Annotated in this window: 56 protein-coding genes and 1 tRNA gene (2 of these 57 running past the window's edge); 32 read left to right on the forward strand and 25 right to left on the reverse strand. The window is 66.9% G+C overall.

All coding sequences use genetic code 11. The annotated features are described in order from the left end of the window. On the forward strand, window positions 1–296 hold the final stretch of the coding sequence (locus ACYVDN_RS13910; RefSeq protein ID WP_460572653.1) for an amidase domain-containing protein. The gene continues 340 nt to the left of window position 1, outside the view; the window shows 296 of its 636 coding nt (coding positions 341–636); its start codon lies beyond the left edge, outside the window; the stop codon is at window positions 294–296. Between the two features lie 79 nt (window positions 297–375). Here ACYVDN_RS13910 and ACYVDN_RS13915 read toward each other — a convergent pair whose 3' ends face one another. Then, window positions 376–702, reverse strand: a complete 327-nt coding sequence (locus ACYVDN_RS13915) for a hypothetical protein (protein ID WP_460572655.1) — start codon at window positions 700–702, stop codon at window positions 376–378. Between the two features lie 131 nt (window positions 703–833). On the opposite strand from ACYVDN_RS13915, the gene ACYVDN_RS13920 reads away from it, so the two are divergent. The 4 genes from ACYVDN_RS13920 to ACYVDN_RS13935 all read left to right on the forward strand — a co-directional run bounded on the left by ACYVDN_RS13920 (window position 834) and on the right by ACYVDN_RS13935 (window position 4,130). Continuing rightward, complete coding sequence (locus ACYVDN_RS13920; protein WP_460572657.1) at window positions 834–1,331, forward strand: type II toxin-antitoxin system HicB family antitoxin; 498 nt, start codon at window positions 834–836, stop codon at window positions 1,329–1,331. 71 nt (window positions 1,332–1,402) lie between these two features. After that, complete coding sequence (locus ACYVDN_RS13925; protein WP_460572659.1) at window positions 1,403–2,263, forward strand: DUF4097 family beta strand repeat-containing protein; 861 nt, start codon at window positions 1,403–1,405, stop codon at window positions 2,261–2,263. Between the two features lie 218 nt (window positions 2,264–2,481). Then, a complete protein-coding gene (locus tag ACYVDN_RS13930; protein ID WP_460572661.1) occupies window positions 2,482–3,297 on the forward strand; it encodes an ABC transporter ATP-binding protein in 816 nt (271 codons plus the stop codon). A gap of 32 nt (window positions 3,298–3,329) precedes the next feature. Next, a complete protein-coding gene (locus tag ACYVDN_RS13935) occupies window positions 3,330–4,130 on the forward strand; it encodes an ABC transporter permease (protein WP_460572663.1) in 801 nt (266 codons plus the stop codon). Between the two features lie 153 nt (window positions 4,131–4,283). On the opposite strand, the gene pgm is transcribed toward ACYVDN_RS13935, so the two are convergent. Then, window positions 4,284–5,903: a phosphoglucomutase (alpha-D-glucose-1,6-bisphosphate-dependent) gene (gene pgm / locus ACYVDN_RS13940; protein WP_460572665.1), complete on the reverse strand. Its 1,620-nt coding sequence runs from the start codon at window positions 5,901–5,903 to the stop codon at window positions 4,284–4,286. 298 nt (window positions 5,904–6,201) lie between these two features. On the opposite strand from pgm, the gene pheA reads away from it, so the two are divergent. Together pheA and ACYVDN_RS13950 are read left to right on the forward strand one after the other, a co-directional pair. Beyond that, the gene (gene pheA, locus ACYVDN_RS13945; RefSeq protein WP_460572667.1) at window positions 6,202–7,155 is read left to right on the forward strand and encodes a prephenate dehydratase; all 954 of its coding nucleotides are present in this window, start codon (window positions 6,202–6,204) and stop codon (window positions 7,153–7,155) included. A 154-nt stretch (window positions 7,156–7,309) separates the two neighbouring features. Further along, window positions 7,310–7,726 (forward strand): GNAT family N-acetyltransferase, encoded by a 417-nt coding sequence (locus ACYVDN_RS13950; RefSeq protein ID WP_460572669.1) that lies wholly within the window; start codon window positions 7,310–7,312, stop codon window positions 7,724–7,726. 162 nt (window positions 7,727–7,888) lie between these two features. Here ACYVDN_RS13950 and ACYVDN_RS13955 read toward each other — a convergent pair whose 3' ends face one another. Further along, entirely contained in the window at window positions 7,889–8,947 is a 1,059-nt protein-coding gene (locus ACYVDN_RS13955) for a diacylglycerol/lipid kinase family protein (protein WP_460572671.1), read from the reverse strand. 194 nt (window positions 8,948–9,141) lie between these two features. On the opposite strand from ACYVDN_RS13955, the gene serS reads away from it, so the two are divergent. From serS to ACYVDN_RS13980, 5 genes are all read left to right on the forward strand, one after another. Next, on the forward strand, window positions 9,142–10,410 hold the full coding sequence (gene serS / locus ACYVDN_RS13960) for a serine--tRNA ligase (RefSeq protein ID WP_460572673.1): 1,269 nt from the start codon (window positions 9,142–9,144) through the stop codon (window positions 10,408–10,410). Then, window positions 10,407–11,237, forward strand: a complete 831-nt coding sequence (locus ACYVDN_RS13965) for an HAD family hydrolase (protein WP_460572675.1) — start codon at window positions 10,407–10,409, stop codon at window positions 11,235–11,237. The genes serS and ACYVDN_RS13965 overlap by 4 nt, the downstream gene beginning before the upstream one ends. 289 nt (window positions 11,238–11,526) lie before the next feature. After that, entirely contained in the window at window positions 11,527–12,153 is a 627-nt protein-coding gene (locus ACYVDN_RS13970) for a hypothetical protein (RefSeq protein WP_460572677.1), read from the forward strand. A gap of 351 nt (window positions 12,154–12,504) precedes the next feature. Next, on the forward strand, window positions 12,505–12,756 hold the full coding sequence (locus ACYVDN_RS13975) for a DUF4242 domain-containing protein (RefSeq protein WP_460572679.1): 252 nt from the start codon (window positions 12,505–12,507) through the stop codon (window positions 12,754–12,756). Between the two features lie 15 nt (window positions 12,757–12,771). Beyond that, the gene (locus ACYVDN_RS13980; RefSeq protein ID WP_460572681.1) at window positions 12,772–15,333 is read left to right on the forward strand and encodes an ATP-binding protein; all 2,562 of its coding nucleotides are present in this window, start codon (window positions 12,772–12,774) and stop codon (window positions 15,331–15,333) included. 166 nt (window positions 15,334–15,499) lie between these two features. Here the strand turns inward: ACYVDN_RS13980 and ACYVDN_RS13985 are convergent, their stop codons facing one another. Continuing rightward, the gene (locus ACYVDN_RS13985; RefSeq protein WP_460572683.1) at window positions 15,500–16,231 is read right to left on the reverse strand and encodes a VIT1/CCC1 transporter family protein; all 732 of its coding nucleotides are present in this window, start codon (window positions 16,229–16,231) and stop codon (window positions 15,500–15,502) included. A gap of 238 nt (window positions 16,232–16,469) precedes the next feature. Between ACYVDN_RS13985 and ACYVDN_RS13990 the strand changes: the two genes are divergently transcribed. After that, window positions 16,470–17,585 (forward strand): DNA glycosylase AlkZ-like family protein, encoded by a 1,116-nt coding sequence (locus tag ACYVDN_RS13990; RefSeq protein WP_460572685.1) that lies wholly within the window; start codon window positions 16,470–16,472, stop codon window positions 17,583–17,585. Here the strand turns inward: ACYVDN_RS13990 and dgoD are convergent. The 7 genes from dgoD to ACYVDN_RS14025 form a co-directional block, all read right to left on the reverse strand. Further along, on the reverse strand, window positions 17,570–18,721 hold the full coding sequence (gene dgoD, locus ACYVDN_RS13995; protein WP_460572687.1) for a galactonate dehydratase: 1,152 nt from the start codon (window positions 18,719–18,721) through the stop codon (window positions 17,570–17,572). The two genes, ACYVDN_RS13990 and dgoD, sit on opposite strands and share 16 nt — an antisense overlap. 4 nt (window positions 18,722–18,725) lie before the next feature. Further along, window positions 18,726–19,649 (reverse strand): carbohydrate ABC transporter permease, encoded by a 924-nt coding sequence (locus ACYVDN_RS14000; protein WP_460572689.1) that lies wholly within the window; start codon window positions 19,647–19,649, stop codon window positions 18,726–18,728. Further along, window positions 19,646–20,674 (reverse strand): carbohydrate ABC transporter permease, encoded by a 1,029-nt coding sequence (locus ACYVDN_RS14005; RefSeq protein WP_460572691.1) that lies wholly within the window; start codon window positions 20,672–20,674, stop codon window positions 19,646–19,648. The genes ACYVDN_RS14000 and ACYVDN_RS14005 overlap by 4 nt, the downstream gene beginning before the upstream one ends. 58 nt (window positions 20,675–20,732) lie before the next feature. Beyond that, window positions 20,733–22,088, reverse strand: coding sequence for an ABC transporter substrate-binding protein (locus ACYVDN_RS14010; protein WP_460572693.1), 1,356 nt, complete (start codon window positions 22,086–22,088; stop codon window positions 20,733–20,735). An 80-nt stretch (window positions 22,089–22,168) separates the two neighbouring features. After that, window positions 22,169–23,488: an enolase-like domain-containing protein gene (locus ACYVDN_RS14015; RefSeq protein WP_460572695.1), complete on the reverse strand. Its 1,320-nt coding sequence runs from the start codon at window positions 23,486–23,488 to the stop codon at window positions 22,169–22,171. Further along, on the reverse strand, window positions 23,485–24,444 hold the full coding sequence (locus ACYVDN_RS14020; protein ID WP_460572697.1) for an NAD-dependent epimerase/dehydratase family protein: 960 nt from the start codon (window positions 24,442–24,444) through the stop codon (window positions 23,485–23,487). The genes ACYVDN_RS14015 and ACYVDN_RS14020 overlap by 4 nt, the downstream gene beginning before the upstream one ends. 477 nt (window positions 24,445–24,921) lie before the next feature. Continuing rightward, window positions 24,922–25,911 (reverse strand): LacI family DNA-binding transcriptional regulator, encoded by a 990-nt coding sequence (locus ACYVDN_RS14025; protein WP_460573526.1) that lies wholly within the window; start codon window positions 25,909–25,911, stop codon window positions 24,922–24,924. Window positions 25,912–26,250: 339 nt separating this feature from the next. On the opposite strand from ACYVDN_RS14025, the gene ACYVDN_RS14030 reads away from it, so the two are divergent. Further along, a tRNA-Ser gene (locus ACYVDN_RS14030) sits at window positions 26,251–26,335 on the forward strand. 183 nt (window positions 26,336–26,518) lie between these two features. Here the strand turns inward: ACYVDN_RS14030 and ACYVDN_RS14035 are convergent. After that, entirely contained in the window at window positions 26,519–26,902 is a 384-nt protein-coding gene (locus ACYVDN_RS14035) for a hypothetical protein (protein ID WP_460572699.1), read from the reverse strand. Between the two features lie 151 nt (window positions 26,903–27,053). Here ACYVDN_RS14035 and ACYVDN_RS14040 point away from each other — a divergent pair, with 151 nt between their 5' ends. Beyond that, on the forward strand, window positions 27,054–27,887 hold the full coding sequence (locus tag ACYVDN_RS14040) for an oxidoreductase (RefSeq protein ID WP_460572700.1): 834 nt from the start codon (window positions 27,054–27,056) through the stop codon (window positions 27,885–27,887). Window positions 27,888–28,351: 464 nt separating this feature from the next. Here the strand turns inward: ACYVDN_RS14040 and ACYVDN_RS14045 are convergent, their stop codons facing one another. After that, window positions 28,352–29,176 (reverse strand): hypothetical protein, encoded by an 825-nt coding sequence (locus tag ACYVDN_RS14045; protein WP_460572702.1) that lies wholly within the window; start codon window positions 29,174–29,176, stop codon window positions 28,352–28,354. Window positions 29,177–29,418: 242 nt separating this feature from the next. Here ACYVDN_RS14045 and ACYVDN_RS14050 point away from each other — a divergent pair, with 242 nt between their 5' ends. After that, the gene (locus ACYVDN_RS14050; RefSeq protein ID WP_460572705.1) at window positions 29,419–29,883 is read left to right on the forward strand and encodes a MarR family winged helix-turn-helix transcriptional regulator; all 465 of its coding nucleotides are present in this window, start codon (window positions 29,419–29,421) and stop codon (window positions 29,881–29,883) included. 47 nt (window positions 29,884–29,930) lie between these two features. On the opposite strand, the gene ACYVDN_RS14055 is transcribed toward ACYVDN_RS14050, so the two are convergent. Continuing rightward, window positions 29,931–31,385: an MFS transporter gene (locus tag ACYVDN_RS14055; protein ID WP_460572707.1), complete on the reverse strand. Its 1,455-nt coding sequence runs from the start codon at window positions 31,383–31,385 to the stop codon at window positions 29,931–29,933. A 93-nt stretch (window positions 31,386–31,478) separates the two neighbouring features. Here ACYVDN_RS14055 and ACYVDN_RS14060 point away from each other — a divergent pair, with 93 nt between their 5' ends. Further along, entirely contained in the window at window positions 31,479–32,345 is an 867-nt protein-coding gene (locus ACYVDN_RS14060) for a GTP-binding protein LepA (RefSeq protein ID WP_460572709.1), read from the forward strand. 98 nt (window positions 32,346–32,443) lie between these two features. Here the strand turns inward: ACYVDN_RS14060 and ACYVDN_RS14065 are convergent, their stop codons facing one another. Together ACYVDN_RS14065 and ACYVDN_RS14070 are read right to left on the reverse strand one after the other, a co-directional pair. Then, a complete protein-coding gene (locus tag ACYVDN_RS14065; RefSeq protein ID WP_460572711.1) occupies window positions 32,444–33,031 on the reverse strand; it encodes a DUF998 domain-containing protein in 588 nt (195 codons plus the stop codon). Between the two features lie 279 nt (window positions 33,032–33,310). After that, a complete protein-coding gene (locus tag ACYVDN_RS14070; RefSeq protein ID WP_460572713.1) occupies window positions 33,311–35,635 on the reverse strand; it encodes a ricin-type beta-trefoil lectin domain protein in 2,325 nt (774 codons plus the stop codon). Between the two features lie 246 nt (window positions 35,636–35,881). Here ACYVDN_RS14070 and ACYVDN_RS14075 point away from each other — a divergent pair, with 246 nt between their 5' ends. The 6 genes from ACYVDN_RS14075 to ACYVDN_RS14100 all read left to right on the forward strand — a co-directional run bounded on the left by ACYVDN_RS14075 (window position 35,882) and on the right by ACYVDN_RS14100 (window position 42,692). Continuing rightward, complete coding sequence (locus tag ACYVDN_RS14075) at window positions 35,882–37,078, forward strand: ROK family transcriptional regulator (RefSeq protein ID WP_460572715.1); 1,197 nt, start codon at window positions 35,882–35,884, stop codon at window positions 37,076–37,078. A gap of 104 nt (window positions 37,079–37,182) precedes the next feature. Continuing rightward, window positions 37,183–38,523 (forward strand): ABC transporter substrate-binding protein, encoded by a 1,341-nt coding sequence (locus ACYVDN_RS14080; RefSeq protein ID WP_460572717.1) that lies wholly within the window; start codon window positions 37,183–37,185, stop codon window positions 38,521–38,523. Window position 38,524: 1 nt separating this feature from the next. After that, complete coding sequence (locus tag ACYVDN_RS14085) at window positions 38,525–39,526, forward strand: carbohydrate ABC transporter permease (RefSeq protein ID WP_460572719.1); 1,002 nt, start codon at window positions 38,525–38,527, stop codon at window positions 39,524–39,526. Next, window positions 39,523–40,410 carry a carbohydrate ABC transporter permease gene (locus tag ACYVDN_RS14090; RefSeq protein WP_460572721.1) on the forward strand — a complete coding sequence of 296 codons (888 nt, stop codon included), beginning with the start codon at window positions 39,523–39,525 and terminating at the stop codon, window positions 40,408–40,410. The genes ACYVDN_RS14085 and ACYVDN_RS14090 overlap by 4 nt, the downstream gene beginning before the upstream one ends. Before the next feature lie 3 nt (window positions 40,411–40,413). Then, window positions 40,414–41,685, forward strand: coding sequence for a 6-phospho-beta-glucosidase (locus ACYVDN_RS14095; protein WP_460572723.1), 1,272 nt, complete (start codon window positions 40,414–40,416; stop codon window positions 41,683–41,685). Beyond that, window positions 41,673–42,692: an N-acetylglucosamine kinase gene (locus ACYVDN_RS14100; protein ID WP_460572725.1), complete on the forward strand. Its 1,020-nt coding sequence runs from the start codon at window positions 41,673–41,675 to the stop codon at window positions 42,690–42,692. Before ACYVDN_RS14095 ends, ACYVDN_RS14100 begins: the two co-directional genes overlap by 13 nt. A 141-nt stretch (window positions 42,693–42,833) precedes the next feature. On the opposite strand, the gene ACYVDN_RS14105 is transcribed toward ACYVDN_RS14100, so the two are convergent. The 4 genes from ACYVDN_RS14105 to ACYVDN_RS14120 form a co-directional block, all read right to left on the reverse strand. Next, on the reverse strand, window positions 42,834–43,385 hold the full coding sequence (locus ACYVDN_RS14105; RefSeq protein ID WP_460572727.1) for a hypothetical protein: 552 nt from the start codon (window positions 43,383–43,385) through the stop codon (window positions 42,834–42,836). Window positions 43,386–43,485: 100 nt separating this feature from the next. Further along, window positions 43,486–43,737: a hypothetical protein gene (locus ACYVDN_RS14110; protein WP_460572729.1), complete on the reverse strand. Its 252-nt coding sequence runs from the start codon at window positions 43,735–43,737 to the stop codon at window positions 43,486–43,488. Between the two features lie 114 nt (window positions 43,738–43,851). Then, complete coding sequence (locus ACYVDN_RS14115) at window positions 43,852–44,052, reverse strand: hypothetical protein (RefSeq protein WP_460572731.1); 201 nt, start codon at window positions 44,050–44,052, stop codon at window positions 43,852–43,854. Further along, on the reverse strand, window positions 44,043–44,483 hold the full coding sequence (locus tag ACYVDN_RS14120; protein WP_460572733.1) for a LysE family translocator: 441 nt from the start codon (window positions 44,481–44,483) through the stop codon (window positions 44,043–44,045). Before ACYVDN_RS14120 ends, ACYVDN_RS14115 begins: the two co-directional genes overlap by 10 nt. Window positions 44,484–44,575: 92 nt before the next feature. Here ACYVDN_RS14120 and ACYVDN_RS14125 point away from each other — a divergent pair, with 92 nt between their 5' ends. The 3 genes from ACYVDN_RS14125 (at window position 44,576) to ACYVDN_RS14135 (ending at window position 47,244) form a co-directional block, all read left to right on the forward strand. After that, a complete protein-coding gene (locus tag ACYVDN_RS14125) occupies window positions 44,576–45,028 on the forward strand; it encodes an Lrp/AsnC family transcriptional regulator (protein ID WP_460572735.1) in 453 nt (150 codons plus the stop codon). A 74-nt stretch (window positions 45,029–45,102) separates the two neighbouring features. Next, window positions 45,103–46,527, forward strand: a complete 1,425-nt coding sequence (locus tag ACYVDN_RS14130; protein WP_460572737.1) for an FAD-binding oxidoreductase — start codon at window positions 45,103–45,105, stop codon at window positions 46,525–46,527. 78 nt (window positions 46,528–46,605) lie between these two features. Then, a complete protein-coding gene (locus ACYVDN_RS14135) occupies window positions 46,606–47,244 on the forward strand; it encodes a LysE family translocator (protein ID WP_460572739.1) in 639 nt (212 codons plus the stop codon). Between the two features lie 16 nt (window positions 47,245–47,260). Here ACYVDN_RS14135 and ACYVDN_RS14140 read toward each other — a convergent pair whose 3' ends face one another. Continuing rightward, entirely contained in the window at window positions 47,261–48,418 is a 1,158-nt protein-coding gene (locus ACYVDN_RS14140; RefSeq protein WP_460572741.1) for a transporter permease, read from the reverse strand. A gap of 136 nt (window positions 48,419–48,554) precedes the next feature. Between ACYVDN_RS14140 and ACYVDN_RS14145 the strand changes: the two genes are divergently transcribed. From ACYVDN_RS14145 to ACYVDN_RS14160, 4 genes are all read left to right on the forward strand, one after another. After that, complete coding sequence (locus ACYVDN_RS14145; RefSeq protein ID WP_460573528.1) at window positions 48,555–49,565, forward strand: LacI family DNA-binding transcriptional regulator; 1,011 nt, start codon at window positions 48,555–48,557, stop codon at window positions 49,563–49,565. Between the two features lie 162 nt (window positions 49,566–49,727). Continuing rightward, a complete protein-coding gene (locus ACYVDN_RS14150) occupies window positions 49,728–51,215 on the forward strand; it encodes a sialidase family protein (RefSeq protein WP_460572743.1) in 1,488 nt (495 codons plus the stop codon). 223 nt (window positions 51,216–51,438) lie between these two features. Continuing rightward, window positions 51,439–51,933, forward strand: coding sequence for a hypothetical protein (locus ACYVDN_RS14155; protein ID WP_460572745.1), 495 nt, complete (start codon window positions 51,439–51,441; stop codon window positions 51,931–51,933). A gap of 66 nt (window positions 51,934–51,999) precedes the next feature. After that, a complete protein-coding gene (locus ACYVDN_RS14160; RefSeq protein ID WP_460572747.1) occupies window positions 52,000–53,091 on the forward strand; it encodes a COG1470 family protein in 1,092 nt (363 codons plus the stop codon). 38 nt (window positions 53,092–53,129) lie between these two features. On the opposite strand, the gene ACYVDN_RS14165 is transcribed toward ACYVDN_RS14160, so the two are convergent. Both ACYVDN_RS14165 and ACYVDN_RS14170 read right to left on the reverse strand, forming a co-directional pair. Then, the gene (locus ACYVDN_RS14165) at window positions 53,130–53,594 is read right to left on the reverse strand and encodes an SRPBCC family protein (RefSeq protein ID WP_460572749.1); all 465 of its coding nucleotides are present in this window, start codon (window positions 53,592–53,594) and stop codon (window positions 53,130–53,132) included. 81 nt (window positions 53,595–53,675) lie between these two features. Continuing rightward, a complete protein-coding gene (locus tag ACYVDN_RS14170; protein WP_460572751.1) occupies window positions 53,676–54,422 on the reverse strand; it encodes an SDR family oxidoreductase in 747 nt (248 codons plus the stop codon). A 93-nt stretch (window positions 54,423–54,515) separates the two neighbouring features. On the opposite strand from ACYVDN_RS14170, the gene ACYVDN_RS14175 reads away from it, so the two are divergent. Next, complete coding sequence (locus ACYVDN_RS14175; protein ID WP_460572753.1) at window positions 54,516–55,163, forward strand: DNA-3-methyladenine glycosylase family protein; 648 nt, start codon at window positions 54,516–54,518, stop codon at window positions 55,161–55,163. A gap of 130 nt (window positions 55,164–55,293) precedes the next feature. Continuing rightward, a complete protein-coding gene (locus tag ACYVDN_RS14180; protein ID WP_460572755.1) occupies window positions 55,294–55,722 on the forward strand; it encodes a hypothetical protein in 429 nt (142 codons plus the stop codon). Here ACYVDN_RS14180 and ACYVDN_RS14185 read toward each other — a convergent pair. Then, window positions 55,702–56,049, reverse strand: a complete 348-nt coding sequence (locus ACYVDN_RS14185) for a hypothetical protein (RefSeq protein WP_460572757.1) — start codon at window positions 56,047–56,049, stop codon at window positions 55,702–55,704. The genes ACYVDN_RS14180 and ACYVDN_RS14185 overlap by 21 nt on opposite strands. A gap of 312 nt (window positions 56,050–56,361) precedes the next feature. Further along, window positions 56,362–56,389, reverse strand: partial view of a DUF7882 family protein gene (locus ACYVDN_RS14190; protein ID WP_460572759.1) — the 3' portion only. It continues 296 nt past the right edge of the window; only the last 28 of its 324 coding nucleotides appear in the window; its start codon lies beyond the right edge, outside the window; its stop codon occupies window positions 56,362–56,364.

Raw genomic sequence — 56,389 nt, forward strand, 5'->3', positions numbered from 1 at the left:
AGTCCCTCGGGCTTACCGAGTACCCGCTCGACAAGCGGTCGAAGATCGCGGTCGGCGACATCGTCATGTTCGACTGGGAGAACAACGGCATCCTCGATCACGTGGAGATCGTGAGCAAGGTGATCGACACCACGGTCAACGGTAAGAAGCACGTCGAGATCAAGATGTCCGGCCATAACCGGGACTCGATGTACCGAGACCTCGACTACGTGCTCACGAAGCTCTACCCGCACGCGTCCGGCCACTTCTGGCACGTCGCCCTGCCGCCGACCTCGTCGCCTACTCCGTCGAGCTGATCCGCACTGCGACGCACGGCCCTGATGTGGTCACCCGGGCGCCGTTGCCGGTCGCCCCGCGCCTCTCGGTCACGACGCGTTATCTGTCGTCGCCGTCGACACCGAAGGTGCGGCGGAACAGTGTGCGGACGTCGCCTTCGAGTCCCTCGACCTTGCGCTCGACGCTCTCCAGCCGACGCTCCACTCCATCGAGACGCGCGTCCATCGCGTCGAGACGCGAACCCATCGCGTCGAACTTCGCGGTGAATTTCGCATCCATCGCTTCGAACCGGTAGCCCATCTCGGTGCGGAGTCCGCCGATTTCGGTGTGGAGTACGCGGATGAACATGGTGGACATGAGCGTCATCATGCCGAACACGGCGACGAGGAGCGTGGCGATCACGGTCCAGGTCTGGGCTTCGGTCAAGGTGAACACCTCCTCATCTTCTCGCTGATGTCTCGAGGATTCCAGCATCGTGACACCACATTGACGCAAGTGGTGTCATCCAATCTCATTTTGCCGTTGACGTGACACCACAATGGTGTCACTATGGTGTCATGGAACTTGGAACGTATGTCGAAGAACTGCAGCGCCAGCTATCGGCGGCAGCAGCCGCCGGCGGCGACGAGGCGCGTGAGACGGCCGAGCGCCTGACCACGGCGCTCGACGCCGCGGCACGACTCATGCTGTTGGAAGCGCTCGGCGCGGCGGCAAGCGAGATCACCACCGAGCTCGCGCCAGGGTCGGTAGACCTGCGGCTGCGCGGACGGGAGCCCGAGTTCGTCGTCACGCAGGCCCCGCACTGGGATGAGCCTCAGGCGCCCGCCCCGGTGAGCGCACCGCCCGCCTTCGAGGGCGAGGAAGGCGCGACCACCCGCACCACGCTCCGACTTCCGGATGAGCTCAAGTCCCGTGTCGAGGCGGCCGCCGCTCGCGCAGGCGTCTCCGTGAACACCTGGCTCGTGCGGGCCATCGCGTCCACGTTGGACGCCGGTGCCGGCCGGCCTCCCGTGCAGGAGACGACAAGCAAGCGCGTCACGGGATGGGTGCGGTGAGCGACATGGGCGAACAGCAGACATCCCAGAGCACGACCACTCAGAACACGACTTCGCAGAGGAGAGAGACCATGACCACCGAATACGCCACCCCCGCCCCCATCCAGGTCGTGCTCGACCTGCTCGTCGTCGTGAACGCCACGATCACGGCAACCGACACGGCAACAACGACGGTGTCGGTGAAGCCGGCCGATCCTGCCAAGAAGGATGACGTGCGAGCGCTCGGCGAGACGGTCGTCGACTACTCCGACGGGGTGCTCAGCCTGCGCATCCCGCGCACCCTCCGCTACTACACCTGGTTCAGCGGCAGCCCGCGCCTGGTGGTCGACATCACGGTGCCGACCGGATCGGCGCTGGATGGCAAGGTCGGCGCGGGCAACGTGAGCACCCAGGGCATGCTCGGTGCGTGCAACCTGCGGACCGGAGCCGGTGAGCTCCGGGTCGAGCAAGCGGCCAAGACCACCCTTCACACCGGCGCCGGGTCGATCCAGGCGGGTCGCATCGCCGGCCCGCTGCAGGTGACCAACGGTTCGGGCTCCATCCGCATCGGCACGCTCGAGGGAGCGGGGACCATCAAGAACACGACGGGCAACACCACGCTCGGTGAGGTCGAGGGTCCTCTGAATGTGCGCTCCACCACGGGTGATGTCACCATCGAGCAGCTGAACGGCTCGGCCGAGATCAAGTGCGCACACGGAGAGGTGCGCATCGACCGCGTCGGAACCGGCGAGGTGAAGATCGACGGCGGCTACGGCTCCATCGAGGTCGGAGTGCCGGAGGGCACGGCGGCCTGGCTCGACATCGCTTCACGGCACGGACAGGTGCGGAACGAGCTCGAGCAGACATCCGCTCCCGTCGACGACGACCGCACCGTGGCCGTCACCGCCCACGCGGACTACGCCTCGATCACCGTTCGACGACCGCTGGCCTAGCCCGGGCATCCCGCTCCGGGTCGAATGGCTCGGGGCGGGTGAGCCCTCCAGATCAGACACAACATCACCACATCGAAACGCCCGGTCACATCGGGATGACCGACGAGGGCGCTATTCGTCGCGCCCCGAACCGGCCGCGATCGATCGAAATCCACGATCCGAGAACACGAACCACGTACACGAACCACGTACACGATCAGAGAGAACGGACAACCATCATGACCACGACGCAGACTCAGGGCCCGGCCATCCACGTTCAGGGCCTGACGAAGTCGTACAAGAAGCTGGATGTGCTCAAGGGCGTCGACTTCGACGTGGCGCCGGGCACCGTCTTCGCCCTGCTCGGCTCCAACGGAGCGGGCAAGACCACCGCCATCCGCATCCTGTCGACACTGCTGCACGCCGATGGCGGCACAGCGAAGGTCAACGGGTACGACGTCGCCCGACAGGCGGAGGACGTGCGGGCATCCATCAGCCTCACCGGCCAGTTCGCCGCCGTCGACGAGGTGCTCAGCGGCAAGGAGAACCTCGTGCTCGTGGCGCGGCTGCGGCACCTCAAGAACCCGGGCGCGATCGCGGACGGGCTTCTCGCCCGCTTCTCGCTCACGGACGCCGGGGCGCGCAAGGTCGCGACCTACTCGGGCGGCATGCGTCGCCGGCTCGACATCGCCATGAGCCTCATCGGCAACCCGCCGGTGATCTTCCTGGATGAGCCGACGACGGGCCTCGACCCCGAGGCACGTCTCGAGGTGTGGCGCGCGGTGAAGGACCTCACCTCACGCGGGACCACCGTGCTGCTCACCACGCAGTACCTGGACGAGGCGGAGCAGCTCGCCGACCGCATCGCGATTTTGCACAAGGGTCGCATCATCGTCAACGGCACGCTCTCCGAGCTCAAGGGAATGCTTCCCCCGGCAGAGATCGAGTACGTCGAGAAGCAGCCCACCCTCGAGGACGTCTTCTTCGCCATCGTCGGCGAAGACGACGCAACCGACCCCACCGCAGACGAGACCGCGAAGACCGCGGTCGAGTGACGCCGACCAGCATTCACGAAAGGACAACGATCATGACCACCATCACCGTCGCGAAGGCGGCCGGCTCGGCACGCGGGCACTTCTTCGCAGACTCTGCCGTTCTGACCGGGCGTTCGCTGAAGCACATCACGCGCAGCCTCGACACCATCATCACGACCTGCATCACGCCGATCGCACTGATGCTGCTGTTCGTCTATGTGCTGGGCGGCGCCATCAACACCGGAACGGACGTCCCCTACATCGTCTACCTGCTGCCGGGCATCCTGCTCATCACTGTCGCATCGGGAGTCTCGTACACGGCGTTCCGGCTGTTCCAGGACATGCAGGGCGGCATCGTCGAGAGGTTCCAGTCCATGCCGATCGCGCGATCGGCCGTGCTCTGGGCGCACGTGCTCACGTCGCTGGTGTCCAACCTGGTGTCGATCGCCGTCGTCATCGGAGTCGCCATCATCATGGGCTTCCGCACCGGGGCGAGCGTGCTCGACTGGCTCGCTGTCGCGGGCATCCTGATCCTGTTCACCCTGGCGTTGACGTGGCTGGCGGTCATCCCCGGCCTGACCGCGAAGACGGTGGATGGCGCCAGCGCGTTCTCCTACCCGCTGATCTTCCTGCCGTTCATCAGCTCCGCGTTCGTGCCGACGTCGTCGATGCCCGGGCCTGTTGCCTGGTTCGCCGAGTACCAGCCGGTGACGCCCATCGTGAACACGATCCGAGACCTGTTCACCGGTGAGCCGGTGACCGGCCAGATCTGGATCGCGCTGGCATGGATGGTCGGCCTGCTGATCGTCGCGTACATCGTCGCCACCGCGATCTACCGCAAGAAGGTCAGCTGAGCGCGACGCCGAGCGGCCCGCCACACCGACGAGACTGCACGCCCACGCCACGACTGCGGGTACTACCCGCGGAGATGGGGTGGGCGTGCAGTCTCGCGGTGGCGCGGGCGTCCGTGCCGGGCCCAGCCCGTGCCCGCGGGCGGACGTGCCGGGCTAGGCGATCGCCTTGTCGACGATCTTCTTCGCCTCGGACTGCACCTCTCGCAGGTGGTCGTCCCCGATGAAGGACTCCGCGTAGATCTTGTAGACGTCCTCGGTGCCGCTCGGGCGGGCCGCGAACCAGGCGTTCTCGGTGACCACCTTGACCCCGCCGATCGCGGCGTCGTTGCCCGGCGCCTTGGACAGCTTCGCGGTGATCTTCTCGCCGGCGAGCTCGGCCGCCCCGATCGCATCGCCGTCGAGCTTGCCGAGCTTGGCCTTCTGCTCCTTGCTGGCCGCGGCATCCACCCGCTGGTATACGGGCGCTCCGAACCGCTCGGTGAGCCCGCAGTAGAGCTGCGAAGGGCTCTTGCCCGTCACGGCAGTGATCTCGCTGGCCAGCAGTGCGAGCAGGATGCCGTCCTTGTCGGTCGTCCACGCCGTGCCGTCCATGCGCAGGAACGACGCGCCGGCGCTCTCCTCGCCGCCGAACGCGACGGAGCCGTCCACGAGGCCTGGCACGAACCACTTGAAGCCCACCGGCACCTCCCAGAGGCGGCGGTCGAGCGATACGGCGACCCGGTCGATGATGGATGACGAGACGAGGGTCTTCCCGACGGCGGCATCCGCTCGCCAATCGGGGCGGTGCGCGTAGAGGTACTCGATCGCGACAGCCAGATAGTGGTTGGGATTCATCAGCCCGCCGTCCGGCGTGACGATGCCGTGCCGGTCCGCGTCGGCGTCGTTGCCGGTGAGCACCTGGTAGTCGTCCTTGTGCTTCAGGACCGATGCCATGGCAGACGGGCTGGACGGATCCATGCGGATCTTGCCGTCCCAGTCCAGCGTCATGAAGCCCCACTGCGGGTCGATCACCGGGTTCACGACGGTGAGGTCGAGGCCGTACGTCTCGCCGATGAGGGCCCAGTAGTGGGCGCTCGCGCCGCCGAGCGGGTCGGCGCCGATGCGGACGCCCGCGCGCTTGATGGCATCCACATCGATGATGTTGCGCAGGTCATCCACGTAGTTCGCGCGGAAGTCGTAGGTGGCGACACCGCTCGGTTCTGCGCGGCTGACGTCGCGGAGGCCGTCGGCGAGGATCTCGTTGGCGCGGTTGGCGATCCAGCCCGTGGCATCCGAGTCGGCCGGCCCGCCGTGCGGAGGGTTGTACTTGAAGCCACCGTCGCGGGGCGGGTTGTGGCTGGGGGTCACCACGATGCCGTCCGCCTGCGGCTGTCCCTGGTGCGCCCTGTTGTACTTGATGATCGCGTGGCTGACCGCGGGGGTCGGCGTGTAGTCGTCGTACTCGTCGACGAGCACGTCGACGCCGTTCGCCACCAGCACCTCGAGCGCCGTGGTCTGCGCCGGCATGCTCAGGGCGTGGGTGTCTGCGCCGATGAAGAGCGGACCCGTGGTGCCCTGGCCGCGGCGGTACTCGACGATCGCCTGCGTGGTCGCGGCGATGTGGTCGTCGTTGAACGCGGTGTCGAAGGCGCTGCCGCGATGCCCGCTGGTGCCGAACACCACGCGCTGCGCGGGTATCGAGGCATCAGGATGCAGGTCGTAGTAGGCCCGCACCAGGGCTTCGATGTCGATGAGGTCGTCAGGGGTCGCTGGGGTTCCTGCGCGATCGGTCATGCGGAAAGTCTGGCACCTGGCGGCCGTCACGTCTCGTCCCCGTGTTGGTTCGGCCCCGCCCCCACCGCTGTGGGACCCACCAGCAGCAGCACCCCGCCAGCAGCAGCTCAACAGCGGCGCCCAGCCAGCGCCCCACCTCCCCGTGCTGGATTTCGGAGATTCGGGCATCCGGTCGGTGTGTCGGGGTGGCCGTGCGGCGCGTCCCGGCGAATCTCCGAAATCCAGCACGGCTGGGCGGAGAAGAGACGTGGGCTGGATAGAGGAAGAGGCGAGAGATGGGGTGGATAAGCTGGCGGGCATGTCGGACGCCTACAGCTACCTCGGCCCGAGCGGCACCTTCACCGAGGCGGCCCTCGCGCAGGTTCCTGAGGCGAAGGGCAAGACCTGGCGTGCGGTGAACAACGTCGGCGAGGCGCTGAACGACGTCGTCACCGGCCGCAGCGTCGCCGCGATGATCGCCATCGAGAACTCGATCGAGGGCGGAGTATCCGCGACGCAGGACGCGCTCGCGAGCATCCCTGGCCTGCGCATCATCGGCGAGTACCTGGTGCCGGTCGGGTTCGTGCTGGTGGCGCGTCCGGGCACGACGCTGGCCGATGTGAAGACGGTGACCGCGCATCCGGTCGCCTACGCCCAGTGCAATCGGTGGCTCGGCGCGACGCTTCCTGCGCACGACTACGTTCCGGCGTCGAGCAACGTCGCGGCCGCCACCTCGCTGCTGGAACTGGATGACGCAGGTCGCCCGATCAGCCCCGCGGACGCCGCGATCGCCCCGCCGACCATCATCGATCACCACGACCTCGTCGTGCTCGCCGAGAACATCATCGACAACCCCAATGCGGTCACCCGATTCGCGCTGGTGAGCCGAACGCGGAGCATCCCTGAGCCGACGGGCGCTGACAAGACGAGCCTCATCGTCGAGCTGCCCTCCGATCGTTCGGGCACGCTCGTCGAGATGCTGGAGCAGTTCTCCACCCGCGGCGTGAACCTGAGTCTCATCGAGTCGCGTCCGATCGGCGACGAGTTCGGCCGCTACCGCTTCGTCATCGATGCCGACGGGCACGTCAGCGACGAGCGGGTGGCGGACGCCCTGCTCGGCCTCTTCCGGTTCAGCCCGAGGATCATCTTCTTGGGCTCGTATCCCCGTGCCGATGGTGTGCCGATCGACTACGACTCCCGCTATGACGATGACGTGTTCATCGAGGCGCGCGACTGGCTGCGCGGGCTGATCGGCGGCGAGCCCGAGCACTGAAGCTGCACCCACCACCGTGGGTTGAGGAGCACGCCGTGAGGCGCGCGTCTCGAAACCCGGTCGGCTGGGGTTTCGAGACGCGTGCTTCGCGTGCTTCTCAACCTGCGGTGGTCTCTGCCTGTGCCGCCGCCAGCTCGGCCGTTACGCTGAGCCGATGGATGCCCGCTACCGCTTCTCCGCCGACACCGCCGACGTCGACCGGGAGCAGGTGCACCGCTGGCTGAGTGAGGAGTCCTATTGGGCATCCAACCGCGCGCGAGCCACGCAGGATGCCGCCATCGACGCGTCCCGCAACTACGGAGTCTTCGACACCGAGTCGGGTGAGCAGGTCGCCTATGCGCGCGTGGTCACAGACGGCGTCACCTTCGCCTGGCTGTGCGACGTGTTCGTGGACCCCGCAGTTCGGGGAAACGGCATCGGTGTCGGGCTCATCGAGGGCGTGGTCGCCGAGCTCGAGCCGCTCGGGCTGAAGCGCGTCGCGCTTTCCACGGGTGACGCCCACGGGTTGTACGCCAAGTTCGGCTTCGAGCCGTTGGCGGACCCGTCGATGTGGATGACGCGCACGGGTTGAGGCTCCGCATCGATGGCGCGCTTCGGCCGGCCGACGGGCCTCGCTGCAGGGCGTGGGTTTCGAGACGCGACGCTTCGCGGAGCTCCTCAACCAGCGGGAGGGACCCGCCGCTTCGCGGAGCTCCTCAACCTGCGGGAGGGCGGGAGGGGGTGACGGCCTGCGTCACCCGGCGCGAGGGACGCGCACGACGAGGGCGCGGGCATCCGCCCAGAAGTGCGCGCCGGTGACGTCTCCGAAGCTGTCGCCGTCGAGCTCGACCGGTTCGACGCCCTCCGAGACCTCGACGTTGATCGACGCGCCGCGCAGATAGCTCAGGGTCCTGACCTTCTCGGATCCGGTGAGCCTGATGATCTTGCGCCCGAACGCCGTACGCCGCAGAACGCGGTTCTCCCACGTGACCGTGCGCCAGATCCAGAGCCAGCCGAACAGGGTGCGCGGCTGCAACAGCGCGATGTCGAGCTCGCCGTCGTCGAGGCTGGCATCCGGCATCAGCTCGATGTTGCCGGGCAGCAACCCGCAGTTGCCGGCCAGGATGCTGTTCACGTGCGCCGAGTGCCGATGGTGCCCTGGCAGTTCGTAGTGGATCTGGAACTTTTGGGAGTTCAGAGAGCGTAGGCCGCCGTCGACATAGGCCAGCCATCCGACCCTCTTCTTCAGCTGCGGGCTCGTGTTCGCGATCATGGCCGCGTCGATTCCGATTCCGGCCATCACCAGGAACGCGTGTGCGCTCGCGGCGCCGCCATCCCTGGTGAGTTCGGCGATGCCGACATCGATCGGCTGGTCGAACCCGGTGAGGGCGACGCGAATGGATGACCGCAGGTCGGCGAGCGGAATGCCGAGGTTGCGCGCGAGGAGGTTGCCGGTGCCGAGCGGCACGATGCCGAGGGGGATGTCGCTGCCGCGCAGGCCCGCTGCGACCGCGCGCACCGTTCCGTCGCCGCCCGCCGCGATCACGAGGTCGACGCCTTCGTCGACGGCGCGCCTGGTGAGTCCTTGGCCTGCGTCGTCGACAGTGGTCTCCAGCCAGAGCGGGTCTGACCAGCCTGCGCCGCCCGCCTTGACGGCCGCGGTGCGCTCGGCAACGAGCTCGGCCACGACCGCAGCTCGCAGCGCCTTCGTGTCGCCCTTGATCGGGTTGTACACGACGGCTACCCGGCGCGGCCGCGCAGCGGCGGGTTCGTCCGGCGCCGCCCCGGACGCGGATGCGACCGATTCGCTCACCCCGACAACGCTACTCACTGCGCCGGGCTGGTCCAGCCGTTGGGCCGCCGCATGTGCCTGTGCTAGGCGCATTTCACGTGAATCGTGCGGCAGGGGAGCGCCATATCGCGGCTTCGCCGCTCGGAGGCTCGGTCGCTTGGTCGGGGTGAGCGAGCTCCCGCTGACCACACCTCAATCGCCCATAGACTTGAGCGGTGATCGATCCTGTACTCCTGCGCGAGAATCCCGACCTCATCAGGCGTTCGCAGGAGGCACGGGGCGAATCCGTCGTCACGGTCGACGAAGCACTGATCGCCGACGCAGAGCGTCGCGCCGCCATCACCGACTTCGAGTCGCTGCGGGCCGAGCAGAACGTCTTCGGCAAGCGGGTGGCATCCGCTCCCAAAGAGGAGAAGAAGGAGCTCGTCGCACAGGCGCAGCAACTGGCGTCACAGGTGAAGGATGCACAGGCACGTGCATCCGAGGCCGAGGAGCGTTTCGACGCCGCTGTTCGCCGCATCGGCAACGTGATCGTCGACGGCGTGCCGGCCGGCGGAGAGGACGACTTCACGCTGCTGCGCGAGGTGGGGGTCATCCCGCAGTTCGATTTCGAGCCGCTCGACCACTTGGAACTCGGCGAGCGGCTGGATGCCATCGACATGGCTCGCGGCGCCAAGGTGAGCGGCGCGCGCTTCTATTTTCTGAAGGGCGTCGGGGCGCGACTCGAACTCGCGCTGATGAACTACGCGCTCGACAAGGCGCTGCAGAACGGGTTCACGCCGATGATCACGCCGACGCTCGTGAAGCCGGAGATCATGCAGGGCACCGGATTCCTCGGCGCCCACGCCGACGAGGTGTACCACCTGGGCAGCGATGACCTCTATCTCACCGGCACGAGCGAGGTGGCGCTCGCGGGCTATCACTCGGACGAGATCCTCGACCTCTCTGACGGCCCGCTGCGGTACGCAGGCTGGTCGACGTGTTTCCGCCGGGAGGCGGGAAGCGGCGGCAAGGACACGCGGGGGATCATCCGTGTTCACCAGTTCAACAAGCTCGAGATGTTCGTCTACACGCTGCCCGAGGAGGCCGAGGCCGAGCACCTGCGACTGGTCGGCTGGCAGGAGGAGATTCTGCAGTCCCTCGGTCTCGCATATCGCGTGATCGACACGGCGGCGGGTGATCTCGGCTCGAGCGCAGCGCGCAAGTACGACGTCGAGGCGTGGGTGCCGACGCAGGGTCGCTACCGCGAGCTGACGTCGACGTCGAACTGCACCACGTTCCAGGCGCGCCGTCTGCAGACCAGACACCGCACGGAGAGCGGCAAGACCACGCCTGTCGCGACGCTGAACGGAACTCTGGCGACCACGCGCTGGATCGTCGCCCTGCTCGAGACGCACCAGCAGGTCGACGGATCGGTCGTGATTCCCGAGGTGCTGCGCCCTTACCTCGGCGGCCTCGAGGTGCTGCGGCCGGTGGCGTCGTGAGTGCGGAAGGCGGGGCATCCGACCGGCTTCTGATCGCGCTCGACGTCGACGGCACGCTGCTGCACGAGGACGAGAGCGCAGGCGACGCGGTGAAGGATGCCGTCGCGCGCGTCGTCGAGGCCGGACACGAGGTCACCCTTGCGACGGGCCGCAGCTGGGAGACCGCCGTCGGCGTTCTTGAACTGTTCGAGTTGCACCCGGAGTTCGTGGTCTGTTCGAACGGGGCGGTCATCATGCAGCGCGATGGCGACGGCTATCGGCGCGCGTTCGTCGAGACGTTCGACGCCCGGCCCGTGCTGGACCGGGTGCGCCCGTTCCTGCCGCACGGCGGATTCATGGTGGAGCGCTCCGACGGCCGACGCGTGTTCACCGCGGGCATGGACTCCTCGGACTGGGTGCTGGGCAACGCGACCCCTGTCGACTTCGACGAGCTCGGCGCCGAACCTGTGAGCCGCGTCGTTGTCGTCTCGCCGTCGCACAACGCGGAGGAGTTCCTCGAGATCGTCGAGCAGATGGGCCTGCACAAGGTGACCTACTCGGTCGGCTGGGCGGCATGGCTCGACATCGCCCCCGACGGTGTGAGCAAGGGGAGTGCGCTGGCCCGCGTGCTCGACCAGCTCGGGATGGACGGCGAGTCGCTTCTCGTGGTCGGCGACGGACGCAACGACCTTGAGATGTTCGCGCTCGCCAGGTCGATCGGCGGGCACGCCGTTGCGATGGGCCAGGCGCCGGACGAGGTGAAGGATGCCGCACTCGACGTCACCGGAACGGTCGACGACGACGGCCTTGCCGACGTGCTCAACTCGGTCGCCGCGCCCGTTCGCTGAGCACAGCGACGCGGTACGACCGACCACCGCGACACGCCGTCGCTGACAGCCGCGAGACGCCGCGACATCCGGTGACGGAGACCCCGCCTGGCACCTGATCTGGGGGTTTGGTACCCTCGTACTCTGTACTCGAACCGAAAGCGGCGGAGTCCGAAGCCTGCCGCTCCCCCCGGAGAGCATGACTTCCTACCCAACCCGCCGAGCCGCGCGCGAAGCGTCGCAGGCATCAGCGCGCGTATCGCGTGCCGCCCATCGAGCCCCCGCAAAGCGGTGGCGGTCGCCTGGGCGCATGACGGCGGCGGGTGCAGCGGTGATGTTCCTCGCGGGAAGCGCCATGGTCGCGATGCCTGCGAATGCGGCATCCGTTCCGGGCGGAACGTTGTATTCGAACCAGCTGCTCGGGCGTAATCAGACGATGACGGTTGCTGGCGACATCCATGCCGCCGAGGTGGAGCAGCAGAAGTTCGACTCGGCCGGTTACACCAGGCCGGACGGCGCGCCAGCGATCACGGTCGGCGGCCTCACGAACGTCGACTGGGCAGCACTCGTGCTGCAAGACGGCCAGTTCCCCGTGACGCCGAACAACCTCACCGTGATGCTGCAGTGGATGGACTCCGAGAACGACCCGAACAGCTGGTGGCTGCGTAACAACCCGCTGAACAACGGGCTCGGGTCCGGCGGCGGCGCGGGGTTCGGCAGCTACGACAACCTCACGACTGCGGCGAGCTACGTTGCGCAGCAGCTGAGGCGTGACCTGTTCTCCGGCATCGCGGCTTCGTTCGAGGCCAACGCTCCAGTCGCAGCGTCCGCGCAGGCGATCATCGACTCGCCATGGGCAGGCGGGCACTACAACTACGGTGCCATCTGGCATGCGGTCGACGTGCCGATCGTCGCCGCTCCAGCCGAGGACTGGTAGGCCGGGAGCCGGTCTCCCTCGGGCTTCGCGCCGTTCGCGTGCGCGGCGGAGGGGTCTGGCTCGCGGCCCCCGAGTTATCGCGCCACTTGCGCTCTACTGCGCCACTTCGGCTGGCGCTATTGCGCGCAAGTGGCGCAGCAGCGGAGCTGGGCACGGCCTGACGTCGAGACGGGGTCTGCCCTGACGTCGAGACGGGGTCTGAGCGGGAGACACCGAGAGGGCGGGCTATGCGGATGGCCGGCACGGGGCCCCGCGGAAGATGGGTGGTTCCCCCGATTCCGCACGAGGGCTCAGCTGGTGGCATGGGCATCAGCCGACATCCCGTCGGCGTCGAGACGAAGGAACGCGAAGATGCCTCTCTACATGGATGTCCACACACTCGACGGATCGGTGGCGCTCAGCGACGTCGCATCCGCGCACACCGCCGATCTGGCGAAGCAGGATGAGCACGACGTGCACTACCTGCGCTACTGGGTCGATGAAGGCGCAGGCAAGATCTTCTGCCTGGTGGATGCCCCCGACCCGGAATCGGCGAACGCCGTGCACCGCGAGGCGCACGGGCTCGTCGCGGACGAGATTTACCTGGTCAGCGAAGGGATGTGATGGCTGAATAGTCTCATGCTGGTCGAGCGTGAACGCCAGCTCGGCGAACTGGAGGCCGAGCTGGCCGACGCGCTGTCAGGCAGCGGACGCCTGGTGTTCGTCGGCGGCGAGGCCGGGGTCGGCAAGTCGACTCTGGTGCGCGAGTTCGCGGCGTCGCAGTCCGGGAGCGTCGTCGTCCGGAGCGGCGGTGTCGACAATGTCACGACGGCGGATGCGTTCGCGGCCTTCCGTGATGCCGTCCCGGAGCTCGGCGATCAGCTGGCGGCCGGCGACAGGGTACGCCTCTTCAGAGCACTGCGATCGGCGTTGTCGGTGGCACCGGGCATCCTGGTGCTCGAGGACCTGCACTGGGCGGATGAACTGAGCCTCGACGGGCTGCGCTACCTCGGGCGCCGCCTCGACGGCATGCCCGTGCTCATCCTCGCCACGTATCGAAGTGAGGAGGTTTCGGCACGACATCGCCTGACGACGGTGATGGGTGACCTCGCGACGGCGTCCGGAGTGCGCAGGATGCCCGTTCCGACGCTCACCGTGGACGGAGTCGCCGCGCTGGTGGTGCATGCTGGGGCATCCACGGTCCCTGAAGAACTGCACGCGCGCACCCAGGGCAACGCGTTCTTCGTGACGGAGTTGCTCGCCGCGGACTCCGCGGAACTGCCCGCAACCGTGCGCGATGCCGTGCTGGCGAGGGTCTCGGCGCTCCCGCCCGAGGGGCAGGATGTCGCCCATGCCGCGGCCGTGCTGGGAACCGTGGCGAGTGCCGACCTGCTGATGACCGTCGCGGCTCGGGACGCCGACGCGCTCGATGCTGCCGTTGATGCCGGTGTGCTCGTCCACGAGGGCGATGGGTTCGCCTATCGCCACGAGCTCGCGCGCGGCGCGGTGGAGGGCAGCCTGTCGGAGGTGCGCAGGCGCCAACTTCACGGACGCGCGTTCCGGGCCCTCGAGGAACGCGCCCCCGAGGACCACCGAACGCTCGCACACCATGCCGCCGGCGACGGCGACGACGCCGCGGCGGCCCGGCATGCCGCATTGGCCGGGAGATACGCGGCCAGGCTGGGGGCGCACCGAGAGGCGGCTGCGCACTACCGCATGGCGCTTGCCCACGGTGCGACCGACGAGGTCCGGGCGGAGCTCTTCGTCGCGCTCTCGTACGAGTGCTACCTCACCGATCAGCTCAAGGAGGCCATCACGGCGAGGCAGCGTGCGTTCGAGCTGCACGAGCTTGCCGCGGATCGCATCCGCATGGGAGACGACCTGCGCTGGCTCTCGCGGCTGTCGTGGTTCCTCGGCCGCGGTGCCGACGCCGAACGATACGGCGCGGGGGCGATCGAGAGCCTCGAGCCACTGACGCCCGGTCCCGAGCTCGCCATGGCGTACAGCAATCAGGCGCAGCTGCGGATGCTCGCCGACGACCACGAAGAGGCGACCCGATGGGGCGAGCGCGCACTCACGCTCGCGACCTCGCTGGGCGAGACGGAGACTCAGGCTCACGCGCTCAACAACCTCGGCACGGCGGCCGTCAGCCTCGGCGATGTCGTGCGTGGCGAGGCGATGCTGCAGCGCAGCCTCGATCTCGCGCTCGTTTCCGACCTGCACGAACATGCGGCACGCGCCTACACCAACATCTCGTCCATGGCGGCGCGCCAGCACCGCTTCACTGCGGCGATCGTGTTCCTCGACGCGGGCATCGCGTACTGCGACGAGCGCGACCTCGACTCGTGGGCGCGTTACATGCGCGCATGGCGAGGCCTGGTGCTTGCCGATCTCGGCAGGTTCGAGGAGGCGTCGAACGAAGCGCTCGGCCTGCTGGCGCACGACGACCTGGCACCGGTGTCCGCGATCCCGGCGCTCGTGGCGCTCGTTCGCGCGCGATCGCGGCAGGGAGAGGATGTCGCCGAGCACCTCGCACGCGCGTCCGAGCTCGCGGGGGCGACGGGAGAACTGCAGCGCATCGCCCCGGTTGCGTGCGCAGCGGCGGAAGACGCGTGGCTGCGCGGCGATCTGTCGGCGATCGAGGAGCTGACCGAGGGCGCGTGGGCGCTTGCCCTTCGACATCCGGATGACTGGGCCATCGGAGAGCTCGCCTGGTGGCGGATGCTCGGCGGGCTGCCCGTGCAGGTTGCTGCACCATCAGCGTCGCCGTTCGTGGCGCTCCTCGACGGCGACGGGGCGACAGCGTGGGATGCCCTTGGCAGCCCCATCTGGTCCGCCTATGCCAGGATGCTCGACGACGACGTCAGCGCCGCCGACCACGCGCTTCGCCTCTTGGACGGAGTAGGGGCCACTCGGGCCGCGTTGGCCGTGCTCCGAACGCGTCGCGACTGCGGACTCCCGTTGCCGCGACGGCCGCACGCGTCGACTCGCGCGCATCCTGCACAGCTCACGACTCGCGAGCTGCAGGTGCTGCGAATGCTCGCGGACGGGCTCTCGACCTCGGAGATCGCCGATCGACTGGTGCTGTCGTCCCGCACGGTCGAGCACCACATCTCGGCGGTGCTGCGCAAACTGGACGAGCCGACCCGAGGCCGCGCGGTCGCTGTCGCTCGCCGCGACGGCATCCTCGACGCCGAGTGACCCTCGCTCCGCGCCGCGAGCCGGTCGGCGGCGCACGACCGGTGGCCGTGGGCTGCCTGGGTGGCTCGAGCCATCCGCGCCACGTGCGCTCTAGTGCGCCACTTAGGCTGGCGCGGTTAAGCGCAAGTGGCGCAATTGCGCGGGTGGCGGGACACCCGGACCGGGCCTAGGCGCCCGCGGCGTTGAAGAGCCGGCCGATCAGGAACGTCGCCGCCAGGGCGATGGCGCCACCGATCACGACCCGGAGCGCCGCCTTGCCGCGTGAGCTGCCGCCGATGGCGGCGGCAGCGTATCCGGTGATGGCGAGCGCCACGATGACGACGACGAAGGTGATCGGAACCCGCCACTCCGGCGGCAGCAGGATGGTCAGCATCGGCAGCACCCCGCCGGTGAGGAACGCCAGCGCAGACGCCAGCGCGGCATGCCACGGGCTCACGACGTCGTCCGGATCGATGTCGAGCTCGGCCGACAGGTGCGCCCGCAGAGCATCGTGCGCCGTCAGCTCCTCGGCGACCTTGTAGGCGGTCTCCTCCGAGAGTCCTTTCGCGCGGTACAGCCCGGCGAGCTCCTCGAACTCCTCGCCTGGCATGGTCGCGAGTTCGTGCTTCTCCTTCTCGATCAGCGCCCGCTCGCTGTCGCGCTGGCTGCTCACCGACACGTACTCGCCGAGCGCCATCGAGACCGCACCACCGACCAGAGCGGCCAGACCGGCGACGACGATGGCGACGACATCCGTTGTGGCACCGGCGACGCCGACCACGATCGCCGCCACCGAGACGATGCCGTCGTTCGCCCCCAGCACTCCGGCCCGAAGCCAGTTGAGGCGTTGCGCCAGGCCTCCGACGTGGGGCTCGTTCGGGTGCTGCCCCGAACCGGGTGACGAAGTCGCACGCGCCATGGCGCAAGCCCATCACACGTTGCCCCGGGCGGCAACGAAGGTGAGGCACACCGATGTAGCCCCCGTGCGGCGGGTGCAGGGCGACGGCGCTGGGGGCGAGACGTGGGGCGACGCGGTGCAGTGCGGCGGCGCTGGGGGCGAGACGTGGGGCGACGCGGTGCAGTGCGGCGGCGGCGCTGGGGCGAGACGCGCGCCGCGAGGCTTGCGGACCCCCGGGCATCCCGCGAGCATGCAAGGGATGACCGAACCCCACCGCCTCAGCCGCGAAGAGGCGCGCCGCATCGCCGTTCGCGCCCAGCTTCTGGATGCCGCGCGTCCGGTCGACCTGCTCGACACCGTGCGCAGGCTCACCCTCGTGCAGTACGAGCCGACCGCAGCGGTCACCCCCAGCGCGGACCTCGTGCTGTGGAGCCGCCTCGGACGGCTGTACCGACCCGATGATCTGCAGCGGGCACTGGCATCCCACGTCGTCGTCGAGCTGCGCAGCATGATGCGAGCCGCCCACGACGTCGCGCTGTACCGTGCAGAGATGCAGGCATGGCCCGGCGCAGACCCGCCGGGCTGGAAGCGGTACCAGGCGCAGTGGATGACGGCGAACGAGGCGTGCAGGCGTGACATCCTCGACCGTCTTCGGCACGGCGGCCCGATGATCTCGCGCGACCTGCCCGACACCTGCGTCGAGCCGTGGAAGTCGACCGGATGGAACAACGGACGCAACGTGGCCATGATGCTGGAGCTCATGGAGCAGCGCGGCGACGTCGCTGTCGCCGGGCGGCTCGGGCGCGAGCGGCAGTGGGACCTCGCCGAGCGGGTCTACCCCGACGACCCTGTCGTGCCCGAGGCGGATGCCGAGCGCGAACGCCGAGCCAGAAGACTGCGGTCCCTGGGGCTGGCCAGGGTGCGCACCACCCAGACACAGCTCGAGCCGATGGATGTCGGCGACGACGTCGGCGAGCCCGCCGTTGTCGAGGGTGTTCGTGGCACCTGGCGGGTCGACCCCGCGCAGCTCGGCCGCGACTTCGAGGGTCGCACGGCGATCCTCTCCCCGTTCGACCGCCTCGTGTTCGACCGCAAGCGCCTCGTCGAGCTCTTCGAATTCGACTACCAGCTCGGCATCTACAAGCCGGCGGCGCTGAGGCGGTTCGGGTTCTACGCTCTCCCCGTGCTGCACGGCGACCGACTGGTGGGCAAGGTGGATGCAGAGGCCGACGTGCCGTCGTCCGTGCTTCGTGTGCACCGGGTCTACGAGGACGAGCCGTTCGATCCTTCACTGAAGGACGCCGTGAAGCAGGAGCTGGAGAGCCTCGCCGGCATGCTGCGGCTACGGCTCGAGGTAGATCACCACTCCGCGTAACCGCCGTCGCCGGAAGACAGCACGGGGGAGTTCTCCGTCGCGGGGTCGGCAGGCGATGCCGCTGCCGTACGCACGGCATCCTCGTCGACTTCGAGCCCCAGGCCGGCCAGCGTCGGCGCGTCGACGTAGCCGTCCGAGTACCGGGGTGGCGGGCTCGCGATGAAGCGCCACCACGGATGCGACGACGGATCGTGCACCTGCAGCGGCGACTCCTGGATCAGGAAGTTCGGGATCGCTAGATCCACCTGCAGGCATGACGCGAACGCGAGCGGACCCGTCGCGCAGTGCGGGGCGAGGTGAACGCCGTGCACGTCGGCGAGCGCGGCGATGCGCATCACCTCGCTGATGCCGTGGGCGTGGGCGAGGTCGGGCTGCAGCACCGAGATGCCGGCACCGATCACGTCGGACACCTCCCACCGGTCGTACAGCCGTTCCCCGGTCGCGATCGGGATGCTCGTTCCCGCGCACACCCGTTCGATCTCCCTTTGCAGCTCGGGTGGCTGCGTCTCCTCGACGAACAGCGGTGCGATGTCGGTCATCCGCTCGAGCAGTGTCCTGGATGCCGGCACGGAGAAGCGTCCGTGCAGATCGAACGCGAGATCGACATCCCTTCCGACGGTGTCGCGGAGCGCGGTCCACTTCTCCACCAGCGCGTCGATCGCGGCCGGTGTGTTCAGGTAGCCCCAGACGCCTTCAGGCGCCGTCTTCAGGGCGGTGTAGCCGGCTGCCACGAGGGTGCCGGCCCGCTCGAGCATCCCCTCCGGCGCGTTCTCGTGCACCGAGGTGTAGACGCGAACGCGATCTCGGGCGGGGCCGCCGAGCAGCTCGTACACGGGAACGTCGAGCGACTTGCCCTTGAGGTCCCAGAGCGCCTGGTCGATGCCCGCGATCGCCGACCCCAGAACCGGCCCGCCTCGGTAGAAGCCTCCCTTGCGCATCCGCTGCCAGAGCAGCTCGATGCGGCGCGGGTCTTCGCCGACGAGGATTCCCGACAGCTCGGACACCGCCGTGGCTACCGTCGCCGCCCTGCTCTCCAGCGTCGCTTCGCCCCATCCGACGAGCCCGCTGTCGGTCTCGACGCGCACGAACAGCAACCGCTGGGACACCCGGAACGACTCGACAGAGGTGATGCGCACGGGGTCAGCCTTTCACGGCGCCGGAGTTGCCCGCGGCGCGCAGGATGTCGCGCTGGAACACCATGAAGAGCGCTACGGGTACGAGAACGGAGACGAACAGCACCGCCATGAACTGCGCGAGCGGCATGTTGTGCGAGAACGACGGCAGCACGACCGAGATCGGCTGCGTCGCGGGATCGGGCAGTGCCAGCAGCGGCCACAGGAAGTCCTTGTAGCTGGCGATCGCGGTGAGCAGCGCGACGACGCCGATCACAGGCCGTGACAGCGGCAGCACGAGCGAGAAGAAGATGCGGAACGGGCCTGCGCCGTCGATGCGTGCCGCCTCGAAGATCTCCGGCGGGATGCCCGAGAAGAAGCGCTGCACGAGCAGGATGTTGAACGCGCTCGCCGCTGCAGGCAGCCACACCGCGGGGTAGGTGCCGAGCAGGCCGAGGTCGTTCATCGTGAGGTACAGCGACACCAGCGAGACGACACCAGGGATGAACAGGGTGGCCAGCACCGCGACGAACACGACCCTGCTGTACTTGGGCTTCAGCACGGCGAGCCCGTACCCGCCGGTCGTGGCGACGACGATGCCGAGGATCGTGGTGCCGCCGACCGTCCACAGCGTGTTGAGGAAATACTGGCCGAAGTTGACCTTCGTCCACGCCTCGGCGAAGTTGCTCAGGTGCAGACCGCTCGGCCAGAGCGAGAACGGGTTCGCGAGGATCTCGTTCGAGGTCGATGTCGCCGCCTTGAACAACCAGAGGAGGGGTCCGACGCACACGATGGCGATCAGAACGAGCACGACGACGGTGGCGATCCAGATCGCCGCATGCACTCCTGGGCGCTTGCGGTCGAGCGCCGAGATGACGCTGCGCTCGCCGGGGTCGAACGCCTGACGGCGACGACGCTTCTGCGGCTGCTGAACCAGGATCGCGCGGGTCATGATGCACTCCATCGACGGGTGAATCGCAGGTAGACGAACGAGAGGATGCCGAGCCCGATCGCCAGCAGCACGCTGAGCGCGGTCGCCATGCCGTAGTTGCCCGCGACGAAGGCGTATTTGAAAATCAGCATCAGGATGGTGAGCGTGTGGTTCTCCGGCCCACCGCCCGTCATCACGTACGGCTCGGTGAACACCTGGAACGTGCCGATCAGCTGCAGCAGAAGCAGCACGAGGATGACCCCGCGCATCTGCGGCAGGGTGACATGCCAGATGCGACTCCAGATGCCCGCGCCATCCGCTTCGGCCGCGTCGTAGAGCTCGGTCTGCACGCCCATGATCGTGGCGAGGTAGACGATCGTGGCGGTGCCGAAGGATGCCCAGGTCGCCTGCAGCACGATCGCCGGCATCGCCATGCCTGCGCTGTTCAGCCAGGGCAGCGGTCCGACGCCGAACCAGCCGAGGATCGTGTTGAACACACCCTGTTGGCTCGGGTCGTAGAAGGTCTGCCAGAGCAGCACCGCAACGACCGGCGGCAGGATGACCGGCAGATACACGAACACCGCGGCGAGCTGCCGCGACCGGCGAAGCTCCCCGATCACGATGCCCAGCACGAGCGGCACGGGGAAGCCGATGACGACCGCCAGCACCGTGAACCACACCGTGTTGAGCACTGCTGTGGGCAGCAGCGGGTCGCTCAGCACGCGGCCGAAGTTGTCGAACCAGACCCACTGGGTGGAGATGAAGTTGGTCTGCTCCATGCTCAGCGGCAGGGAGCGCAGGATCGGCCACCAGCTGAACACGGCGAACACGATCAGGGTCGGCAGGAAGAAGACCAGGGTGGAGAGCCCACCCGATCTCACCCAGCGACGCACTCGGCCGGTGGTCCTGCCGGACGCGCCGCGGGCGCCGTTGCCCGTTCGGGACGTGCTGTCAGTTCGGGCGGTTGCCGCGGCATCCGCGGCCGATGGGGGCGCCGACCGCCGCAGCGTCGCGGGCGGGCGGCCTGGTGAGGTGATACGAGTCATCGCATGAAGCTCCTACGAAGAAAGGGCCCGCCCTCGACATCCGAAGGCGGGCCGGGCGTCAGCCTCCGGCGATCGCCGACTGCACCTGCGTCTGCGCGCTCTGCAGCGTCGAATCGATGTTCGTGCCCTTGTTGGTGAGCACCGCCTGCACGACGTTGTCGAGGATGTTGTAGACCTGCTGCGCCTGCGTCATCGGCTCCGGAACGAGAGGCAGCTTCGTCGTCGAGTCGAAGTAGGCCGTGTAGTTGTCGCGCGGCACGTTGATCTCGTCCTTGACCCACGTCAGGTACCGATCGTTCGTGGCGTTGTCGAAGAGCTGCAGGCCTGGAGCGCCGACGGCTCCGCCATCCGCCGCGGTGGCCTTCGCGGTCGTCACAGCGGTGTTCTTGTCGAAGTACTGGCGGTAGTAGGTCCAGTCCACGAACTTCAGGCCGGCCGTGATCTCGTCCTGTGAGGCCTTCGGGTTGAAGATCGCGATCGTGCCGCCGCCGAGCGTCCCGAGCCCGTCGGTCGCCTGGGGCAGCGGCGCGAGGCCGAAGTCATCCTTCTTCATCCCGTCGGTCGTGACGACGGTGTTGTAGGCATCAGACCCGTTGACGAGCATGCCGACGTTGCCCGCGGCCATCTGCTTGAAGCTGTCGTCTTGGTTGATCAAGAAGTTCGTGCCGAACGAGCCGTCCTGCCAGCGCATCTGCTGGTACATCTTGAGCGCGTTCTTCGTCGCGTCATTGTCGACGGTGGCCTTCTTGCCGTCCTTCGACTCCATGGTGTGACCGAACGCGTAGCTCATGGTCGTGAGCGACCAGCCACCGGTGTTGTTGGTGGTCATGCTCATGTAGCCCTGTTTGCCGGTCTTGTCGGTGATCGTCTTCGCGGCCGACTGCACCTCGTCCCAGGTGGTCGGCGGCTTGTCGGGATCGAGCCCTGCCTTCGTGAACAGCGCCCGGTTGTAGACCAGCGCCATCGTGTACGCGCCGACGGCGGCCCCGTAGGTCTTGCCGTTCGCCGTCGCGACCTTCTCCACCTCCGGGTTCACCTTCGAGGCCTGCGAGTCGGCCTTGTACTCGTTGGTGATATCGGCCACCTGTCCACGAGCGATCAGCGACTGGATGTCGGTGAACGGCACGAAGAACACGTCGGGCATCTTGCCTGACGCGACGAGCGCCTGGAAGGTCTGCGGGTCATAGGTGGTCGTCGACGACTTCACCGTCACGTTCGGGTTCGCCTTCTCGAACGACGCGACCTGCTGTTTGTAGATCTTCAGCTGTGCGGTCTGGTCGCTCGTCGGCTCATTGCCGACGGTGATCGTGACTTTGCCGCCGTCTCCGCTGCCCGAGCTGCAGCCGACCAGTGCAGCGCCGGCAAGGGCGAGAGCCGTGAGCGGCGCGATGGTGCGCCGTATCGCCTTTCTCATGTGGTGTCCTCACTTCGTTGTGTTGAGTGTGTTGATGGTGCGGGGATGATGCCGCCGGGCCCGACCCGACGGCATCGGGTTCAGGGGGCGATCAGCTCACCGTCGAGGCCCCTGACCTTGGCGGCCCAGGCGTCGTGTCCGGAGAGGCCGGCGGGGAATCGTGCCGCAGCGGCCTCATCGAGGTCGATGCCCCAGCCGGGCGCGTCGTTGGGGCGGAGCCAGCGGCTCTCGATGCGCAGGGTCCCGGGGAAGACGTCGTGCACGGCATCCGGATACACGTGGCCTTCCTGGATGCCGAACGCGGGGCTCGTGACGTCGAGCGTGACGTTCGCGGCGGCACCGATCGGCGAGGTGTCGCCTGGCCCGTGCCACGCGGTGCGCACGCCGACCAGCTCGGCGGCCGCTGCGATCTTGCGCGCGGGAGTTAGTCCACCGAGGTCGGAGACGTGCGAGCGGATGAAGTCGACGCCACCGCGCAGAACGAGGCGTGCGGCATCCGTGACGGAGGTCGTGAGCTCGCCGACCGCGAGGGGAACGGGGGAGTGCTCGCGCACCTCGGGCAGCCGGTCCCAATGCTCGGGCGGAAGCACGTCCTCGAGGAAGAACAGGCGGTAGGGCTCGAGCGAGCGCGCCAGCGTGACGGCCTGCTTCGGAGTGAGCCGGGAGTGCACGTCGTGCAGCAGCTCGATGTCGTCACCGAGGCGGTCGCGCGCGGCCTCGAACAAGCGGGGGACCGTGCTGAGGTACTCGTCCACGCTCCATCCGCCGGGGTATGGTGCCGTGGCATCCGTCACGTCGCTCGTGGAGGGGGCGCCGTAGTGGCCACGGCCGCGCTGCCCGACCTGGATGCGCACGTGGCGCTGGCCGCGCTCCCTGAGGTTCTCCGCCTGGTCGAGGGCGGCGTCGATGGTCGCTCCCTCTGCGTGCAGGTAGGTGTCGGCTGCGCCGCGCACCCGGCCGCCGAGCAGCTCGTAGACAGGGAGGCCCGCGCGCTTGCCCGCGATGTCCCAGAGCGCCTGGTCGAGGCCGGAGATGGCGTTGTTGCCGACCGGACCCTCACGCCAGTACGACGAGAAGCGTGCAAGCCGCACGAGGTCTTCGATGTCACCGGGGTGCCTGCCGACGACGAGCCGCGCGAGGTGGTCATCCACATAACTGACGACCGACCGCCAGCGCTGGGTGAAGGTGGCGCATCCGAGTCCGTACAGCCCGTCGTCGTTCGTGCTCACCTTGACGACGACGAGCGGGATGCCCTCCGGTGCCGTCGCGATCGCCCGCACCTCTGTGATGCGCAGCCCGTCGCGGGCCGGCCAGGGCTGCTCGAAGGCGGGGTCCGCGGCGGGGATGTCGGTGCCAGGGCTGTCGGCGGCGGGGATGTCCGCAGACGTTGTCGTGCTCATCGTGCGATCTCCTCGTGATCGAAGGCGGGAGCGGTCTCGGGGGTGGAAAGGACGTCGAGGGTGGGGGCGGGTGCGGCATCCAGGGTCTGCTTCGGCTCCCAGCCGAGCAGCTCGCGTGCCGCGGTGGTGTCGACGAGTCCCTCGCGGCCCACGAACCGGCGACGGCGCTCGACGCCGGGTGCATACCGGTCGAGGAGCTCCTCCGTCGGGGAGGGCAAGCGCGTGTCGGCTGCGGCCAGAAGTATCCGATGGGCTCCGTGCACGTCGGCGCTCAGGGCGAGCAGGATGGCGTCGATCGCGTCATCCAGCACCAGGTACGACCATCCTTCGCGGCCCAGCCGGCGGATCTCCGGCTCGTCACCCACCAGTTCGTCGCCGAGCCGCAACAGGGTCTCTAGGTCCTTCACCAGCGGAAAGCGCAGCGTGACGATGTCGGTGCCCCAGCGGCTGTTCGCCCAGCTCGCGGTCTGCTCGTCTGTCCACTTGCTGAGCGAGTACGCGTCATCGTGCGCGACGGGCGAGTGCTCGTCGAGGGGAAAGTAGGCGGGCATCACAGGATGACGGTTCATCGGCACCCCGAACGCGTTGATGGATCCAGCGACCACGACACGCCGTACGCCGGCCGCGCCGGCTCGGTCCAGCACGGTGAACGTCGCGGACGTGTTGCGGACGAACACCGCACGCGCCGGCGCCAGGTTGGGGTGCGCGATCGCGGCGAGATGCACGACCGCGTCGACACCGCGGAGTGCCTCGGTGACGGCATCCTCGTCGGCGGCATCGGCGGTGATCACGTAGTGCGCGGCACTCGGGGTCGTGAAGTCGAGACCGAGTGCCGTGACGCGCACTCCTGACGCCACCAGGCGATCGACGAGGGCCCTGCCGATCTTCCCGTCACCGCCGGTGACGAGCACGTGCCTCGGCGACGGCCGTTCGGCTGGGGCGCTTCCTTGTGCCAACTCTGATCTCCTGTGATCGAATCTGCGAAACTGCTTTCGCAGTTGCTCGTGACACACAATCACAGCCCGCCCGCGGGTGTCAAGGGTGCGCGAGACGCGCGGCGGCCGCCCCCGCGTGGCCCCCCGCCACCCCTCCCGCGTCGCCCCCCCCGCCTCCCGCGTTCGCCTCGCCCCCCGCGTCGCCTCGCCACCCGCGTCGTCCCACCGCCACCGCGTCGCCCCACCGCCACCCGCGTCGCCCCACCACCCCAACCACCCCCACCACCCAAGCCGTCGCCACTTCGCGCGGGTTCCGCACCCCCAAGGCCGCAACAAGTGGCGACGACTTCGCGGTGCGGCCCACGTCGCATGGGTGCCGCCGGCGCCGGACCCACAAGTGCTCGCCACTTCGCGCGGGTTCGGGCCCCACGAGGGGACAACAAGTGGCGACGACTTCGCGAAGGGGGCGCCCGACGGGCGCAACGAGTGGGGGTGTGACTACCGGCGGCTCGACGGGCCAAGCACGAGGGTCGGCGTCGAGAAGTGCTCGCCGGCGGCGTGCTCCGAGGTGGTCAGGCTCGCGGCTCCGAGCCGGCCCAACTCCATGAGCTCGAGGTCCACCGAGGTGAGCTGGCGCGAGCCGTCTTGGTCGACGACGGTGCCCTCCCAGTTGTCGACACCGATCAGTGCGATGTCGTCGGGAACGCGAATGCCCGCCGCCGCGCACGCCTCCATCGCGCCCAAGGCGATGTGGTCGTTGCCGCAGAACACGGCATCGAACTCGGAGCCGGACTGCAGCAACTCGGCCATGCCGGCAGCGCCACGCACCCGTGTCCAGTCGCCGTAGATCACCGGTCCGACGGGCTGAAGCCCCGCCGCCGTGAGGACGTCCATCATTCCGGCCCGCCTGCGTTCCGCCGCGATGCTTGCCTGTGGGCCCGTGATGTGGGCGATGCGGGAGTTCCCGGTGTCGATCAGATGTCGGGTGGCCATGCGGCCGGCCTCGCGGTTGTCGGGGAGGTACATCACGTCATCCGCATCGCTCGATGCCGTGAAGATATAGGTGACCGGCACGTCGAAGTAGTGCGTGAGCGACGGCGACGTGTGCTCGTGCCCGTCGCCGATCACGAGCAGGCCGTCGATGCGCCGCGCCCGCAGCTCGCGGATGCTGTCGGACATCGCCTTGCTCTCCTTGACGTCCCCGTCGTAGACCAGGGCCGCCTGGTTCTGATCGCCGAGTTGCAGGATGGCGCCGATCGCCACCGGCCGGGCGAAGGTGTTCTTCGCGCGGTGAGTGAGCACGCCGATGGTGCCGCTGCGACCCGAGGCGAACGAGCGCGCGAGCGCGTCCGGCCTGAAGTCGAGCCGATCGGCTGCGGCGCGAACGCGGTCGCGCGTCGCCTGAGAGATGCGGGTGCTCCCGTTCAGTGCCTTGGATGCCGTGGCGAGCGAAACCCCGGCGACGGCGGCGACGTCGCTCAAACGCACACTTCTTCCGCTCGGCACGAAAAGAGCATATCGCCGGTGAAACAGGGGTTGACGTTGCACCCGAACACGTCGCATGATCGGCGAAGTGCGAAACCGCTTAACCATCCGAACACCACCCTCGCAGCAGGGCGTCTAGGCGGGCTCATCACGGGATGACCGTGCGCCCGCCCCAGCACATCGACACGCCCATCCGTCCAATCCACCGAAATCGGGGAACGCGATGAAGCGCAGAACGTTCCCCACCGTCGGGGCCGCGACAGCAGGCGCCGCGATCATTCCGGCGGTGAGCGGCAACCCCCGGCGGCCCGTCGCCCGATGCTGCCGGTAGACTCGGCGGCTGGAGGGCTGTCCGAGCGGCCGATGGAGCTGGTCTTGAAAACCAGTGGGCAGAAATGTCTCGTGGGTTCGAATCCCACGCCCTCCGCTTAAGTCGGTCGCCCGCAATCCCTTGAAATCACTGGGATCGCCGGGGTCAGCCGTTCATGCGTGAGAGGCCGGAGGGCGTGTCGCGTGCGCCGGCGATCGAGAGGGGCGGCCGACGACGTACCCGCTCATGTCCATGCGACTCAGCCTGGACCTCGACGGAATGGTGCGGTCTGGACCGCACCTATCTGCCTGTTCGGAGGAGGGGTGGGCGTCCTTTGCCGCGCAGCTGGAAGACGATCGAGTAGACCCCGATTCCGGTGAAGAAGCCGCCGAGTACCAGGAGCATGAGAAACAAGGGGACGAACATGCTCAGTGTGCCGATGTACGCGAACAGGAAGAACAGCACGATCATCGCGATCAGAGGGAGCCGGCGGGGAAGGAGTACGGTGCACCCGCCGGCCACGAACGCCAATACCGCAAGCCATCCCTGGACCTTCATTGCGGCGGCGAGAGTCGACCCCTGGGCGATGGCAGCCAGCCCGCCGAACACGACCAGTCCGGCTACTGCGTAGACGACTGCGGTCATCATGTCTCGGCGCGCTTTGCGTTGCTTCGCTGTCGTCATCATCCTCGCCCACGGGTCTGCCTTTGCTTGAACACCCGTGGGCGCCGTGGCGGGTTCTAGGGTGAGGACGTGGCGTTCGCGATCTCCACCCGACGCCGAGCCGCGGCGATAAGCAGCCCGCGGGGTATCCGCTACCAGCCGGGAGCATGAGTTGACCGACAAGACCGCACTCGTCACAGGAGCGTCTTCGGGTATCGGTGAGGCGACCGCGCGAAAGCTGCAGAGCCTTGGGTATACCGTCTACGGTGCTGCGCGCCGGACTGAGCGTCTGAAGGAGTTGGCGTCGGGCGGCATCCGGGCTCTCGCCATGGATGTCACGGACGATGCCTCGATGCAGGCGGGCATGGACCAGATCGTCACCGACACCGGCCGGATCGACGTGCTCGTCAACAATGCCGGCTACGGCTCCTACGGTGCGCTCGAAGATGTCGACATCGACGAGGGGAGGCGACAGTTCGAGGTCAACGTCTTCGGCTCCATCCGGCTGGCGCAGCTCGCGTTGCCCCACATGCGTGCACAGCACTCGGGCACGATCGTGAACATCACCTCGATGGGCGGCATCATCTACACCCCTCTCGGCGGCTGGTATCACGGGACGAAGTTCGCCCTCGAAGCCCTCAGTGACTGTTTGCGCCTGGAGGTGGCTCCGTTCGGCATCGACGTCGTCGTGATCGAGCCGGGCGCGATCGCCACAGAGTGGGGCGATATCGCGGCCGACCATCTGGACCAGACCGTCGGCACCGGCGCATACAAGGAGCAGTCGGCCGCGGTGGCGAAGTTCCTACGCTCTGACGCCAACGCCAACCGCAACTCACCACCGTCGGTGATCGCCGACGCCATCGGCAAAGCGGTCACGGCTCGACGGCCGAAGACCCGCTATACCGCAGGCTATGGAGCCAAGCCCCTCATCGCCGCCCGCAGAGTACTCAGCGACCGCCAGTACGACGCACTCATCTCCCGCGCCGCCGGCCTACCCCGCAACTGAAGCCCGAAATCCGGCAGCCGTTGGCCGGCGCCGGCCTTATACAAGAGGCCGAATCGGCGCCAGCCAACGGCAGTCGACGACCCCGAATGTCGACCAATCCTCAACTTACGCTTCGCCTGAATCGCCTGCGGTTAGCTCAGAAGCCGTTCATGCAGCGATGAGGACCCGTTCATCACACGGATCCAGCCGGCCCATTCCGCCGCCGGCGCGTGTGTTCTCATCCCAGATGCTCATACCTGGGGTGTACGCGGGAAGCTGCCTCCTACCTCGCATCGCCCCAGCTTTGATGGCTAGTTGTAGGAGGCAAGGACGTTGTTGACGCGTAGCGGCGTTGCAATGGCTGGTGGTTGTCCGTCGTGCGCGCCGTGGGGTCGGCGCTTGCGTCCTTCTGGCGTGAGCAGGCTATTGCGCTGGGTCACGCCGTAGGGCGGGGAGACGGTGCCGACCTGGTGCCGTTGCGCGTCTTAGTGGGCATCGTTGGGGACCAAGACGATGCGCCGGTTCGTGCGAGTGTGATTCCAGGCGTTTTCGATCTCGGCGAGCGGCATGGCGTCGAAGTCGAGCGTGACCCGGCCTTCGTGCGCGTGCCCCAGCAGTGAGGCGAAGCCGTCTGCCGCTTGGTCGAGTGGGAATGGCGCGCCGGCACCACTCCCAAAAACGTGCAGCGGCGCTTGGCGCAATGCGATCGCCGGGATGCGCGCGTTCGATCCTGCCGCCATGCCGACCACGATGTAGCGAATCCGGTTCAGTGCCCCGCCTGTCTTCGCGACGGTCTCGATTGCGGCTTCGGCTGGTGCTCCCCACAGGAAGTCGGCCACGAGGTTGTATGGGCCGTGGGCGGCGAGAGCTGCCACGAGCTCGTCGTGCGGCTGATCGATTCGAACCGCCGCGTGAGCGCCTCTGGCGACGAGTTCGTCGAGCTTCTCTTGATTCCGTCCAGCAATGACGACCTCGGCACCTTGCAGGACAGCGAGCTGCGTCGCGATCTGCCCGGCGGCGCCCGTCGCGCCGAGGACCAGCACCCGGTCGCCGGCCTGTGCCTCGCCCTCCCAGACCACCGTCTTCCACGCCGCCATCCCGGGATTCAAGAGCGCTGCGGCAGTGGCATCATCCGCCTCGCTAGAGATCGGGAGCCACTGGCCGGTACGCACGAGAGTTTGCTCCGCCATGCCGCCGTAGGGCTGCGTCGGGAGCATGAAGCCGATCCGCGTGCCATCACCAAGGCGACCCACCCCGTCCAGGCCGGGAACGAACGGGAAGCTCGGCGGGGCGTAGTGCACGCCCGCCACCGCAAGACGGTCCGACGGCTTCAGCGCCGCCGCACCAACGGCCACGACCGTGGTGTCGGCTCCTGCGCCCGGCGCCGGGAACAACTCGTAACGCGGCGTCTCGCCAAGTCCGTGGACGACGGCTGCATACATGACGGGCTCGGGCACAGAGTCCTCCTCTTCCAGTTCCAGTGGTGCTCACAGAGAGATCCGTTCATTGTGAACGGATCTACGCTAGCAGAATCCGTGCATACTGAACGGGTATGGAGAGCGAACCCGACTACTACGACATCTGGATGTCCGTTCTGGGACGGACCGATCGCGAGAACGACTTCCGGGCCTTGCTACTCGAGTACGCCGGCGTCGAGCTCGACGCCGAGCTGGCGCGATCGCTCGTCCTCGTGAGCCTGCATGAGCCGATCGGAGTCCTCGCCCTCGCCGACCTCTTGGGGCAGAACCATCCCAAAACCAGCCGCATGCTCGCCCAGCTCGAAGCCCTGGGCCTGGTCGACCGATCGCGCGGAACCGACCAGCGCATCCGCACCGCCTCCACCGCCGCGGCCGGACGAACGCTCATCGAGCAGATCAACCAGGGCCGCCGTCGACTGCTCGCGGACGTCTTCCGCGACTGGACGAACGCTGACCAAGCCACATTCGCCCGCCTCTCGCAACGCTACGGCGACCGGATCGAAGAACTCATCTCAGCGCGCAAGAGCGCCGGAGCGTAGAACCCTCTGCGCCAGCCAAACAAGCGCGCTTCGTTCGCTGCATCGTGTCAACAACTCATGCCGCCCGCGACACCACTTCCCACGGGAATGTGCTCGACCGCGACTTCAAGGCCGATGATGCGATGCGCTATCTGACCACCTGGACAGCGAGAGTTCGCCGTCGAGTCGCACGCGATCCAGCGGAGGTCCGCGAGTCGACGCCGCGCCACGACCCAGACCAGCAACGCGAGCACGGTCAGCACAAACGAGCCGATCATGATGGCGTTCCACCCGCCGGCCCCCCACAGTGGGCCGGCGAGGAATGAGCCGAGGGCACCGCCGACGAAGTTGAACACGACCATGGCGGTGTTCAACCGGCTGCGCTCGGATGGCGACAGGGCGACCATGCGGGTCTGGCCGAGGACAAGGGTCCCCTGCACGGCGACGTCGAGGACGATCACGACCACGATGAGGCCGATGATCGATGTCTGGAACAGCCAGGCTCCGGCCAAGGACAGCAGCAATAACCCGAGCGCGATCCCGGTTGCCGGCACCGACCATCCGCGGTCATGCATCACTCCAGCGCGGCGGCTGACGATCGCGCCGGCCACGCCGACGAGACCCATAAGCCCGATCTGCGACGTCGAGTAGCCGAAGGGCTGCGCGGTGAGCAAGTACGTCAACGCAGTCCAGAACATTGTGAACACCGCGAAGTTCACACCCGTGATGAGCATCGTGACGGGCGCCGCCGGGTGGCGGACCACGGCGGTGAACACCGATCCGAGGAGTCGGAAGTACGGAACCGGCGCTCGGCGCGCGAGCTTCGGGATCATCACGGCCAGGACCAGAGCGAGGACGAGCGCGAGGACCGCGAAGATGACGTAGATGGATCGCCAGCCCCAGAGATCAGCGACGGTACCGCTGACGGTCCGGGAGAGCAAGATGCCGATGAGTACGCCAGACGCGACGGTGCCGACCGTACGGCCACGCCTCTCCGGTGCCGCGAGCTCGGCCGCCAGTGGATTGAGAATCTGGGCCGCGACCGCCGTCAGCCCGACCGCGCCAAGCGCAGCCAGTAGCAAGCCGTAGCTTGGCGCGATGGCCGCACCGAGCAGGGCCGCGGCAGAGAGAATGAGAATCACGGGGATCAGGCGGCGACGGTTCACAACGTCTCCGAGGGGCACAATGAGGAAGATGCCCACCGCATAGCCGATCTGTGTGATCGTCACCAGGATCGCGCCGCTGGCCGAGGCAACTCCGAACGCCGCGGTGATTGTCTCAATGAGCGGCTGGGCGAGGTACAGGGTTCCTACCGCCGCGCCAGCGGCGATCGCGAACAGCAACGTGCGCAGCGGTGTCATCAGACCCGCAGACTCGGGCACCGGAGCATTCAAATCCTGTGCACTCACCGCACCATCACCCTTCACCGACATCCAACATCCCTCACACTGTGTGCCGCCAGCCAAGGCGGGCAGCGCTGCGATTGAAGCTATCGACGTAACAAGATCGCAGGAAGGAACCACCTAACGGGGTCCGCCAGTACCCCTCCGGAGAGGATCGGACTGGTCGGCGCGAACAGCTACTACGTCAGCTCTGATCGGTCCATGATGGATGTGATGACAGATCATGTCTCGCCGCAGAGAATCCTTGAGCATGTCCAACGGCTGGGGGAACAGCATCCGCCGATCGCTCTCGATTCGGTCGACCGACGGGTTAGCGGACCGCGAGCAGTCGCCGATCGTTATGGCCACGTTATCGACTATCTCGCCCGGGTAGAGCTCGAAGTCGACCGGAACGTTCTCGAGTTGCTCGTGCTGCTGCCCGACGTGAGCGAAGTCGACCGGATGTTCTACGCCGACGTGTGGCAGCCGCAGGAGATCCAGCACGGCTTGATACTCGACCGCCTGCAGCAGGATCTCGGCCGACCCGCGGCCCAACCCGAACTCGCTGTCTCGTTCAAGCTAAAGATCATGGGCGCGCTTGCTCACTTCTCTTCGATCCAGGACATCGCGCGTCTGCTCTATTACCTGACCGGCGCGAGTACGGAACGACAGGCCGTATTGGCATACAACGTCCTCTACGACGGGATGCTGCAACTCGACGAGGTGGCAATCGCCGAGACGATCATCAGCCCGATCCGCCGACAGGAGCCGGGCCACTTCGCGTTCTACCGGATGAGCGCGACCCAACTGGTGCAGAGCGGCGAGCTCAAGCCGTGGCAGCTCTATCTGGCGCGCATCCTGAGGGAGAAGACATACAACCTCGTCGGCACGAATGGCCAGGATCGTTATCGCGCTCAGGTTGGTGGCGTTGCCAGCGTGCTCGGGTTCGCCAGCGATCTGGAGAAGTATGCACGCGAGGTCGGCCGGATCGAAGCGCAACTGCTCTGGGCAGAGCACGCCGGCATGGAGTTCCCGCCCTATGTTCTTAAAGCTCTGAAAGAGAGCATCGACCTCTACCGCGAACGCGGCTTCGACACCTGACGAAAAGCCCGAGATGAAGGAGTCATCGGTTCGAGCCCGGCAGCCTTCAGTCGAGCATCGAGGCCAGCACGCCGTAGACGCGCAAGACCACTTCGTGCTCAGTCGATAATCGTGCCGAGTGCGAGGGTGAGGAACCAGGCGATGAAGCCGAGGTAGATGAGGCGTTCGGCTAGGCCGAAGATCCGTCGCAGTGGTGGTGCCACCGAGGATGCGATAACGAGGATCGATCCGATGGCCATCACGATGGCTGCACACGTTGAGCCCACGGCAATGCCGGTGCGACCGGAGTTCGCAAGGGGTCCGGCCGCAAGGAACGCGGCAACGGTGACGGTGGCGAACGCCACGATCGCCAGAAGGTTGTGCAGGCGGCCCTTCTGGGTTCGGTCCGTTCCAGGACGATCCATCGGGAACAGCGGAATGACCAGGCGCGCGGCGGCGAAGATCCAGAGCAAGACAACGGAAGCTCGAGTAGCAGGCACATCGGCGAGCAGGATTGCGCTGGCACCGCCGGAGACGGCCGCAGCGATCCCGGCGACCGCGTACCACGCTCTCGCGTTGCTGAGGGCGTATGCGCTGACGGGGTCCAGGATCGGTGAGAGTCCCGTCGGCATGAAGTGCATAACGAGCAGGGCTGCGATCAGAACGAGACAGCCCGCCGCGCCAATGAGAGCCACGACTATGTTCATGCCGTCGTTTCCGATCCTGGCCACGTTTGGGAACAACTCGACTACGTCGCACAATATCGACCCTCGAGCTAGACCGTGAGCGATCGCCCGCGCCGGGATGCTTCTCGTGAGCGAGCGGGACGAGGCGGTCATCACGAATGACACCCCTAGCGTCGGTGACGAAGAAGCCTGCCCCGATCAGCAGGCGCGGGTGTTCCCTCGCGCCAGAGCAGCGCGGTCAGGAGGGCCTCGACACGGGACGTAGCCGCTGAGCATGGGCTCCCCTCCTAACAAGGAGGCTCACTGCACCACGTGGATGTCCCTGATCTGGGTGTTGCCCTTCGTGCTCACGTAGATGCGGTACGGGCCGACCTGGTAGGTCCCGGCAGCGTTGTTCGCGATGACGAACGTCTTCGCGTAATCGGTGACCTGGCCGTCGCCCTTCGTCAGCGTCGCCACGATCGTCAGGTCGTTCGTGGCACCGCGGAGCTTCTGCACGGATGCCCGCGCCGTGACGGAGTCGGGACCGTACAGCGCAAGGTCAGTGGATCCCGTCATCGGCACGGTCTGGTTGATCGGCGGGAAACTGGCCAGAGTCGTCGACCCCGAGCCTCCGGTCTGCGGCAGTGGTTCCGCCTGGGTGAAGACGTCGCCGTCCACGAGAACCGTGCCGGCAGGAGACACATCGGCCAGGCCCCGTGCGACCAGCTGGTAGTCGCCGATCGGCACATCCTTCGGGATCAGGACCGTCGCATCGAACGTTCCGTCGCGTTCTGGCGTGCGCTGCCCGGTCGCACCGACGCCGTCGAGCGTGGCCAGCACAGCGACGATGTCGTCCGGGTCCGACACCGACGAGAGATCGATCTCGACGCGCGGCGTGTTCGCGCCGGAACCCTTGACCTCGACGCTGTCGCCCGGGTGAGTGTCGTCGGTGATCGCCTGAAGGGCGATGTGCGCGGAGTCGCCGGCGTTCGCGGGGAAGGTCCAATCATTGCCGTAACCGGGAGTGCCGATGTTGCTCTCCGTCTTCGTCGCCACCAGGAGGTGGTCGGTGCTGCCCGTGACCTTTGTCTGATTGCCCGGGCCGGCGAGCGCCACGTTCGCGGGTGTCGTCATGGTGAGATAGCTGGTACCCGGATTCTGTGCATTGTGCACGGATCCGTCGGCGAGAGCCCAGACGGAGTTCTGCACGTCGCTGAGGCCGCTGCCGTCGCCTTCCCAGAGCTGACCGACATCGAAGTTGCACTTCTGCAGACTGACCGCGCGTGCGACGTTGTTGCTGCCGCTCTGGTTGCCCATGTCGACGCACAGGTTGTTCATGATCATCAGCAGGCCGACGAACGATATGTTCTGGCTGGCGCTGTGGTCGCACGGCGCCATCGTCAGGAGCGTGCCGACCGCCGCGCTGTTGCCCGGGTCGGTGATGCACTGCCCGGTCTCCGTGTTGGCGTATGGCCCCACCGTGTCGGTGGACGTGAGGTCGGCGCTCGCCTCCGACCATGACGCGAAGTCGTCGGTGCCGTTGTCCTGGAAGTAGTTGCATTCTCCGGTGTTCGGGTTGTACACGGGGTTCGGGTTGACGGGCATGTCGGGGTTCGGGTCCATCACGATCAGTGCCGGGTCCGTTGGATCTGGAGTCAGTGCGTTCTCGCACTGGAGCGCGTTGACCCAGGATCCGCTACCGCCATCGATCCAGAGGTCGAAGTGGATCATCCCCGGGCCGCCATCGCCGCCCTGGCCGATCAGAGTGCCGTCGGCCGAGTCGCTTCCCGACCCGGACCAGTCGCCCTTGCACTCGGTGCAGGAGTCTTCTGTGACGAAGTACTTGTGGAAGGCCGGAATGTAGAACTCGACACCGTATGGCGCCTCGAGTGTGTTCGCGGTGGCCGCCGTCAACGGGTTCGCATACGACCCATCGCCGCCTGCGCGCTGACCGGAATGCACGGCGCTGCCGTAGTTGCCCGGATAGGAGTTCGTCGCGCCGCTGCTCGGGCCGCCGATGCCGGCTCCTGGCGGCGTGTTGTCCGGAACGCCGTACCAGGTGAACCACGCCTCGTTCTCGCCGGGCTTGACCGAACCGCCGTTCACGGCGAGGTCTGCTCCGACGCTGCCGCTCTTCGGGTAGGGCATCACCCGGTTCGGGTTGATTCCGACCACCTTCTGGTGCGTGAACACCGTGTACGAACCGACGGTGTCACCGTTCGCGGTGTTGGTCGCGGTGACCGTCACGGCGAGGTACTGGCCGATCTGGCTGATGCTCGGCGCGTAGTCGCGGTGGGTGCCGTCCGCCATTCCCGACGTGGTCGCCACGTTCGTCGCCGATGTTCCGTCAGGGGAGGTCTTCCACTGGTAGCTGAACGTGGTGCCGGCCATGTCGTTCCAGGTTCCGTTGTCGACCAGGACGACGTTGCCGAGTTGCGGACCGGTCTTGACGCTGCCGTCGCGGTTCGCGGCGGGATGCGTCAGGTCGTTCCACAGGTGGTACGAGAGCGTCGGTTCATGGCCCGGCACCGGGGCCAGCGTGACGGCGGCGGATGCGGGGACGGCGGACCCGAGTGACAGGCCGGTGAACAGGGCTAGGGCACCGATGAGGGCGAGTCCGCGTGTCCTGAGGTGTGACGTCATTTGAGCGCTCCTGAGATTCCGACGGCAGTGGCACAATCTCGGCGCGGCATGCCAGCAGGCATCCGTAGTCGATGGACGGCAGCATTCCCCACCGCCCGTCTTATTGTCAAGAAGCTTTACTGATCGAATTCGGTCGTCAGCACGGCAATCGCCGCCCTTCGGTCACAGAACAATAAAGGTTGTTTACAGTTAGGAAGGTTCCCTGATACAGTCCCGGCGTACCAGTTCCAACGGAGGGATGTGCCGATGCCGCAGACGCAGCGATCCATCGCGCCGGGCACGCCCGCGTGGTTGCGTTCGCACAACGACCGGACGGCACTCGGCCTCCTGCTGGAGCACGGCGAGCTCACCCGTCAGCAGATCGGCGAGCTCACAGGCCTCTCGAAGCCGACGGCATCCCAGATGGTGCAACGTCTCACGGCGGCGGGCGTCATCCGCGAAGCGGGCGAGATATCCGCGGGGCGCGGACCGAACGCGGTCAGCTACGGCGTACAGCTCGATGTATCCCTCGGTGTCGCGATCGACATCGTGGAGCGGTCGCTCACGGCCACCATCGTCGACGTGAGCGGGGCGGAGCGCGAGGTCGTCACGGTCACGCTCCCCGCGCAGGCCGCGCGACGCTCGGCGTCGGGCGATGTGCGGGCGGCCATTGCCGCCGCATGCACCGCCGCCGGGGTGGACACGGAGCGTGTCACTGCCGTCTGCGTCGGAGTGCAAGGCGCCGTCGACCCGAGGACAGATGCCCTGCGCTTCACCGACACGCTGCCGGGCTGGCAGCGCACGAACGTCCGCGCCCGGCTGGAGGACGAACTCGGCGTCGCCGTCACCATCGAGAACGACGTGAATCTTGCGGCCGTCGCCGAGCGGACCAGGGGAGCCGGCCGCGATTCCGGTGGCTTCGGACTGTTCTGGCTCGGCAAGGGCCTCGGGTTCGCTCAGGACCTCGCCGGCGTGGTGCAACCCGGCGTGAGCGGTGGAGCAGGAGAACTCGGCTACCTTCCGATACCGCGCGACGCGGCCGACCTCGACCCGTCGGCCCTCGATCTGCAGGACCTCATCGGCGGCGCGGCGTTCGTGCGGCTGGCGCGGGCCGCGGGGGCTGCGGGCCGGGGCTACACGGGCACCATCGAGCGCCTGGCGCAGAATGCAACCGCCCGTAGCGCGGTTATCGAGGAGCTCGCTCCACGGGTCGCGTTCGGAATCATTCCCGTTCTCGCTCTTCTGGATCCGGAGAAGATCGTGCTGGGCGGCCCGACAGGAGTGCTGGGCGGCGTCGAGCTGGCGAACGCGGTCGCTGTGCACGTGCAGCGCACCAGCAGGTGGCGTCCCGAGATCGTGACGACCGGCATTCCGGACAGCGCAGTGTTGCTCGGCGCGTGCGAGCGCCTCGCTGAGACGCTGCGCACGCAGCTGTTCGACCGGGTCGACCTTTTGTCCCCATGAACTTCGATGCGGCGCAGCCGCAGCGACGAAGAAACGGCGACCGTCCTTCTCCCTGGCAGGAACAAGTGAGACGGCCGCCGCTCCCCAACAAGAAAGGCTACCCAGTGATATCCCGACTCACGCGGCGTCTCGCCGCTACCGCCGCGGTCGCGGTGGGAGCACTCGTACTGGCCGGATGCTCCGGCCAGAGCACCGATCAGAACGTCGCCTCCACAGCCCCGTCCCATCTCAGCGGCACGGTCACCCTCTGGCACTTCTTCACCGACAGAGAGGCCGACGTCGTGCAGTCGGTCGTGAACGACTTCGAGAAGAAGTACCCCGACGTCAAGGTGGTCGTGCACAGCGGCCAGGACGACGACAAGCTCACCAAGGCCATCGCAGCCGGCAAGGACATCGACGTGGGGATCTCCTACTCGACGGACATCGTCGGCAGCTTCTGCTCCTCGGGAGCGTTCCGCGATCTCACGCCGTACATCAACCGTGACAAGGTCGACCTGAGTCAGTTCAGCGACACCGTGCGGTCGTATACCGAGTTCAACGGCAAGCGCTGCACGATGCCGATGCTCGCCGACACCTACGGGCTGTACTACAACAAGGACATCCTGGCGAAGTACGGCTTCACGCAGCCGCCGAAGACGCTGTCGGAGCTGGAGACGATGGCGTTGAAGATGACGACGTACAACGCCGACGGCTCGATCAAGACCCTTGGCTTCAATCCGTTCATGGGCTGGGCGGAGAACGCGGCAGCCCATTTCGGGCCCGCGGCAGGCGCCCAGTGGCTGACGAAAGACGGCAAGTCGGCGGTGGGTACCTCACCAGGCTGGCCCACGCTCATGAACTGGCAGAAGGACTTCGTCGACAAGATCGGCTATGACAAGCTCAACGCCTTCACGTCGGGTCTCGGGCAGGAGTTCTCCGCCGACTACGCCTTCCAGACCGGCCAGGTGGCGATGGTCATGGACGGCGAGTGGCGCACCGCGTTCATCAAGTCGCAGAAGCCCGGCCTCAACTACGGCACCGCCCCATTCCCTACCGCCGACGATCACACCGACCTCTACGGCGGCGGCTACATCACCGGCAACATTGCGGGCATCGCGAAAGGGTCGAAGAACCCCGAGCTGGCATGGGCGCTGCTGAAGTACCTCACCACCGACACCTCGGCCGTGGTCAAGCTGGCGAACGGCCTCGGCAACGTGCCGACGACGAAGGATGCCCTGGCCTCGCCTGACCTCTCGCTCGGCGGCACCTTCACCACGTTCCTGAACGTGATGAAGAGCCCGAGCTCGGACACCACCCCGCCGAGCCCGGTCGGCGCCGGATACCAGCAGACGTTCAACGACTTCTGGACCAAGTACCAGTCCGGACAGGGCGGTGATCTGCAAGCCGGCCTGAAGAACGTCGACAAGCAGATCAACGACGCGATCTCGCTGTCGACGGGACCGTGACATGACAGCATCCGCTCTTCAGGGCGGCGCAGCGGGACGGGCGGCGCGTGCCGCCCGTCCCGCCCGCCGGCCCTCTCGGACCTCCACGCGGCGAAGGCTCACCATCCTGGCCTTCATCGCACCGACGGTGCTGGGGCTCCTGATCTTCTTCGTCTACCCGCTGCTTGCGAGCATCTACTACTCATTCACCAGCTTCAACATGGTTTCGCCGCCGCAGTGGATCGGCCTGCGCAACTACACCTACCTCTTCACGCAGGACCCGCTGATCGTGACGGCGACTCTGAACACCCTGTGGTTCGTCGTCATCCTCGTCCCGGTCCGCATCATCACCGCGATGGGCGTCGCCGGGCTGCTGGCAAGAGCCAAGAACGCGTCCGGGTTCTGGCGCACGCTGTTCTACCTGCCGGCGCTGGTGCCGCCGGTGGCGAGCGTTGTGGCGTTCGTGTTCCTGTTCAATCCGGGAACCGGGCCCGTGAACCAGGTTCTGAAGTTCTTCGGCATCCAGGGACCGTTGTGGTTCAACGATCCTGCATGGTCGAAGCCGTCTCTCGTACTGCTGGGAATCTGGGTGATGGGCGACCTGATGATCATCTTCCTGGCATCGCTCCTGGATGTTCCGACCGACCAGTACGAAGCGGCATCCCTGGACGGCGCCAACGGTTTCCAGAAGCTCCGCTACGTCACGTACCCGAACATGATCCCCGTGCTCGTGTTCGCCGTGATCACTGGCGTGATCGCCGCTCTGCAGTACTTCACGGAGGCGTCCGTCGCCTCCAGCGTTGCCAGCGGTCAGGCCACCGTCGGCGGAAGCGCGGCGCAGGTCATCGGCTACCCGAGCGACTCTCTGTTGACGTACACGCAATGGCTGTACGAGCGCGGCTTCACGAACTTCCAGCTCGGCTACGCGAGCGCGATGGCCGTCGTGCTCTTCGTCGTGGCAGGACTGTTCCTCGTTCTGCTCCTCGGTCGAGTCAAGGCCTTCACCCCGGAGGGAGCGCGATGACCGCCGAGACTCTGTCAGCGCCCGCACGCGTCGAACGGCAGAGCCGCAGCGGCAAGCGCACGCCGAAGTCGCTGCTTCTGTGGATCGCCGAGCACACCGGGCTCGTCGTTCTCGCGGTGCTGTTCCTGTTCCCGGTAGTCTTCGTGCTTCTGACGTCGCTGATGTCGAGTACCCAGACCCTCACGCCGAGCTTGTGGCCGAGCCCGTTCGACTGGGGCAACTATGTGCGGGCCTTCACGCAGGCGCCTCTCGCGCTCTGGTTCGGCAACTCGCTGCTCTACGCGGTGCTCGCCACGGTGTTCATGCTCGTCTCGAGCGTGCCGGCCGCGTATGCGCTGGCGAAGCTCAAGTTCCGCGGCTCCAACGTGCTGTTCGTCGCGATCGTGGTAGCCATGCTGCTGCCGCCCCAGGTGACCGCGGTGCCGATCTACGTGATGTGGTCGCAACTGGGGCTGACCGGGACGCTGTGGCCGCTCATCCTGCCGAATCTGCTGGGCGACGCGTTCTCAGTCTTCCTGATGAGGCAGTTCTTCCTCACCATCCCGACCGAGTACGCGGATGCCGCCCGCATCGACGGCAACGGCGAGTTCGGCGTGCTGATGCGCGTGATCGTGCCGATGGCGAAGCCCGGCATCGCTGCCGCCGCCATCTTCATGTTCTTCAACTCCTGGAACGACTACTTCGGCCCGCTGCTGTACACCTCGGAGAACAATGCGGCATGGCCAGTCGCCTACGGTCTCGCCTCCTTCCGCAGTGTGCACGGCACCGACTGGGGAATCACGATGGCGATGACCCTCATCGTGACCATCCCCGTGGTGGTCGTCTTCTTCTTCGCCCAACGCGTCTTCGTCGAGGGCATCACACTCACCGGCGTGAAGGGATAGCCCGTGAAACTGACCGTGATAGGTGGAGGTTCCACTTACACCCCTGAGCTCATCGACGGGTTCGCCCGGCTGCGCGAGCAGCTGCCGGTCGACGAGGTATGGCTCGTCGACCCGAACCCGCAGCGCTTGGCTCTTGTGAGCGCGATGAGCGTGCGCATGTTCCGCGCTGCTGGGCATCCGGGTCGCATCGTGCCCACGAGCGATCTCGAAGCGGGCGTCGCCGATGCCGACGTGGTGCTCATCCAGCTGCGCGTCGGCGGACAGGAAGCCCGCAAGGGCGATGAGACGTTCCCGCACGCGTGCGGCACGATCGGACAGGAGACCACCGGTCCTGGAGGCTTCGCGAAAGCGCTGCGCACTGTGCCGATCGTGCTGCGCGTCGCTGACGCGGTGCGCAGACACGCGAAGCCGGATGCCTGGATCATCGACTTCACCAACCCGGTCGGCATCGTCACGCGTGCACTGCTTCAGGAGGGCCACCGCGCGGTCGGCCTGTGCAACGTAGCGATCGGCTTCCAACGGCACTTCGCCGGAATGCTCGGCGTCGCCCCGCGCGATGTACGCCTCGGCCACGTGGGCCTCAACCACCTCACCTGGGAGCGCAGCATCACCGTGACAAGCACTCAGGGGGAACGCGACGTCCTGCCCGAGCTCATCGAGACCCGTCTCGACGAACTCGCCGCGGAGACCGACTTCGCGCCCGGTCTGATCGAGCTGCTGAACAGCGTGCCGTCGTATTACCTCAGTTACTACTACGAGCACGACGCGGTGCTTCGCGAACAGCTCGCCGGCCCGACGCGCGCCGAGGCGGTGCAGGAAGTGGAGCGCGCGCTGCTCGACATCTACGCAGACGAGACACGCGACACCAAGCCGGAGGAACTCGAGAACCGAGGTGGCGCATACTACTCGGAAGCCGCCGTCGATCTCATCGCGTCGCTCACGACGAACAGCGGCGACGTGCAGGTCGTCAACCTGCTGAACGCCGGGACCCTGCCCTTCCTGCCGGACGACCACGTCATCGAAGTGCCGGCGAGAGTCACGTCCGACGGTGTGGCCGCGCTCTCGATCGATCCGCTCCCCGACGACATGACAGGACTCATCGAGCACGTTGCAGCATACGAGCGGCTGGCACTGGATGCCGCGGTGCACGGCGGACGCGACAGGGTCGTGCGGGCCATGCTCGCGCATCCGCTCGTGCAGCAGTACGACAAGGCGGAGAAGCTCACCGACCTGCTGATCACAACGAATAAGGACTACCTGCCATGGGCGCCGTGACCGACGACCGGGTGTTGGTCGCCGTCGACGGCGGTGGCAGCAAAACGGATGCGTATGCCGTCGCCAGCGACGGGAGCATCCTCGCCACCGCCCGTGCCGGCGGTTCGAGCCCGCAGATCCTCGGACTGCAGCCTGCGGTCGAAGTAGTGAACGACGTCCTCAGCCGGTTGATGGCGCAGCTTCCCGGTCGTCGTGTCGACCGCCTGCATGCGTACCTTTCCGGCATCGACCTGCCGGAAGAGGTGGCGGCATTCCGTGCGGCGGTGCTCGGCTCTCCGTGGTTGCCGGCCGACGCCGACGCGTTCGTCGTCGACAACGACACATTCGCCCTGCTGCGCGCCGGAACAGATGCCCCGGATGCCGTCGCCGTCGTCTGCGGCACCGGCATGAATACGGTCGGCGTGCGACGCGACGGCGCCACCGTGCGGTTCGTGGCGCTCGGCACGATCTCGGGCGACTGGGGTGGAGGCTGGTCGATCGGCGAGAGCGCGCTGTGGTACGCCGCGCGTGCTGCGGACGGTCGTGGTGAGCCTACGTCGCTCGTCGACGACCTTCCACGCGCGTTCGGTGAGCGCGACGTCGATGGAGTGATCCGCGGACTGCACTTCGGCACGATCGACTCGAACACCCTCTCGGTGCTCGCGCCGACAGTGCTGAAGGCGTCTCGCGCCGGCGACCGGGTCGCGATGCAACTCGTCGACCGGCAGGCCGAGGAGATCGTCGCGTGCGCCGCGGCCGCGCTGCGCCGGCTCGAGCTGCTGTCGAGCGACGCACCCGTCGTGCTCGGCGGCGGAGTGATCGCCGCAGGAGACGAGCACCTGCTCGACGGCGTGCGTGCTGGGCTCCGCGCCGCAGCACCGAGTGCCCGCATCGAGCTCGTGGTCGAACCGCCGGTGCTCGGCGCACTTCTACTCACCCTCGAGGCGGCCGGGTGTGGCGCTTCAGCGCTGAGACAGGTCGTTGCGGAGTTCGACAGCGACCATCGGCCCGCGGAGCTCGCGTCCTGACCTTGTCGGGACGCCGAACCTGCGACGAAGACCACTGGCGCGGGAGGCCGGTCGGGCTGCTGGTACCGGCCTGCCGCGCCATCTCGTGTTCGCGGAACCTCGCTACAGCGACGTCGCCAACATCCGGTTCCAAGGGGAGAGTCAGGCTTGCGGCGTGACGCCTCGCTCGGTTCCGATCAACTTTGTGTCGATGTCGAGGTGCCGCACGGCCTTCTCGACCTGCTTGGTGGTGAACGTCGGAAACGGCACCGAGAGGTTCGGATAGCGGGCGATCTCCTCCTCGGTGGCCGGCCGTTTGGTGCTCTTGTCCGCGAGATCCAGCAGCTGGTACTTCGGTACCGAGCGCATGATGTACAGCGTGTGTGTCGCTCGCACGTCACCCGGCAGATGCGTGGAGGTTACCGTCCAGCGCAGGTCGGCGTGCTCTTTGCCGAGCAGGAACTCGGCGCCACCGACGGGAAGATCCTCTAGGGCCAGCGGTAGTTCGGGCAAGCCCTCTGGCATCGTCGGCGTATCGGTCACGATGTCGAAGAAGCTGCACAGGTGCACCGACCCCTTGTCAATGAGACTCACATAGCCCCACGCGTAGCCGCCCTCGAGCAGCGGGACGTAGAACACCTGCCCGACGACCGGACGACGACCCTGGCTCATGGCGATACCCCAATCCGACTCCTTGGCAGTGGACCCGTCCACGTCCCCCGATTCGCTCAATTCTGTCAACGACCGTCCGCCGTGTCGTTGTGGCGTTCACGTTCTTGCGACCGATGAGCGAGCGGTGCGCGGCATTGTCCCGTTACGGCTGCGCAATCCCGTCGAAACAGGGGGCGAATAGCTTGCCCCTATGGCTCTCGGCTTTTCCTTTCAAGAGTGTGACGACTGTGGCGAGCGGCACATCATGCTTGCTGATGGTCGGATGTCGGTCCATTTCAGCCACGACGGTGCCCGGTGCTCTGGGTCTCGACGGCGACTGGACGCCGCCGGCGCCGACAAAGAAGAAGCGCGTGTGATTGAACGACGCCTCATCGCGATGCTCGATCTCGTCCAAGACATCAGGAAGATCAGGACACGCGGAGGCGACTGCCCTCATGGCTCGACGGGGGTCGGATCGGACGAATCGGTTGTGCACGAGTTGACCTTGCAGTCACCCGTCGCCGGGAACTCATGACATGGACGCGAGCTGCCCGATCCGGTCTGCGACGATCGCGACACCGATCAGCATCATCGCGACGCCGGAGGCCCTGGTGACCAAGACCGTCGCGCGGGGGCGAGATCGCAGCACCTGTCGCGCGAGCAGAGCGACCGTGAAGTACACGACTGCGCAGTCGAGCAGGTGAAGGGAGCCGAGGGCGATCATCTGCACCGGCAGCGGCCAGCCCGACGGGACGTGAACTGTGGCAGGAGCGCCAACAGCAACAACAGGCCCTTCGGGTTCAGGGCGCTCACCCCGGCGCCCCGCGCGAACTGGACCCATCCAGCCCCGGCGACCGGACTCTCGCTCGCGGTGATAGGCGCAACGCGGCGCATCAGCGTCGAGACGCCCAGCCACAGCAGGTAGGCGGCACCGGCGAACGTCAGCGCCGTCAGTGCGACCGGGAACTTCGTGACCACGATGCCGACACCGAGCGCGACCACGATAACCACGACCGAGTAGCCGGCGAGAGTGCCGAGGACCGACGGCACGACCGAGCGGGCTCGCAGGCCCGCGGCGATCGCATACGCCCAATCGGCGCCCGGAGTGAGAGCCAGCAGCACTGCGACGGTCCAGAACTGTGCTGCTAATCCAACGTTCATGACCACCTCCGCGAAGGAACCTACGTGGGGGAGGGCGAAATGTGCTTCGATTCTTGACCCAAATGTGGTCAAAGAGCGGGATGATTTATCGCGTGGACGCGCTTGACCGGAAGATTCTTTCTGACCTGCAGGAAAACGGCCGTACGAGCGTCACGGAACTCGCATCCAACGTCGGCCTGAGCCTCTCTGCGGCGCATCGACGGCTCCGAGATCTTGAGAATGCCGGGGCGATCACCGGCTACAGGGCGGACATCGCCCCGGTTGCAGTCGGCCTCACGTTCGAGGCAGTCGTGTTCGTGACCATGGGACACACCGACGCCGCGACGGTTGCGGAGTTCGAAGACGCCGTTCGCGAACTCCCGAACGTCATCCAGGCGGAGCGGCTGTTCGGAGAGCCCGACTACATTCTGCGGGTGCTGGTCGAGAACCTCGAGGCATACCAGAAGCTCTATGACTCCCGGCTCGGGGGCCTCCCTGGCGTGCAGCGGCTGACCTCGACCATCGTCATGAAGCGCATCGGGCGCGACCGCTTCATCCCGGTCTAGATCATTACGTCACCCACCCGAAAGGCCAGCGGTGCAAGATGGCACCGATCGGACAACCCGAAGGGAATGAGCCTGTGAGTGTTGTGCTGTCATCGTCTGCTGTTGCCGATCTGCGGGATCGCCTGACAGGTCATGCGCTTCTGGCCGGCGATCCGGGGTTCAGGGCGGGCGTCGCCTCGTGGGACGAGTCCGTCCGGATCGTTTCACCGATCGCGGTCATGGCGGCGAACGCGGCCGATGTCACCGTCGCTGCACGCTGGGCCGCGGATCAGGGTCTGGACATCGGTGTCCTGGGTACCGGTCACGGCATCATCGATGACCAGCACGACTCCCTCCTGATCAACACCGCGGGCCTTGGCGGAATCAGGGCCGATCCGGCGACCCGCAGAGTCGTCGTCAAGCCCGGGGCTCGCTGGGCAGACGTTCAGGCCGTGGTCACCCCGCACGGACAGTCCGGCGTGTGCGGCTCGATGCCAGGAGTCGGAGTCGTCGGATACACGCTCGGCGGCGGGCTGAGCCCGATCGGACGCACTTTCGGTATGGGGTCCGATCGGGTGCGGCGGATGACCGTGCTCGACGCCGACTACGCGCCCTTCGATGTCACCGAAGAGAGCCATCCCGATCTGTTCTGGGCGCTCTGCGGCGGAGGCGGCTTCGGGCTCGTGACGGAACTCGAATTCGAGACGGTGGACGTGCCCTCGCTCTTCGGCGGCGGGGTGTACTTCTCCGGCGCTCACGCACAGGACGTGCTGACGGCATACCGGGACTGGGTCACGGTCCTCGACGAGCGCGCCTCCACCTCGATCGCGCTTCTGCACCTCCCGCCGGTTCCTGCCCTTCCCGACTTCCTCCGCGGCCAGTACGTAGTGCACCTGAGGGTGGCATATGTCGATCCGACGGCCTCGTCGCTGGAGGCCGCGGGCCGTGCACTCCTCGCGCCGATGCTCGCGGCGGCGCCCGTGCTCAACGACTACACGAGGGTGATGACGCCCGACGGGCTTCCGGACATCCACCGCGACCCGGTTGCGCCGATGCCCGTCGCCTACCGTGGCGGAGGCCGCGACGAGCTCGACGATGCCGCCATCGATTCGCTCGTGACCTCGGCAACGCCCGAACACGGTCCGGCTCCCGCGGCGATCGAGATCCGGCACCTCGGCGCCGCCATGGCCCGATCGACCGGTCCGGCCAACAGCGCTACGGCCCGGCACGCCGCGTTTCACGTCTGGGCGAGCAGTCCCACGGACCCGGCCGACCCTGGGCCGTCTCGCCGGCTCGTCGACGACCTGATCACCGGAGCCGGCGCGACCGTGGAGAGAGCGCAGCTGAACTTCTACGGGCCCGATCCCGAACCGGGCGCCTTCCTCCGGCTCTGGGACCCCGCCGACGCCGCTCGGCTGCAGGCAGCGGCCGCCCACCTCGACCCCGACGGCCGTCTCCGCAGCGGTCGCGTCTATCGCGTCGACGTAGTGCAGTCCGCCGATCCTGCTCGAGGCCGATAATCTGCAGAAACCTTCGGACCACGGGCCGTCTCTCCGGTCCGCTTTCGGGGTGCGTCCGTTCGCGGTTATGGTTTCTCCATGTTGCCAATGGACCATATGGTCGCGTTCGCCCTCACGGCGTTCGTGTTGATCGCGGTGCCTGGGCCGAGTGTTCTCTTCGTGGTTTCCCGGTCGCTGACGCTGGGCCGGCGGGCCGGGCTCGCAACGGTGTTCGGCAACGCGGTCGGGGTATACGTGCAAATGCTTGCGATCGCGTTCGGCATCGGCGTGATCGTCGAGGAGTCCGTCACCGTCTTCACGATCGTGAAACTCGTCGGGGCCGCATACCTCGTGTACCTGGGGGTTCAAGCGATACGCCACCGGAAGTCGCTCACAGCGGCGTTGGGCAGTCGGGTGGATGCGAAAAGCGCTCTTCGGGTGATGGCCGACGCTTTCGTCGTTGGTGTTGCCAATCCCAAGGCGGTCGTCTTCTTCGCGGCCATCCTGCCGCAGTTCGTCGATCGAGGTGCCGGGAACGTCCCGATTCAGATGCTGCTGTTGGGCGCGGTGTTCTTCTGTCTCGCTCTCTTCTCGGACGGAGCGTGGGCATTGGCCGCCGGCGCTGCGCGCGCATGGCTCCTGCGGAGGCCGCGCCGGCTCGAAGTCGTCGGTGGGCTCGGCGGAATCGCCATGATCGGTATCGGCGCTCAGCTCGCCGTCACAGGTCGAAACGATTGACGAGACGTGTCGTGCATCACCCCGACGTTGCGGCGAGGGCGAGCGTCGCCAGTACGACCGTGACCGGTGCGACGAGGAGACCGAGCAAGATGTAGCGACGCCATCGCACCTGTACGTCCAGCACCGCAAGCCTTCGGTGCCAGAGCAGCGTCGCTAGGGAGGCCCATGGTGTGATCAGCGACCCTGCGTTCACGCCGATCAGCAGCGCCGCGATCCGAACAGGGCTTCCGGCGACGGGCTCCAGCGCCAGATATGCGGGGAGATTGTCGATCGCATTCGCTCCGACCATCCCGGTCACCGACAGCCGTAGCAGCCCCAACGGCCCGTCTCCCGTTCCCGACGCGCGCGCGAGTAGCGTCCCGAGGCCGTTCGCGTGAAGCACCTCGATGAACAGGAACAGCCCCGATGCGAGCAGGATGAGCTGCCAGGGGATCAGCCCGAATCGCACGACCTGGCGGCGACGCGCGAGAAACACCACGACGAGCACGACCGCGCAGGCGCAGGCGGGCAGCCACACCGGTATGCCTGACACGAGCAGCGGCAGCAGTGCCACGACGACGGCGGCGCTGATCCAGAACAGGACGGGGTCCCCGACCGACTCCACCGCGCCGGGCTCATAGCGCACCAGCAGGGATCGCCGTCCGATCACGAACACGACGACCACGGGAAGGATCACGGCGGCGGCCGCTGGAGCCGCCATCAGCGCCGCGAACTCTGCCGGTGACGGGTTCCCCATCGCGTGCTGTGCGAGCAGGTTCGTGAGGTTCGACACCGGAAGCAGCAGCGATCCGGCGTTCGCCACCCACACGGTCGTCAGCGCGAACGGGAGAGGGTTCAGGCCCGCGTGCCGGGCGAGCACGATCACTACCGGCGTCAGCAGGACCGCCGTCGTGTCGAGGGACAGGAATACGGTGCTCACGACCGCGACGCCGACGACGAGAAGCCACAGCAACCAGGCCCTGCCAGCACCCCAACGCGCGGTCAGCTGCGCGACTCGAGTGAAGACTCCCGCCTCTGCGGCGAGCTCGGTCACGACCGTGACGCCGGCCACGAACAGCAGGATCGGCCACACCCGATCCCACAGGGAGACGACATCTTCAGGCGGGATCAGGCCGATGGTCACTCCGATGACGCCGAGCACCAACAGCACGCCGCCGATGATCGCCGTCCTCATGCGCCCCCTCGCGTTACGGACACGCGCCTCGCGCCCGCGGACGGAACGCTACCCGATCGGCGCCGATGGCCAAACGCGGATGAATGGTTGCATGCGGAGGGCACGGCAATCGGGGATTCGGTGGAATGCTTCTCGCATGGTTAGCCCTGATGGTGCACGGCCTACGATCAATGACGTCGCGAGGGCTGCCGGCGTCTCGATCGCCACCGTCTCGAAAGCCGTCAACCGACGTTATGGCGTCGCTCGGTCAACTGTGGAAAAGGTGCTACGCGCGGCCGAAGAGCTCGGCTATGAGTCGAGCCTGATCGCCAGCAGTATGCGAAGTCGCCGCACTGGCGTCATCGGAGTGCTGTTGACCGACTTCGAGCCGTTCAGCGCGGAGATTCTGAAAGGTGTGGCTACAGGGTTGCGCAAGGAGCAGTACGAGCTTCTTGCCTATTGCGGTACACGTCTCGGGGAGGGAGATGGCTGGGAGCAACGATCTCTCAACCGGCTCTCCGGAACTCTTATCGACGGGGTCATCATGGTGACGCCGACCGTGGTGAATGTGCGAACCGACGTGCCGATCGTCACCATCGACCCGCACATGGGGCCCGGGGATCTGCCGACAGTGGAGTCCGATGGCTTCGGCGGGGCGCGGGATGCTGTGAGCTATCTGGTGGAGCTCGGCCATACCCGCATCGGCTACATCGCCGGACGGCCTGATCTTCGATCGTCTCTCGCGCGCGAGGCCGGCTACCGTCACGCACTGACAGCTGCCGGCCTGCGTTTCGATCCGTCGCTCATCGGCGTCGGCAGGTACATGATGAATCCGGCCCATGACGCCGCAAGGATCCTGTTGGCCAGGCCTGATCGCCCGACTGCGATCTTCGCCGCGAACGACGTGTCTGCTCTGGCGATTCTCGTTGCTGCCAGAGAGCTCGGCCTTCGCGTGCCAGACGATCTCTCCGTGATCGGCTTCGACGACATCCCCGAAGCGTCGCAGGCGAACCCTCCCGTGACCACCGTGCGCCAGCATATCCAGACCCTCGGAAACCAGGCCGCTGTCATGCTTGTCGCCTTGATGAACGGCAAGCAGGTGACGGGAACGCACCTGCGTTTGTCGACCCGTCTGGTTCCCCGTGCCACCACCGCACCGCCTGCTTGAGTTCGCCGAAGGGAATGCCACGTGAGAGCGGCCAGAGGCTGTTTTCGAAAACCTTTGTCCTCAAATCGGCGCGCGGATACTCTCTGACCGTTTCCCCGGTCAGAGTCGACACCCACAATTCGGGGTGAGTGTCGGCCGGGGTACTTCGATGAGGAGGTATCCATGCAGTATCGACACTCATTCCAGGAAGACGAGTCACCCCACGATTCGGGATTTTCGCGCCGGATATTCCTCGGTGCGGGCGCTGCCCTGGCCGCTGGCGCGACGCTGGGCCTGGCCGCGCCGGCGTTCGCAGACCCGGTTCGCCAAAGCGTTCTGAGCGCAGATCCGGCTGGCCTTGCCCCGTTCGGCCCGATCCCGCTCGACTCCGCGGTGAAAAACGGGTCGTACGGCCGTGCCGTGCGGCTGGCCGTCAACCAACCGGCAGGCGTGCCGCAGACCATTCTTGCGACGTACCAGGGCGGCGCCCTCTATCGCAGCGCCGACAACGGTCACACCTGGACGAAGGTGGGTCCGTCGCCTGCCTCCGGATTCGTTCTCCAGCCGTTCTTGTACGAACTGCCGATCGCGTTCGCCGGCTTCCCCGCGGGAACGCTGCTGTTCTCCTGCAATGCGTTGGGCAGCGGGAGCACCAAGATCCAGATGTACGCCAGCACCGACAGCGGAGTCACGTGGCAGTTCTTGAGCACGGTCGCCACGGGCGGCGGTGCCAGCACAACGAACGGCGCTACGCCGGTCTGGGAGCCCTTCCTGCTGCTGCACAACGGGAAACTGATCTGTTACTACTCCGACCAGCGCGATCCGAACTACGGACAGAAGCTGTCGCACCAGACCAGCACGGACCTGATCAACTGGGGTCCGGTCGTCAACGATGTGAGAGGCAACACCTACGCGGAGCGTCCCGGCATGACATCCGTGGCTCAGCTCCCCAACGGCCAGTGGATCATGACGTTCGAGTACGGGCAGCCGGATGACCCGGCGAACCCCGATCAGAACAACTACACCTACTGGGTGAACTACCGCCTCGCGTCAGACCCGGAGCTGTTCGATTCCTCGCCGTCTATTCGGATCATCGTTCCTGGTACCCCGCCGAACTCCTCCCCGATCGTGTCGTGGTCGAACTCCGGTGGCCCGAACGGAACGATCATCGTCACCAACAACGACACCCAGGACTTCCTGATCAACCGGGACTTGGGCGATCCGAACAAGTGGCTGCGACTGTCGTCGCCGATGCCCGCCGGATACAGCCGGCAGACTATTCCGCTCGACCCCGCCGCAAACACGGCCGAGCAAGGTCTGGTGTTCGTGATCACCGGTGCGCAGTACGGCAAGAGTTTGCCCCCCTCGGTGGGCATCATCTCGGCGGCCGACACGCTGTCGCTGGCTCCGGCGGCTCAGGGTCGATCACTGGCCGGTTCAGCGTACGTGTACGTGACGGTGAAGAACACGGACACCGTTCCGGCGGACATCACAGTGACGACTCCGTACGGGAACAAGACGTTCTCAGGAGTTCAGCCGGGCACCGCGGGCACGGCGGCGTTCAACTCGCACGCCGCGTCGATCCCCTCGGACAGCGTGCAGGTGACGGGCACGGCGGGAAGCAAGTCGTTCGCCGGCTCGGCGTCGTACGCGGCAGTCGGAAGCAATTGAACCAGGGTGGCCCGGGGGAATGGCTTCCGGGCCACCAGCACCAATCCATCCGCGGATCAGAATGGTCCGCGATGACATGCAGAAGGGCATGGACATGAATTTGAGGAAGTTTGCTCTCCGCGGCGTTGCGGTGGGTTTCGGCGTCGCCGTACTGACGTGTGCGAGCACGGCAGTGGCGAACGCGGATGATACGAACTACGGCAACGGAGACGTGAATGTCAACGTGAGCATTCCCCAGACGACCCAGCCGGGCGTGCTGGCGATGACCGTCGCGGGCACGTCTGCGAAGCTGACGGAGCAGGATTCGACGGCTTTGGTGCGTCAGTTCACGGGTCAGCTGCCGCTCGTGACCGTGACGGACACCCGGACTCCGGATGAGATCCCCGCTGGCGCGGCCTGGTACGTTCTCGGCTCGTCGTCGGACTTCACAGGGGATGCCGGTCAGCCGGCGATCCCGGCGTCAGATCTCGGCTGGACGCCGACCATCGTGGGATCGGACACGAGCGACGGCAACGTGTTCGCGGGCCAGCCCGTGGAAACGTCGACGGACGGAGGCCAGGGTCTCGTTGACAAGGAACTCCTTTCGTCGACATTCGACTCGAGTTCCGACACGACTCCGGGCGCGTGGACCGCAACGGCAGATCTGACCCTGAAGACGGGTGCGGACGTCAAGCCGGGCGACTATTCATCGACCCTGACCCTGTCACTGTTCGAGTAGTAATCATCCTCGTCGGCTCGGGGTGGCCGCCTCCACCCCGAGCCGACGCTGTCGGAGAGGCATCTCATGCTCGCTGAGGTCAGCCGTCGAGTTCGATATGGGTTCGCGGTCATCGTCATCTTCTGCCTCGGTGTGGCCGCGTCGAGTGGCGCGTCCGCAGCGTTCGCGGAGACCGGCGGGGCGCCGTCACCGAGTCCGTCCGCGGCGGCTCCGGGAGCGGCAGCCGTGACATGGTCGGTGCAGCCGGCGACGGCACATGGTGCGGACGGTCGGGCCTGGGCAGAGTTGACTCTGAATCCGGGCACGTCGGAGCAGCAGTACCTGGAGCTGCGGAACCTTGGCAAAACGACCACCGCGTTCTCATTGTCCGCGGCGGACGGGTATTTCACGGAGCAGGGTCGGTTCAACATGTTGCCGGCCGGCGCGAAGTCGAAGGATGCCGGACTATGGGTCCACATCCAACCGAGTATTCAGCTCGGCGCCGGACAGAGAGCGATCATCCCCTACACGGTCACCGTCCCCAGCAACGCCACTCCCGGAGATCATCCCGCTGGAGTCGCCGCCAGCGTGACCTCGGTCGGAGTGGACAAAACCGGTGCGCAGGTCGGAGTGGTGTCTCGGGTGGGATTCCGGGTCATGACACGTGTCACCGGGACGTACAAGGTCGCCGCAGCCAGCACGATCAATGGGTCGTACGCACTCGTATGGAACCCGTTCCAGCCCGGGCAGGCCGAGGTCAAGTACACGCTGAAGAACACAGGCAACACGCGGGTGAAACTGAACCCTCAGGTGCATCTCTCCGGACTTTTCGGCATCGGTGCACAGACCAAGGCCGGCGATCCGGTGGCGGAGCTGGATCCGGGAGAGACCCGCACCGGCGTCGTCGGGTTCACCGGCGTATGGCCGGCGGGAACACTGACAGCATCCATCGACTCGAGCGTCGACGCCGTGCTGAAGAACACGAAGGCGTCGGCCACACCGTCACCGGTGCGCGTCTCAACCTCGATACCCGCGTTCCCGTGGCCCCAGCTCCTCCTCGTCATCCTGACGGCATTGGTCGTGGTCGGGCTCGTCGCCGATCGTCGCCGTCGTCAGCGCGGCATCCAGCAACGCATCGCTGCCGCCCGCGAACAAGGCCGACAGGAAGCCGCCCAGTGAACGTTGCACGTGTCAGACACTGACCGGCTCGGGGCGCGTCAAGGATGGCTGAGGTATCCGGCCAGGTTCGCCAGGGACGACGCCATCCCCACGGCGTGGTCCTCCGGCGAGATGCCAGCTGGAACACTGTCGGCACGTATCTCCACGCGCGTCTCGTCGCCCTCCGAGACGAGCTCCCATGTCATGGTCATCGTGCCGGCGTTGGCGGGGTCATCCGAAACGAAGTCCACCGCCTGCACGACTCGCACGCTCGGGACGAGCTCGACGAAGCGAGCTTCGACGACGTCCGAGTCGTCGCTGGCCTTTCCGTGCGCAGTGGATGCGTCCAGGTAGGTCAAGACGAGGCGGTAGCCCCCGCCCGGGCTGGCGTCGAACCGATTGAATCGTCCGCTCATCCCCTCGGGTGGCAGCCATGTCAGCAGCGCTTCCGGGTCGACGAGGGCGGCATAGATCCTGGCCGGCGACGCGTCGATCGTCCGCGCGGCAAAGTCCGTTCGGCTCATGTCGCCTCCTTGACGCGAAGGCCCATGCCTTCAGACACTTAACCTACTCGTTAAGTGATAGATCCGCTCAGGTCGCGCCGCTCAGATCGCGAGCCCTGCGCCGCCGGAGACCACGATCTCCTGGCCGGTGATGTAGCGCGCGTCATCCGATGCGAGGAAGGCGACGGTGCCGGCGATGTCCTCGGGCGTGGCGAGGCGTCGGAACGGATTGTTCTCCGCCATGACAGACATCGTGCCCGCGACGTCCTCGGTGGATGTCCGGATCGATGCCCTCGTCATGGGTGTGTCGGTCATTCCGGGGCTGACCGCGTTGATGCGGATCCCTCGCGGCGCGAGCTCGAGGGCGAGCGTGGGGATCATGGACAGCATCGCTCCATGGGATCCGGCCGCGACGCTGCTGCCCGTGAGGGCTCGAGTGGCGCCGATGCCCACGGTGACGATGACCGAGGCGCCGTCCGCGAGCAGGGGCAACGCCTTCGCAAGGGTGAAGAACACGCCTTTGGTGTTGACGGAGAACACCTCGTCGTATCCGGCCTCGTCCGCGGTCTCCAGTGTCATCGGATGGTTGACTCCGGCGTTCAGGAAGAGGGTGGTCAGCGTCCCGACGCGTTCGCTGACAGTGTCGATGAGTTCGTCGATGCCTGACAGGGACCTGGCATCCGATCGCAGCACGAGCACATCGCGAGGTAGGTCCGCTCGTGCTCGTTCGACGCTCTCGGGCCGTTGCCCGGTGACCGCGACGCGGTAGCCGCGGTCGTGAAGTGTCCGGGCGGCGGCCATTCCGATGCCGCTGGTGCCGCCGGTGATCAGGGCCGTGGGTGTTGACATGTGGGATGCTCCATCGTTGTTGCTCTGCTGGATCGGGCGGCATCAGTTCGAATCCTTCTGGACTATACAGTCCATGTTTGGAAGGGTGTCGGTATGACCATGACGCGTACGGGAAAGAGCGCGACTCAGGAGCAGCGGGAGGCCGCTGCGTACCTCGGCTCGCTGGAAGATCCACTCGCGCCGTGGGTGCGGTCGGTCGGGACCATCGATGCCTACGACGCGCACCTGCCTGTCACCGTGACGGATCCGCTCGAATGGTTCGCGTATTCCATCACGTCACGACAACTCAGCCACGCCGCCAGCCTTGCGATCTACCAGCGCCTGGTCGAAAGGCTCGGAGGCGCCGTCACGCCGGAGCGGGTGCTGCAGGCCGGCGAGCACACCCTGCGGGAGGCCGGACTTTCCGAGCGGAAGAGCTGGACGATCCGCGCGTTGGCCGAGCTCATGTTCGACGGCGGACTGGACGCCGGAACGCTGGCCACTATGACCGACGACGACATTCTCGGGAGCCTTGTTGCCGTACCCGGGATCGGGCCGTCGTCTGCCCAGCGGTTCCTTCTGCACTTCCTGCACCGACCGGATGTGTTGCTCGTCAGTGATCCGACGCTGCGCGAGGCGCTTACAGCGGTGGACCAGCTGGATCGCCCGATCGCGCCCAAAGCTGCTGAGCGACGCGGCGAGGCATGGCATCCGTTCCGCTCATACGCCACGACGTACCTCTGGGGCTACGCGTACGGCTGAGCTCCTCAGGCCGAGGATGCCTACTCCGAGGAGAGTAGGCAAAGGTACTCCGGCCGACCCATGACAGGCCGCCACCGCGGGGACAGAATGGCGCGTGAACGACCCGATCCGCCGAGGAAAGGAAGCGCCGATGTCCATGCCAACGAGTTCCCCCGATGTCCTGGTCCGCCGATCCCGCGAAGCCCTCAGCGCCCTCGCGCTTCAGTTCCTGCTCGGCATGGGCACCAACCTCGTCGGGAGCCCCGAAGAGAACTCCGGTGCGGGCGCCGTGGTTGCGGGCATCCTGCTCGGTCTTCACGCGCTCGTCGGCATCGGTGTGATCGTCGTGTCCGTGCGGGTCTGGATGACCGCTCGGCGCACCGGTGTCGCGCAGGGCAGTGCGCTGTGGGCGTTCATCGTGATCATCCTCACGTTCCTGCTCGGCGTCGGCACGATGTTCACCGGGAGCGGCTGGCTGTCGTTCCTCATGGCCCTCGGATTCATCGTGGCCGCTGCACTGTACGGGGCCGTCGGTGCCGGCGCGCTGGTGCGCACGTCGTCAGCGCCGCACCTCGAGTAGCTCGGTTCGCACCGCCGTTGTTCCTGGACTGCTGATCGCGGCCCCGGCGTCTCCGCCGACCAGCCGCCGTGCGATCGTTGTCAGGGCATCCGCGACGAAGGCGGCAGCCTGGAGAGCCGACATGAAGTCGCGTGATGCCGCGTGGATGAACACCTCGTAGTCCAGCGCGGATGCCTCTCGATCGTTGGCCTCAATCTTCAGGTGGGTCTGGAGGATGGCGACGTCGTGCTCGAGCCGGGTGAGCTCGCCGACGAGCGCACATTCGAGATCACCTGGTGATCGGAATCCAGAAATTGTGAACGAACGAGTGAATGCAACCTGGGCCACGTAGCGGTCCCTCCCCCTGGCCGGGTTGGTACACCAGCCATTTAGAGAGACTCACCATTCCGTCACTTAAACGCGCAGACGCTCGATACCCAGAACACGCTCAGGAAGGCGCCGGACGAAAAGCCGCGGGGCTCATCATCACGATGAGCCCCGCGCGCCGGCATCCACTGCGTCCCACCCGCCTCCCTTGGGACCGATCTCACCCCTAGCGGAGATCGAATCCTCTGGAGTACGACACCTGCCGGATATAAGGGACGCTATTCGCTCCTGGCCGAGGAGGAAAGCCCTTGACATGCGGCAGGCGATCGCGCATCACGCGCGCGTGCGCACCTCGGCCGGC

Source organism: Humibacter soli, from assembly GCF_054779035.1.

Bases quoted from the DNA above. Each gene is read 5' to 3' on its own strand.
- ACYVDN_RS13920 (WP_460572657.1), top strand. From the start codon at position 834: ATGGAACTTGGAACGTATGTCGAAGAACTGCAGCGCCAGCTATCGGCG.
- ACYVDN_RS13925 (WP_460572659.1), top strand. From the start codon at position 1,403: ATGACCACCGAATACGCCACCCCCGCCCCCATCCAGGTCGTGCTCGAC.
- ACYVDN_RS13930 (WP_460572661.1), top strand. From the start codon at position 2,482: ATGACCACGACGCAGACTCAGGGCCCGGCCATCCACGTTCAGGGCCTG.
- ACYVDN_RS13935 (WP_460572663.1), top strand. From the start codon at position 3,330: ATGACCACCATCACCGTCGCGAAGGCGGCCGGCTCGGCACGCGGGCAC.
- pgm (WP_460572665.1), bottom strand. From the start codon at position 5,903: ATGACCGATCGCGCAGGAACCCCAGCGACCCCTGACGACCTCATCGAC.
- pheA (WP_460572667.1), top strand. From the start codon at position 6,202: ATGTCGGACGCCTACAGCTACCTCGGCCCGAGCGGCACCTTCACCGAG.
- ACYVDN_RS13950 (WP_460572669.1), top strand. From the start codon at position 7,310: ATGGATGCCCGCTACCGCTTCTCCGCCGACACCGCCGACGTCGACCGG.
- ACYVDN_RS13970 (WP_460572677.1), top strand. From the start codon at position 11,527: ATGACGGCGGCGGGTGCAGCGGTGATGTTCCTCGCGGGAAGCGCCATG.
- ACYVDN_RS13975 (WP_460572679.1), top strand. From the start codon at position 12,505: ATGCCTCTCTACATGGATGTCCACACACTCGACGGATCGGTGGCGCTC.
- ACYVDN_RS13980 (WP_460572681.1), top strand. From the start codon at position 12,772: ATGCTGGTCGAGCGTGAACGCCAGCTCGGCGAACTGGAGGCCGAGCTG.
- ACYVDN_RS13985 (WP_460572683.1), bottom strand. From the start codon at position 16,231: ATGGCGCGTGCGACTTCGTCACCCGGTTCGGGGCAGCACCCGAACGAG.
- ACYVDN_RS13990 (WP_460572685.1), top strand. From the start codon at position 16,470: ATGACCGAACCCCACCGCCTCAGCCGCGAAGAGGCGCGCCGCATCGCC.
- ACYVDN_RS14000 (WP_460572689.1), bottom strand. From the start codon at position 19,649: ATGACCCGCGCGATCCTGGTTCAGCAGCCGCAGAAGCGTCGTCGCCGT.
- ACYVDN_RS14005 (WP_460572691.1), bottom strand. From the start codon at position 20,674: ATGACTCGTATCACCTCACCAGGCCGCCCGCCCGCGACGCTGCGGCGG.
- ACYVDN_RS14010 (WP_460572693.1), bottom strand. From the start codon at position 22,088: ATGAGAAAGGCGATACGGCGCACCATCGCGCCGCTCACGGCTCTCGCC.
- ACYVDN_RS14015 (WP_460572695.1), bottom strand. From the start codon at position 23,488: ATGAGCACGACAACGTCTGCGGACATCCCCGCCGCCGACAGCCCTGGC.
- ACYVDN_RS14035 (WP_460572699.1), bottom strand. From the start codon at position 26,902: ATGACGACAGCGAAGCAACGCAAAGCGCGCCGAGACATGATGACCGCA.
- ACYVDN_RS14050 (WP_460572705.1), top strand. From the start codon at position 29,419: ATGGAGAGCGAACCCGACTACTACGACATCTGGATGTCCGTTCTGGGA.
- ACYVDN_RS14060 (WP_460572709.1), top strand. From the start codon at position 31,479: ATGACAGATCATGTCTCGCCGCAGAGAATCCTTGAGCATGTCCAACGG.
- ACYVDN_RS14065 (WP_460572711.1), bottom strand. From the start codon at position 33,031: ATGAACATAGTCGTGGCTCTCATTGGCGCGGCGGGCTGTCTCGTTCTG.
- ACYVDN_RS14070 (WP_460572713.1), bottom strand. From the start codon at position 35,635: ATGACGTCACACCTCAGGACACGCGGACTCGCCCTCATCGGTGCCCTA.
- ACYVDN_RS14075 (WP_460572715.1), top strand. From the start codon at position 35,882: ATGCCGCAGACGCAGCGATCCATCGCGCCGGGCACGCCCGCGTGGTTG.
- ACYVDN_RS14085 (WP_460572719.1), top strand. From the start codon at position 38,525: ATGACAGCATCCGCTCTTCAGGGCGGCGCAGCGGGACGGGCGGCGCGT.
- ACYVDN_RS14090 (WP_460572721.1), top strand. From the start codon at position 39,523: ATGACCGCCGAGACTCTGTCAGCGCCCGCACGCGTCGAACGGCAGAGC.
- ACYVDN_RS14100 (WP_460572725.1), top strand. From the start codon at position 41,673: ATGGGCGCCGTGACCGACGACCGGGTGTTGGTCGCCGTCGACGGCGGT.
- ACYVDN_RS14120 (WP_460572733.1), bottom strand. From the start codon at position 44,483: ATGAACGTTGGATTAGCAGCACAGTTCTGGACCGTCGCAGTGCTGCTG.
- ACYVDN_RS14135 (WP_460572739.1), top strand. From the start codon at position 46,606: ATGTTGCCAATGGACCATATGGTCGCGTTCGCCCTCACGGCGTTCGTG.
- ACYVDN_RS14140 (WP_460572741.1), bottom strand. From the start codon at position 48,418: ATGAGGACGGCGATCATCGGCGGCGTGCTGTTGGTGCTCGGCGTCATC.
- ACYVDN_RS14145 (WP_460573528.1), top strand. From the start codon at position 48,555: ATGGTTAGCCCTGATGGTGCACGGCCTACGATCAATGACGTCGCGAGG.
- ACYVDN_RS14150 (WP_460572743.1), top strand. From the start codon at position 49,728: ATGCAGTATCGACACTCATTCCAGGAAGACGAGTCACCCCACGATTCG.
- ACYVDN_RS14160 (WP_460572747.1), top strand. From the start codon at position 52,000: ATGCTCGCTGAGGTCAGCCGTCGAGTTCGATATGGGTTCGCGGTCATC.
- ACYVDN_RS14165 (WP_460572749.1), bottom strand. From the start codon at position 53,594: ATGAGCCGAACGGACTTTGCCGCGCGGACGATCGACGCGTCGCCGGCC.
- ACYVDN_RS14170 (WP_460572751.1), bottom strand. From the start codon at position 54,422: ATGTCAACACCCACGGCCCTGATCACCGGCGGCACCAGCGGCATCGGA.
- ACYVDN_RS14175 (WP_460572753.1), top strand. From the start codon at position 54,516: ATGACCATGACGCGTACGGGAAAGAGCGCGACTCAGGAGCAGCGGGAG.
- ACYVDN_RS14180 (WP_460572755.1), top strand. From the start codon at position 55,294: ATGTCCATGCCAACGAGTTCCCCCGATGTCCTGGTCCGCCGATCCCGC.